The organism is Pseudomonas sp. URMO17WK12:I11 (assembly GCF_007677725.1).
Taxonomy (GTDB): domain Bacteria; phylum Pseudomonadota; class Gammaproteobacteria; order Pseudomonadales; family Pseudomonadaceae; genus Aquipseudomonas.
The window spans coordinates 1-57,671 of record NZ_VEDF01000017.1; the positions used below are offsets into that span (position 1 = coordinate 1).

The 57,671-nt window shown below is 59.9% G+C and carries 47 protein-coding genes and 4 pseudogenes (1 of these 51 running past the window's edge); 35 read left to right on the top strand and 16 right to left on the bottom strand.

Translation table 11 applies throughout. From position 1 onward, the window contains the following. The 18 genes and pseudogenes from FS665_RS22265 to uvrA all read left to right on the top strand — a co-directional run. A pseudogene (locus FS665_RS22265) lies at nucleotides 1-1,003 on the top strand (DUF2345 domain-containing protein); the annotation flags it as partial. A 219-nt stretch (nucleotides 1,004-1,222) separates the two neighbouring features. Next, a complete protein-coding gene (locus tag FS665_RS22270; RefSeq protein WP_256675129.1) occupies nucleotides 1,223-2,926 on the top strand; it encodes an alpha/beta fold hydrolase in 1,704 nt (567 codons plus the stop codon). Further along, complete coding sequence (locus tag FS665_RS22275) at nucleotides 2,920-3,231, top strand: hypothetical protein (RefSeq protein WP_145193388.1); 312 nt, start codon at nucleotides 2,920-2,922, stop codon at nucleotides 3,229-3,231. Before FS665_RS22270 ends, FS665_RS22275 begins: the two co-directional genes overlap by 7 nt. A gap of 38 nt (nucleotides 3,232-3,269) precedes the next feature. Continuing rightward, entirely contained in the window at nucleotides 3,270-3,995 is a 726-nt protein-coding gene (locus tag FS665_RS22280; protein ID WP_145193390.1) for a T6SS immunity protein Tli4 family protein, read from the top strand. Nucleotides 3,996-4,435: 440 nt separating this feature from the next. Next, nucleotides 4,436-4,954 (top strand): annotated as a pseudogene (locus FS665_RS23470) (contractile injection system protein, VgrG/Pvc8 family); the annotation flags it as partial. Between the two features lie 413 nt (nucleotides 4,955-5,367). Then, nucleotides 5,368-6,348, top strand: a complete 981-nt coding sequence (locus FS665_RS22290; protein ID WP_256675130.1) for a T6SS immunity protein Tli4 family protein — start codon at nucleotides 5,368-5,370, stop codon at nucleotides 6,346-6,348. Between the two features lie 420 nt (nucleotides 6,349-6,768). Beyond that, the gene (locus tag FS665_RS22295; RefSeq protein ID WP_145193394.1) at nucleotides 6,769-7,899 is read left to right on the top strand and encodes a T6SS immunity protein Tli4 family protein; all 1,131 of its coding nucleotides are present in this window, start codon (nucleotides 6,769-6,771) and stop codon (nucleotides 7,897-7,899) included. Between the two features lie 404 nt (nucleotides 7,900-8,303). Continuing rightward, nucleotides 8,304-9,284: a T6SS immunity protein Tli4 family protein gene (locus FS665_RS22300; protein ID WP_145193396.1), complete on the top strand. Its 981-nt coding sequence runs from the start codon at nucleotides 8,304-8,306 to the stop codon at nucleotides 9,282-9,284. A gap of 515 nt (nucleotides 9,285-9,799) precedes the next feature. After that, nucleotides 9,800-10,678, top strand: coding sequence for a T6SS immunity protein Tli4 family protein (locus tag FS665_RS22305; protein WP_145193398.1), 879 nt, complete (start codon nucleotides 9,800-9,802; stop codon nucleotides 10,676-10,678). Nucleotides 10,679-11,270: 592 nt separating this feature from the next. Further along, nucleotides 11,271-12,251 carry a T6SS immunity protein Tli4 family protein gene (locus FS665_RS22310; protein WP_145193400.1) on the top strand — a complete coding sequence of 327 codons (981 nt, stop codon included), beginning with the start codon at nucleotides 11,271-11,273 and terminating at the stop codon, nucleotides 12,249-12,251. Nucleotides 12,252-12,616: 365 nt separating this feature from the next. Next, nucleotides 12,617-13,597, top strand: a complete 981-nt coding sequence (locus FS665_RS22315) for a T6SS immunity protein Tli4 family protein (protein WP_256675131.1) — start codon at nucleotides 12,617-12,619, stop codon at nucleotides 13,595-13,597. Between the two features lie 445 nt (nucleotides 13,598-14,042). Then, nucleotides 14,043-14,921 (top strand): T6SS immunity protein Tli4 family protein, encoded by an 879-nt coding sequence (locus FS665_RS22320; RefSeq protein WP_145193402.1) that lies wholly within the window; start codon nucleotides 14,043-14,045, stop codon nucleotides 14,919-14,921. Nucleotides 14,922-15,304: 383 nt separating this feature from the next. After that, nucleotides 15,305-16,102 (top strand): hypothetical protein, encoded by a 798-nt coding sequence (locus tag FS665_RS22325; RefSeq protein ID WP_256675132.1) that lies wholly within the window; start codon nucleotides 15,305-15,307, stop codon nucleotides 16,100-16,102. 9 nt (nucleotides 16,103-16,111) lie between these two features. Continuing rightward, nucleotides 16,112-16,621 (top strand): annotated as a pseudogene (locus FS665_RS22330) (type VI secretion system Vgr family protein); the annotation flags it as partial. A gap of 376 nt (nucleotides 16,622-16,997) precedes the next feature. Further along, on the top strand, nucleotides 16,998-17,264 hold the full coding sequence (locus FS665_RS24035; RefSeq protein WP_371921315.1) for a DUF2515 family protein: 267 nt from the start codon (nucleotides 16,998-17,000) through the stop codon (nucleotides 17,262-17,264). Beyond that, nucleotides 17,257-18,114 carry a hypothetical protein gene (locus tag FS665_RS22335; protein ID WP_256675133.1) on the top strand — a complete coding sequence of 286 codons (858 nt, stop codon included), beginning with the start codon at nucleotides 17,257-17,259 and terminating at the stop codon, nucleotides 18,112-18,114. Before FS665_RS24035 ends, FS665_RS22335 begins: the two co-directional genes overlap by 8 nt. 439 nt (nucleotides 18,115-18,553) lie before the next feature. Continuing rightward, nucleotides 18,554-19,426: a T6SS immunity protein Tli4 family protein gene (locus tag FS665_RS22340; RefSeq protein WP_145193405.1), complete on the top strand. Its 873-nt coding sequence runs from the start codon at nucleotides 18,554-18,556 to the stop codon at nucleotides 19,424-19,426. Nucleotides 19,427-19,667: 241 nt separating this feature from the next. Next, nucleotides 19,668-22,181: an excinuclease ABC subunit UvrA gene (uvrA, locus tag FS665_RS22345; protein ID WP_145193407.1), complete on the top strand. Its 2,514-nt coding sequence runs from the start codon at nucleotides 19,668-19,670 to the stop codon at nucleotides 22,179-22,181. A 138-nt stretch (nucleotides 22,182-22,319) separates the two neighbouring features. Here uvrA and FS665_RS22350 read toward each other — a convergent pair whose 3' ends face one another. Continuing rightward, nucleotides 22,320-23,009, bottom strand: coding sequence for an RHS repeat-associated core domain-containing protein (locus FS665_RS22350; protein ID WP_371921316.1), 690 nt, complete (start codon nucleotides 23,007-23,009; stop codon nucleotides 22,320-22,322). 316 nt (nucleotides 23,010-23,325) lie between these two features. Between FS665_RS22350 and FS665_RS22355 the strand changes: the two genes are divergently transcribed. The 5 genes from FS665_RS22355 (at nucleotide 23,326) to FS665_RS22375 (ending at nucleotide 29,545) form a co-directional block, all read left to right on the top strand. Beyond that, nucleotides 23,326-24,975, top strand: a complete 1,650-nt coding sequence (locus FS665_RS22355; protein WP_145193410.1) for an MFS transporter — start codon at nucleotides 23,326-23,328, stop codon at nucleotides 24,973-24,975. Then, complete coding sequence (locus FS665_RS22360) at nucleotides 24,972-26,114, top strand: HlyD family secretion protein (RefSeq protein ID WP_145193412.1); 1,143 nt, start codon at nucleotides 24,972-24,974, stop codon at nucleotides 26,112-26,114. Before FS665_RS22355 ends, FS665_RS22360 begins: the two co-directional genes overlap by 4 nt. Nucleotides 26,115-26,225: 111 nt before the next feature. Then, the gene (locus FS665_RS22365) at nucleotides 26,226-26,858 is read left to right on the top strand and encodes a hypothetical protein (RefSeq protein WP_145193414.1); all 633 of its coding nucleotides are present in this window, start codon (nucleotides 26,226-26,228) and stop codon (nucleotides 26,856-26,858) included. A gap of 333 nt (nucleotides 26,859-27,191) precedes the next feature. After that, nucleotides 27,192-28,487, top strand: a complete 1,296-nt coding sequence (locus tag FS665_RS22370) for an MFS transporter (protein WP_145193416.1) — start codon at nucleotides 27,192-27,194, stop codon at nucleotides 28,485-28,487. A gap of 755 nt (nucleotides 28,488-29,242) precedes the next feature. Beyond that, nucleotides 29,243-29,545 (top strand): hypothetical protein, encoded by a 303-nt coding sequence (locus FS665_RS22375; protein WP_145193418.1) that lies wholly within the window; start codon nucleotides 29,243-29,245, stop codon nucleotides 29,543-29,545. Between the two features lie 77 nt (nucleotides 29,546-29,622). On the opposite strand, the gene FS665_RS22380 is transcribed toward FS665_RS22375, so the two are convergent. Next, on the bottom strand, nucleotides 29,623-30,564 hold the full coding sequence (locus FS665_RS22380) for a LysR family transcriptional regulator (protein ID WP_145193420.1): 942 nt from the start codon (nucleotides 30,562-30,564) through the stop codon (nucleotides 29,623-29,625). 76 nt (nucleotides 30,565-30,640) lie between these two features. Next, the gene (locus tag FS665_RS22385; protein ID WP_145193422.1) at nucleotides 30,641-31,336 is read right to left on the bottom strand and encodes a tRNA (adenine(22)-N(1))-methyltransferase TrmK; all 696 of its coding nucleotides are present in this window, start codon (nucleotides 31,334-31,336) and stop codon (nucleotides 30,641-30,643) included. 146 nt (nucleotides 31,337-31,482) lie between these two features. On the opposite strand from FS665_RS22385, the gene FS665_RS22390 reads away from it, so the two are divergent. The 3 genes from FS665_RS22390 (at nucleotide 31,483) to FS665_RS22400 (ending at nucleotide 36,173) form a co-directional block, all read left to right on the top strand. Next, complete coding sequence (locus tag FS665_RS22390) at nucleotides 31,483-31,857, top strand: RidA family protein (protein ID WP_145193424.1); 375 nt, start codon at nucleotides 31,483-31,485, stop codon at nucleotides 31,855-31,857. Between the two features lie 70 nt (nucleotides 31,858-31,927). After that, nucleotides 31,928-34,060: a TonB-dependent receptor gene (locus tag FS665_RS22395; RefSeq protein WP_145193425.1), complete on the top strand. Its 2,133-nt coding sequence runs from the start codon at nucleotides 31,928-31,930 to the stop codon at nucleotides 34,058-34,060. Nucleotides 34,061-34,172: 112 nt separating this feature from the next. Further along, nucleotides 34,173-36,173 carry a U32 family peptidase gene (locus FS665_RS22400; protein ID WP_145193427.1) on the top strand — a complete coding sequence of 667 codons (2,001 nt, stop codon included), beginning with the start codon at nucleotides 34,173-34,175 and terminating at the stop codon, nucleotides 36,171-36,173. Between the two features lie 49 nt (nucleotides 36,174-36,222). On the opposite strand, the gene FS665_RS22405 is transcribed toward FS665_RS22400, so the two are convergent. From FS665_RS22405 to FS665_RS22415, 3 genes are all read right to left on the bottom strand, one after another. Then, on the bottom strand, nucleotides 36,223-37,617 hold the full coding sequence (locus tag FS665_RS22405) for an aspartate aminotransferase family protein (protein WP_145193429.1): 1,395 nt from the start codon (nucleotides 37,615-37,617) through the stop codon (nucleotides 36,223-36,225). Nucleotides 37,618-37,701: 84 nt separating this feature from the next. Beyond that, the gene (locus tag FS665_RS22410) at nucleotides 37,702-38,550 is read right to left on the bottom strand and encodes a helix-turn-helix transcriptional regulator (protein ID WP_145193431.1); all 849 of its coding nucleotides are present in this window, start codon (nucleotides 38,548-38,550) and stop codon (nucleotides 37,702-37,704) included. Between the two features lie 96 nt (nucleotides 38,551-38,646). Next, the gene (locus FS665_RS22415) at nucleotides 38,647-39,576 is read right to left on the bottom strand and encodes a polyprenyl synthetase family protein (protein ID WP_145193433.1); all 930 of its coding nucleotides are present in this window, start codon (nucleotides 39,574-39,576) and stop codon (nucleotides 38,647-38,649) included. 179 nt (nucleotides 39,577-39,755) lie between these two features. Between FS665_RS22415 and fni the strand changes: the two genes are divergently transcribed. The 5 genes and pseudogenes from fni to FS665_RS22440 all read left to right on the top strand — a co-directional run. Further along, nucleotides 39,756-40,802 carry a type 2 isopentenyl-diphosphate Delta-isomerase gene (gene fni / locus FS665_RS22420; protein WP_145193434.1) on the top strand — a complete coding sequence of 349 codons (1,047 nt, stop codon included), beginning with the start codon at nucleotides 39,756-39,758 and terminating at the stop codon, nucleotides 40,800-40,802. Further along, nucleotides 40,799-42,076 (top strand): glycosyltransferase, encoded by a 1,278-nt coding sequence (locus FS665_RS23560; protein WP_145193436.1) that lies wholly within the window; start codon nucleotides 40,799-40,801, stop codon nucleotides 42,074-42,076. Before fni ends, FS665_RS23560 begins: the two co-directional genes overlap by 4 nt. Beyond that, nucleotides 42,061-43,227 carry a lycopene beta-cyclase CrtY gene (gene crtY / locus FS665_RS22430; RefSeq protein ID WP_145193438.1) on the top strand — a complete coding sequence of 389 codons (1,167 nt, stop codon included), beginning with the start codon at nucleotides 42,061-42,063 and terminating at the stop codon, nucleotides 43,225-43,227. Before FS665_RS23560 ends, crtY begins: the two co-directional genes overlap by 16 nt. Then, nucleotides 43,224-44,714 (top strand): phytoene desaturase, encoded by a 1,491-nt coding sequence (locus FS665_RS22435; protein ID WP_145193440.1) that lies wholly within the window; start codon nucleotides 43,224-43,226, stop codon nucleotides 44,712-44,714. The genes crtY and FS665_RS22435 overlap by 4 nt, the downstream gene beginning before the upstream one ends. Beyond that, nucleotides 44,711-45,643: pseudogene (locus tag FS665_RS22440) on the top strand (phytoene/squalene synthase family protein); the annotation flags it as partial. The gene FS665_RS22435 and the pseudogene FS665_RS22440, both read left to right, overlap by 4 nt. Here the strand turns inward: FS665_RS22440 and FS665_RS22445 are convergent. Continuing rightward, on the bottom strand, nucleotides 45,567-46,055 hold the full coding sequence (locus tag FS665_RS22445) for a sterol desaturase family protein (RefSeq protein ID WP_256675134.1): 489 nt from the start codon (nucleotides 46,053-46,055) through the stop codon (nucleotides 45,567-45,569). The pseudogene FS665_RS22440 and the gene FS665_RS22445 overlap by 77 nt on opposite strands. A 151-nt stretch (nucleotides 46,056-46,206) precedes the next feature. Between FS665_RS22445 and FS665_RS22450 the strand changes: the two genes are divergently transcribed. Then, nucleotides 46,207-47,121, top strand: a complete 915-nt coding sequence (locus tag FS665_RS22450; protein ID WP_145193444.1) for a LysR family transcriptional regulator — start codon at nucleotides 46,207-46,209, stop codon at nucleotides 47,119-47,121. Nucleotides 47,122-47,217: 96 nt separating this feature from the next. Here the strand turns inward: FS665_RS22450 and madM are convergent, their stop codons facing one another. From madM to mdcA, 9 genes are all read right to left on the bottom strand, one after another. Next, complete coding sequence (madM, locus tag FS665_RS22455; RefSeq protein ID WP_145193447.1) at nucleotides 47,218-47,982, bottom strand: malonate transporter subunit MadM; 765 nt, start codon at nucleotides 47,980-47,982, stop codon at nucleotides 47,218-47,220. A gap of 5 nt (nucleotides 47,983-47,987) precedes the next feature. Beyond that, entirely contained in the window at nucleotides 47,988-48,389 is a 402-nt protein-coding gene (gene madL / locus FS665_RS22460) for a malonate transporter subunit MadL (RefSeq protein ID WP_145193449.1), read from the bottom strand. A gap of 63 nt (nucleotides 48,390-48,452) precedes the next feature. Then, on the bottom strand, nucleotides 48,453-49,370 hold the full coding sequence (gene mdcH, locus FS665_RS22465) for a malonate decarboxylase subunit epsilon (RefSeq protein WP_145193451.1): 918 nt from the start codon (nucleotides 49,368-49,370) through the stop codon (nucleotides 48,453-48,455). Next, nucleotides 49,367-49,981: a malonate decarboxylase holo-ACP synthase gene (locus tag FS665_RS22470; protein WP_145193453.1), complete on the bottom strand. Its 615-nt coding sequence runs from the start codon at nucleotides 49,979-49,981 to the stop codon at nucleotides 49,367-49,369. The genes mdcH and FS665_RS22470 overlap by 4 nt, the downstream gene beginning before the upstream one ends. 1 nt (nucleotide 49,982) lies before the next feature. Next, a complete protein-coding gene (gene mdcE, locus FS665_RS22475; protein ID WP_145193455.1) occupies nucleotides 49,983-50,774 on the bottom strand; it encodes a biotin-independent malonate decarboxylase subunit gamma in 792 nt (263 codons plus the stop codon). Beyond that, nucleotides 50,771-51,619 carry a biotin-independent malonate decarboxylase subunit beta gene (locus tag FS665_RS22480; protein WP_145193457.1) on the bottom strand — a complete coding sequence of 283 codons (849 nt, stop codon included), beginning with the start codon at nucleotides 51,617-51,619 and terminating at the stop codon, nucleotides 50,771-50,773. The genes mdcE and FS665_RS22480 overlap by 4 nt, the downstream gene beginning before the upstream one ends. Further along, nucleotides 51,612-51,911, bottom strand: coding sequence for a malonate decarboxylase subunit delta (locus FS665_RS22485; RefSeq protein ID WP_145193459.1), 300 nt, complete (start codon nucleotides 51,909-51,911; stop codon nucleotides 51,612-51,614). The genes FS665_RS22480 and FS665_RS22485 overlap by 8 nt, the downstream gene beginning before the upstream one ends. A gap of 1 nt (nucleotide 51,912) precedes the next feature. Continuing rightward, nucleotides 51,913-52,755, bottom strand: coding sequence for a triphosphoribosyl-dephospho-CoA synthase (locus FS665_RS22490; protein ID WP_145193461.1), 843 nt, complete (start codon nucleotides 52,753-52,755; stop codon nucleotides 51,913-51,915). Next, a complete protein-coding gene (gene mdcA, locus FS665_RS22495) occupies nucleotides 52,755-54,416 on the bottom strand; it encodes a malonate decarboxylase subunit alpha (protein ID WP_145193463.1) in 1,662 nt (553 codons plus the stop codon). The genes FS665_RS22490 and mdcA overlap by 1 nt, the downstream gene beginning before the upstream one ends. A 276-nt stretch (nucleotides 54,417-54,692) precedes the next feature. Here mdcA and FS665_RS22500 point away from each other — a divergent pair, with 276 nt between their 5' ends. The 3 genes from FS665_RS22500 to FS665_RS22510 all read left to right on the top strand — a co-directional run. Further along, a complete protein-coding gene (locus tag FS665_RS22500; protein WP_145193465.1) occupies nucleotides 54,693-55,763 on the top strand; it encodes an enoyl-CoA hydratase/isomerase family protein in 1,071 nt (356 codons plus the stop codon). Nucleotides 55,764-55,779: 16 nt separating this feature from the next. Continuing rightward, nucleotides 55,780-56,931 (top strand): acyl-CoA dehydrogenase family protein, encoded by a 1,152-nt coding sequence (locus FS665_RS22505; protein ID WP_145193467.1) that lies wholly within the window; start codon nucleotides 55,780-55,782, stop codon nucleotides 56,929-56,931. 103 nt (nucleotides 56,932-57,034) lie between these two features. Then, a protein-coding gene (locus FS665_RS22510) for an alpha/beta hydrolase (RefSeq protein WP_145193469.1) crosses the window boundary here: on the top strand, nucleotides 57,035-57,671 show its 5' portion. The gene runs 248 nt beyond the window's last position; only the first 637 of its 885 coding nucleotides appear in the window; its start codon is at nucleotides 57,035-57,037; its stop codon lies beyond the right edge, outside the window.

A 57,671-nucleotide genomic window follows, 5' to 3' on the forward strand; every position in this document is an offset into this window, starting at 1 on the left:
GTGTACGGCGGCCACAAACCGGCCTGGCACTCCAGCGGTTTGATGAGCGGCTACAAAAGCAAGGAAATCGGCGGCGGCGGTTTCAACCAGTGGGTGATGGACGACTCCACCGGCCAGGTGCGCACCCAGTTGCACAGCAGCCACGGCCATACCCAGCTCAACCTCGGCTACCTGATCGACCAGCGCGGCAACCACCGCGGCGCCCTGCGCGGTACAGGTTTCGAACTGCGCACCGACGCCTACGGCGCCCTGCGCGCCCAGCAAGGCCTGTACCTGAGCACCTGGAAGCGCAGCAACGCCCAGGGCGCCCAGCTCGACATCAGCGAAGCCCAGCAGCAGCTGCAGAACAGCGAACAGCGCCTCAAGACCCTGTCCGACACGGCCAAGCAACACAACGCCGACGCTCTCCAAGCCGGCCTCGACAGCCTGACCCAGCTCAACGCCGACGCCGACGTCACCTACGGCAGCGACAACAGCAGCCCGAGCCAGGGCCCGAGCGAGCAGCAACGCAACGGCGGCGACACCGCCTGGGCCATGCGTAGCGGCGGTCGCGGCGAGACGCCGGGGTACCAGAAGCCACTGCTGATCGCCTCCTCCCCAGCCGATATCGCCACCGCCACCCCGCAGAACACCCACTTGCACAGTGGCAAGCACCTGACTGTGAGTACGGGTGAAGATGTCAGTATCGCCAGCGGCAAGTCATTGCTGGCCAGCGTGGTGCAGAGCATCAGCCTGTTTGCGCAGAACGCGGGAGCCAAGTTGTTTGCCGCCAAGGGCAAGGTGGAATTACAGGCGCAGAACGATGAGATGCTGCTCACATCACTGCAGAACATGAAGCTCAGCTCCACAGCTGCCGGTATCGAGATCGCTGCCAAGGACGGGATCCTGTTGACCAGCGGTGGCGGTTACATCCGCATCAAGGGCGGCAACATCGAAATCCATGCGCCGGGCACGATTGATGTCAAAGGGGCGAAGAAGACCTTCAGTGGTCCTACAAGTTTATCACACAGTTACAATGATATGCCTGATGCAAACTTTGAAAAACGCATAGCACTTAAATATCAAAACGGTGAAGTGGCACGTAATGTGAAATATGAAATTCATCGAGAAGACGGTAGCATTATCAGCGGAATAACGGATGCCGACGGACGCGCCCAACAGCAAAAAAGCGACATGCTGGGCAAATACCTCTTCAAGATTATTGAATAAGCAAAGGTGCCGCATGGACCAGAGAGAAACCACACTCCAAATTCAGATAGGGCCTGACGGGCGTGAACAGGCATCAGCGCCGCTGGAGCGTCAGGGTTGTTCAGACAACCTATTATACATAAGTCCAAGACAGGCAATTCCTGTCATTTTCGTACCTGGGATCATGGGTACACCGCTACTCGCGACAGGAAAGAACAACAAGAATCTTGTAAAAAAATTAAAGGGGCGATGGAGCTGGTTCCCTGACAGTTTGGGATGGATGGGAATATTAAGCGTCATTGGAGGATTCAATCGTCTCAGCCCAGCAGAAAAGAAGACCCTGCTAGACCCAGAACAAACAAAAGTTCCTAGGGAAATAGGAGAAGCGGATTTCTCTGGGTTCGATTTGAAAACATGCCCATTGCCCAAGGATGAGATCGAAAGACGGGGATGGGGTTCGGTTCTTTTGAGCGACCTTGGTGGCTATGGACCAATCTTAAGCTTTCTCGAAACAGAGCTCAGAAGCCTTTATCATGATGATGGTAAAACAAAACCGCGGATTAAAGGTGCCATGCTTGCGTTTGAGGGCAGCATTCAGTCAATCAAGGGTTATGAAGCGCTAGACTTGGATGCCTACAAGAAAGCCTCCTCATGGAGTTATCCAGTATATGCGTGCGGTTATAATTGGTTGAAAAGCAATGAGGAATCGGCTGATGAACTGGCTCATTACATTCAATATGTTCTCAACGATTGCAACTCGCGACTGAAGTTGAAGTGCGATAATGTCATCCTCGTTACTCACTCAATGGGTGGTCTTGTAGGGAGGCGCTGCGCGCAAAAACATCCACAAAATATACTGGGGGTTGTCCACGGCGTACAGCCTGCTATTGGTGCAGGCACAGCATATCGGCGCGTGAGAGCCGGTTGGGAGGATTTCACAGGGCGATTGGCGATAGGCGCAAATGCTGATGAGGTCACCCCGGTCTTCGGCGCCCCAGGTCCTTTACAGTTGCTCCCAAATCAACCCTACGGCAACGGTTGGCTGAATGTCCGCTGGGAAAAAAAAGACGGCCCCATCTTGATGTCACTACCTCGGACGTCCAACCCCTACGATGAAATTTATTCGAAGACTACTGCTTGGTGGCGTCTTTGCGACCCACGCTTGGTAGAACCTCGCGCGCAAAATCGAGAGGGACTTGAAGAAGGCTGGAATTTATATTTAAAAAACCTGAAAATGGCTCAGAACTTCCATGCTGCATTGGGAACTTACTACTACCCTCAAACGTATGCGCATTTTGGATCTGACAGTAAATTCCCCGCCTGGAACAAGATTGACTGGGTGCTTAAAGCATTTAGAAATATGACAGGCCAATTTTCTCCTACATCGTCAAAAGAGGCGACGCCACACCTGAAGCTGATTACAGATAACAGAATCAATTATCTGACACTCAATAACCCGCAAACGGCCGGCAAGATTGCCTACCAGCCGCTGCATGGTCCCGCAGTCATAGGTGCTGAATATAGCGGGGATGCCTATCATGCGACGATGGCCTCGCAGGATGACACCGGTGATGGCACAGTGCCTTCGCACTCTGCTGCCGCTGTGACGGACCATATCAAATTTTCAGCTCGTCTTTCTGGCTTTGAGCACAGCGCTTCTTACAATGACAAGTCGGCTCGCGCGATTACGCTCCACTCGATCATCATCCTCGCCAAGGACGCTAAAACCCTATGCTAATGCCTCGTACCGCACTCTCGGGTACAGTTGCACTTGTGATCGGCGGTGCTTTATTGACTGTCCCATTGACTATCCCTATTGCAAGAGGAGCACTAACAGCGATGGAACCAACTAAAAATCTTACAAAAATGGTCCGGGTAGGTCGGTTCAGTATTGATTTGCCGAACGACGCCGTATTTGATGGAGCATTACTCGAACTAAATGGCGTGCCTGTAGCCATTACACCAGGCTACATAAAGGCCCGTGTGGAGCGAGAGGCAAAAAAAACTGGATTACCATCGAAGAGCGAAATCTCGGCAATGTAGAACATAAAGCAACCAAGGAGCTATTAGAAGATGGAGCCGTGATCTTTAAGTACGACCATACTCGAATTACCGGCGAAGGACTCGACGGCGAGCCGATTAACAAAATAGTGTACTCCACGCTGGCATACCAGTGGTTCAACAACATGAAATTTGTACTTGGCAACGACAGCACGCTCAACAAGGAAAAACAAATAAGCATAATTCTTAATTCAATACCGCTCAGCACCAGCACCATTGATAATCAACAAGGCATCTGCTACGTGAGTGGCTGCTTGACTCATCAGACCGGCAACGAAGGTGTTTATGTAGACTTTAAATTCGCAGAGCATCCTGACTTGAGGGCGAAATTCACATCCAAACAATATGGCGGTGTGGCCAATCAATATTTATCTCAAAGAAACAATAGCGGCTTTGCACCGACCGACGGGGCCGCATGGATGATGAAATCGGAGTACCAGCACCGCACCTATCGCAACACTAAGCGGACTATCAACAATCTTCCAGGTGAGGAGATAATTGAAGCAAGCACAGAAAAATCCGGAGAGGGATATCTGACCGAGATTAATGCCGTTTGGTATTATCCAGGCGAGCCTAATAGCGATGACAAGCCTGAAATTCGTTTCGATTTGGATTACAGCTACACGACCAAACAACCGCCGAAGAATGGCACAGGATTCCCTCATCCAAAGGAAGCGAATTTGATTGATGAGGAAGAATTTATGAATATCTGGGATGACGCTCTCAACTCCCTCGCCCCACACTAGTTTTCGTCTAAACAATAGAGTCTCTGGTCTGTTACAGGGGATTCGGCATGAGTGCGATGATTTTCGGGATAACCGAGCGACAGAGCGCCTATTGCATCATGCCAACTACGCAAAGAGAAAATTGCCAATGACTTCTACGTCCCCAAAGACGCGCTACTTAGGAACCATCAGCATAGGACTTGTTATCGCCGGCTCGATTCTTTCCCTCTTTTTATTAACCGGACCGAGCCATGGCACTATGCCTGGCATAGGAGGATATCAGAAAATATTCGCACTATTTTCCTTATGGGTCACAAATCTCCTAACCCTCATACTTAATGCAATCTATTTCTTCTGCGTGCGAAAGCCAAGATGGTTGAAAATTATACTGCTGCTACAATTGACTGTTGCGCTTATTGCTCTTCTTCCTCTGAGTTGAAATTTGCGGCTGTTCCCGTGTCATGAACCTGGCCTTCGGCACCCCGCTTTCGCAAAGCGGCCGCCTGCTGCAACTGACCACCCCAATGGGTGCCGACCAGCTGCAGGCCCTGCGCGCCCACGGCGTCGAGCGCATTGGCCGCACCCCGCGTTACACCCTCGACGTGCTGGTGCAGGACACCGAGTACGACCCGGAAAAACTCATCGGCCAGCCCGTCAGCCTCGCCCTGCTCTGCGACGACGGCAGCCAGGCCCCACGCCAAGGCCTGGTCGAGAGCGTGCGTTACCTGGGCAGCGACGGCGGCCTGCACGACTGGCAGCTGGTGTTCGCGCCCTGGTTCAGCCTGCTCGAGTACCGCAGCGACTGCCGCATCTGGCAGGACAAGACCCTGCCCGCCATCCTCGAGTCGGTGTTCAGCCAGTACGAACAAGCCAAGGGCAACTACCGCCTCGACCTGCGCCGCGAGTATGCGCCGCTGTCCTACGTCACCCAGTTCAACGAAACCGACGCCAACTTCGTGCAGCGCTGGTGCGCTGCCGAGTCAAAATCTCCGAAGCTTTATACTTGGGGTACTATTGAGTGGGGCTCAAAAAACTTGAAAGGTCTCGACGCAAAGAATGCAAAACTGAGCGGTGACAATCTCGATGCCCAAGTGGAACTCAATGGATTGTACACACTCGAAATTGGCCCGGGCTATTACCCTAGCGACGGAACGGTGCCTGCTTTTTCCTCTTCGTCTCCACGTGGAAAGCCGGGGGTTAAGGGCGCCTTCGCGCATGGTCAGAACAGCGGGGCGTTAAACCAATACTGCAAGACAGGAATATTCAATCAGTCAACCGGTTACGGCCATCAAGATGCCTATACTGACAAGGCTGGGCGCACTCGATTTGCGACACTGTATAGCTTAGTTCGCCTATCTGCACAGATCGGCGAACGGTGCCCAAGGAGCAGTAAATGCGCAGTATGTATAAAGCTTCTCTAACGCTATTTGCCCTTTGGTTACTCAACATATCCGTTGCGGCCGCAAACAAAATTGAAGGCAATGCCATGGACGATACAAACTGGACTACCCATTATTTTGGCCGTTTCGAGATCACCCTACCGAAAGGCTCGAAGATTTCGGCAGACTATAAAATTTTCAACGAAAATCTTGTACTGGTCAGTAAAAACGGACGCGCCAACCTGCCGACCTTAGTAAATCAAAAAACAGAAGAACTCAAAAAAGGTATTGCTCGAGGCACCAGCAGTCGTTACGAAAAAACAGTGCCTTTAGACAACGGCAGCATGCTGCTTCTGTCTCGGCTTGGTGAGTTCTACACATTCAATGCATACCTACTTTCAAATAAAAATACACTCTATCACCTGATGGCAAAAACGATTACCGAAAAAAGCATACCTGGCGGCATTGAAAAAATGCGCCTGTTGAGCAATACAATTTTCTTCCGCCACCCCAATGAGGCCCCTCCGCCGGGCGGTTTTGCCATTGAAGCCGGCTATACCACACTCCCCAATGACGAATTCTTTGAGTCCATCTATATGGGCGCCCAAATTTCCGGACACCCGGGCACCTATATAAGTCTTCTGACCAAAGGCATCCTAGAGAAAGAACCAACTCTTCTGCAGCGATTTGATAATCATGAGTATGACAGCTCCTTAAATGAACTGGCCAACTCGGGCCGGATGCGAACATTGCGAAAACAAAAGCGGAGCATTGGCGACTTAAACGGTGAAGAAGTCGCGATTAGCACATCGATCTATGGCAAGCAATATTATGCATTCCAGTTCGAGTACGAAGGAACGCTGGAATCAAATACCCGACCTTACGTGGCCATTGAACTTGGCACACACGAAGAAGGAAGTAACTTTTCATCTGACGATGAGGCATTAGCATTCTGGGATCGCATGCTAGCCAATTTCAAACCCCTCTCGGAATAAAGAAAGACCATATAGAGTGACTATGCACAATCTGTGACAGGTAGTCACTCTGTCAGGTTGCGATATTTAAGGTGCGTTTGCGTATGGCTCTAACTCCGACCGATATCCAGATCCATGCCGGACAGGTGCTCTCAGCCCTGCACCGTTGACGAACACCAGCCCCCCTTAGAGCTGGCTGAAGAATAACTTTGATTCAGGCTTGGACAAGCAGATGAGTCTATCATGAGGCGATGGCCTAGCAGGATGATTCGGCTGACGGCACAATGCGTTCGCAATCTACCGCCGCTGTGACGGACCACATAAAACTTTCAGCAGCACTCTCCAGCTTCGAACGCAATGCTCATATAACAAAAAGCCAGCAGCGATAATAGCTCCGCATTCTACAATCAGTATCGAGAAAGGCGTTAAAAATCTATGTTAATGTCTCGTACCATTTTAACGAGTGCAGTTGCACTTGTGATTGGCTGTACTTCATTGATTGCCTCACTGACCATCCCTGTTGCAAGAGGTGCATCAGCAGCGATGGCCTCAACTAAAAATCCAACAAAAATGGTCCGAGTAGGTCGGTTCGGAATTTCTTTGCCAAAAGACGCCGTTTTTGATGGCGCATTACTTGAACTGAATGGCGTACCTGTAGCCATAGGAGGTGCGCCTGAAGCCGGAGCCAAGAATATGACAACTGACAAAAAGACCTTTTACTTCGGGCGATATTCGATTGCGATTCCCACTAACGGAAGCGATATATGGTCATCGTATGAGGTAGTGAAGAAGAAAATTGAGTTCATCAGCAAAAATGGTAGGCGCGATCTCCCTAAAAGCACTGCAGAAACAATCGCCACAATAACTCGCAAGCATAATGCTGGTTATATCGATGAATACGATCATACACTTCCGCTTGACGGCGGAGGGGCAATTGTAGTATCCAAAGGTCATAAATACAGTTTTCACATTTACTACTTAACAGAAAAAAATACACTTTATCGCCAAACAGTCGAATCCATACCGGTGAGCGCTTTTGACAAAGCAGTCGCTAGAGCTAAAGAACTGAATAGTCTCATCCACCATCGGAATCCCTCGGAGCGGCCACCGAGCCACGCCTTTGCGCTAGAAGCCGGATATATGGATTTGCCGGTGGACAAATTCGATGAGAAAGTCTCAATCGGATTACCGGTATCCTCAGTTCCGGGCATTCACTTGACTTTTGATACGCAAGTGATTGGAAAGCCCGAGCCCGGACTTTTGACTAGATTTAAGGAGCGGTCGACGGGCGCTTTGACTCTTCTAAAAAATCTTCTAGCAAGCTCAAGCGTCATCAGGAAAGGCGGAAGAAAAGTTGCCGGATTGAATTTTGAGGAGCTACTAATAAAAACCACCACTGAAGGGAGGAACGTTTATGCTTTCCGACTGGAATTTTCAGGCACCCCTGAACTCAGTCTAGAGCCTTATACAGTTCTTGAACTTAGCACAGTTGATGGCGGCCCCGGATTTGAAAGCGACGAACAAGCTGTCAAGTTCTGGGATGATGTGGTAGAGAGCTTACAGCGGATATAGTTCGGCAACTAAGCTGCGGCGTGCACTAGAATGCATGTCTCTTCGCACCCGCAGCATAATTTAGGCATATAGCTTCAATTTTATATTCATGGCATTCTCCATCGCTCCGGCTCCATCTATTTAGCAGCATCCGACTTGAACACAATGCGTGTTTGACAACAAGTCAGCGGGGCTTGTAACTCTGCATTCTATAACCAGTCCCATGAAAAGCGCTAACGTTTATGCCAATGCCACGTACTGTTACATCGGATTAAGTTCCACTTGTGATTGGCACCGACATTGCCTGCTGTAAGATAAGCAACCCAGCGACAGGCTCAAATAAATGTGAGCACCAAAAACATGTAACGATCATGACGACCGAACGTTATGTGTCACACTACACAGCTTAGTGAGAATCTCTGCCCATGTTGAAATTTAACATCCACCAAAGCTTAACGCGCGCTCTAAAAGCATTTGGTACTGTCGCAATATTTATCTCAACAACCGCCGAAAGCGGAGCACTAGACATGAATAGTCAAAAAAAGACTTTTTACTTTGGCAGATACTCCATTTCGGCTCCCACGGATGGGTCAGGCATTTGGGCTTCATATAAAATAATCCACAAAGATTTACAGTGCATAAGTAAAAGCGGCTTGCGAGACATCAATATAAAAGTAGACGAGTCCATTGCTGAAATCAATAGGCTTCACAAAGCAGGGTACAAAGGATTTGATCAGAAAATCCCGCTCGATGGAGGAGGTTTCATTGTAGTATCCAAATCGACAAATTATGATTTTGATATATACTATCTAACCTCCAGAAATACGCTTTATCGTCAAGTTGTGGAATCCATTTCAATACTAGCTTTCGATAAAGCTGTAGCACTCGTGAAACACCTAAACTCAATGATTCATTACCGCCACCCAGAATCCAGTCCTCCCGAAGGAACATTTGCTGTAGATGCTGGCTATCTAACTCTTCCCTCCAACAAGTACCCTGAGCAAGTTTCAATAGGCCTGCCCATTTCCACAGTGCCAGGAATTCATGTAATTTTCGATACGCAAGTGATACGAAAACCAGAGCCTGGATTGTTAAAACGTTACAAGCAGCGTACATCAGGGGTTGTAATGCCAATGCTACAAAATATTCTGACGAACTCCAGTGTTTTGAGAAAAGCCCAAAGAACAGTTGCTGGACTGCCATTTGAAGAGCTTATGCTGAAGACCAAGTCTAATGATCGAACCTTCTATTCATTCCGTCTAGAATATCCAGGCACACCGAAATCGAGCAGAGAGCCCTACACGGTTCTGGAACTGAGTACTCTGGATGAGGGTAAGACTTTCAATACTGACGGAGATGCCATCGAGTTCTGGGATAGCTTAGTAAACAGCATCAAACGGCTATAGCCTGCGTTGTCATGTACCGGACGTATGGCACCCCATTTTCTCAAACGGGTTACCTGCTGCAGATGACCATTTTATTGGCTCCCAATGCACTGCAGAACCGACGCGCCCGCGCCTTCGGAACCAGTGGGCTGCCGCCAGGCTCGCCCTATTCCGCAACGACGGCTACCAGGCCACGCCACATTCCCTGGTCGAATGCGTGGGCTACCTCGGCAGCGATGCTGTTTTATCTGAGAACTTAAGAGGCTTCCATCAAGTTAAAGCTGCTTTCGCCCATGGGAAAAACTCAACCTAACACCCGGACGTCTGTGAAACCGGCATGTACAACAACACGCCAGGCTACGATCACCAAAGTGCTTATAACGATCCAGATGGCCGGACTCTTTATGCCACTTTGTATAGCATAGTGAGAATATCAAAAAATGTACAAATCAAACTGTAAGCGTCAGCCCTACTTCAAGCCAGTTGTATTTTTAGCCGCCATACTAGTTTTTGTATTCAGCGCAGGAGCACACTCAATGGCCGAAACAAACACAAGATTTTACTTTGGACGATTTAGCTTTGAAGCACCGAGCACAGACCCTAAGGTATGGTCAGTTTATAAAATCGGCGAAAAGAAAATCGAGCTAATCAGCAAAAATGGCAAGCACGAACTTGACAAAAGAATAAGTAGCACCATCAGCGAAATAAATAAACTTCACGAAGCTGGATACCCGGCCTATGCCGAAACAGTACAATTAGATGGCGGCGGGGCTGTCGTTGTTTCAAAGTCTACCGATTATACCTTTGATATATTTTATCTCACCGACAATAATACCTTGTACAAGCAGCGAGTGGAATTTATTGATCTTGACTCATACAAGAAAGCCATGTCGGTTGTGGTTGAAATAAACGCCAGCATTCATTTCCGAGTGCCTGCTGCAAAACCACCGGCTGGCACTTTTTCTATAGAAGCCGGCTATATGAATTTCCCGCTGGATAAATTCCCTGAACAAGTGTCTATAGGTTTACCTGTTACATCCAAGCCCGGAATCCGCTTGACATTTGACACGCAAGTGATCGGCGCACCTGAAGAAGGACTCATTTCACGTTACGAAAAAAGACGCTCGGGCGTAATCACACCTCTTCTGAACAGTGTTCTCTCACGAACAACGCTGATTCGAAAATCAAAAAAAACCGTTAACGGCCTTCAATTCGAAGAAGTACTGCTTAAATCGGCTGCCGATGGCAAAATATCGTATTCGTTTCGTTTGGAGTATCCCGGCACACCTGAGTCTAGCCTAGAGCCATATACAGTTTTGGAATTGAGTACTGTAGAAGGCGGTCCGGGGTTTGAAAGCGACGAAGAGGCCCTTCTTTTTTGGGATAAAATTGTCGCATCTCTGGAACGCACATGAATTATCGAGAAACATTTTGGCAGCTTAAATATTGAATGAGCTTTAGTATCGCCGCTATTGGCTATTTTCCGTCCTTCCGGATAGAGCTTCCAGACACACCGGAAAATAGCCTAGAGCCTTATATTGTCCTTGAGCTAAGCACCTTAGACATCTACAAGTGACGATGAAGCTATGACGTTCTGGGACAAGATGGTGGGCAGCATGTAGCGCATCTAAACTAGTAATCTATGAATTCTATAAAAGGAAAAATTAAAACGGACCGAATCTTCGCTGTCCGACCTTCGCAAAGCCGCCGTCTGCAGCAGCTGACCACCCCACTGGGTGCCGACCAGCTGCAAGCCCATATTCACTTTCGGGCCTAAACTTACACCCGGCGACGGCACTGTTCCAGTTTCCTCATCCGGGAGTTCAAAAGCTTTCCCAAATGTGAAAGCTGCGTCTGCTCACGGTAAGAATTCAGTGGGTCACCCAAATGTTTGTGAAACTGGCGCTTACAACCAAACTACTGGCTACGAGCACCAAAATGCCTATAACGGTCCGGACGAACGGACGCTTTACGCCACTCTATATAGCATAGTGAGACTTTCCGCCCATGTTGAAATTTAACATTCACCAAGCCTTAGCGAGCACTCTAAAACTGTTTAGCGTTTTCGCAATAATTTTCTCCTCCACTGCCGAAAGCGGAGCACTAGGCATGAATCCTCGATTAAATACATTTTACTTTGGGCGCTATTCCATCTCGGCCCCTACAGATGGGTCAGGCATTTGGACGTCTTATAAAATAGTCCAGAAAGACTTGGAGCTCATAAGCAAAAATGGAAAACGAGACATCAACAAAAAAGTCGACGGATCCATTAGTGAAATAAATAAGCTTCACAAAGCAGGCTACAAGGAATTTGATCGGAAGATCCCCATGGATGGCGGCGGCGTTATTGTAGTATCCAAATTAACAAATTATGATTTTGATATATATTACCTAACCTCCAGCAATACGCTTTATCGCCAGACTGTGGAATCAATTTCAACAGACGCTTTCGATAGGGCCGTAGGACTTGCGAAAGACCTAAATTCGATGATTCATTACCGTCACCCAGACTCGCATCCTCCTGAAGGCACTTTCGCTGTTGATGCGGGGTATCTGACTCTTCCGTCGGACAAATACCCTGAGCAAGTTTCAATAGGCCTACCTATTTCCACAATCCCAGGGATTCATGTCATTTTCGATACGCAGGTAATACGAAAACCAGAACCTGGACTGATCGAACGTTACGAGGAGCGTACTGGAGGAATTGTAACTCCAATGCTCCAAAAAGTGCTTACGAGCACCAAACTTTTGAGAAAAACAAAGAGAACAGTTGCCGGACTACCATTTGAAGAACTTCTGCTGAAAACCCGGGCCAACGACCGAAACTTTTATTCATTCCGTATAGAGTATCCAGGCACGCCTAAATCGAGCAGGGAACCCTATACAGTTCTCGAACTAAGCACCTTGGATGAAGGCGAAACTTTCAATAATGACGAGGATGCCATCAAGTTCTGGGACACCTTGGTAAACAGCATCAAACGACTATAACCTACGTCGTCATGGATATGAACTTCGATCCCCCTGCTCTCGCAGAGCAGCCGCCTGCTGCTGCTGACCACCCCGTTTGGGTGCCGATCAGCTGCAGGCCCAGCGCGCCCACTACCACCCTGGCGACGGAAGAGCCTGCTTTTTCGTCTTGGTCTCCACCTAAAGAGCCGGGGGCCCAGGGCGCCTTCGCGCATGGGCAGAACAGCGGGCTGTTGAACCAATACTGCAAGAATGCACAATCAATCAACAGGTTACGGCTATCAAGATGCCTATACCGACAAGGCTGGGCGCACTCGATTTGCGACACTGTATAGCTTAGTTCGCCTATCTGCACAGATCGGCTAACGGTGCCCAAGGAGCAGTAAATGCGCAGTATGTATAAAGCTTCTCTAACGCTATTTGCCCTTTGGTTACTCAACATATCCGTTGCGGCCGCAAACGAAATTGAAGGCAATGCCATGAACGATAAAAACTGGACTACCCATTATTTTGGCCGTTTCGAGATCACCCTACCGAAAGGCTCGGAGATTTCGGCAGACTATAAAATCTTCAACGAAAATCTTGTACTGGTCAGTAAAAACGGACGCGCCAACCTGCCGATCTTAGTAAACCAAAAAACAGAAGAACTCAAAAAAGGTATTGCTCGAGGCACCAGCAGTCGTTACGAAAAAACAGTGCCTTTAGACAATGGCAGCATGCTGCTCCTGTCTCGGCTTGGTGAGTTCTACACATTCAATGCATACCTACTTTCAAATAAAAATACACTCTATCACCTGATGGCAAAAACGATTACCGAAAAAAGCATACCTGGCGGCATTGAAAAAATGCGCCTGTTGAGCAATTCAATTTTCTTCCGCCACCCCAATGAGGCCCCTCCGCCGGGCGGTTTTGCCATTGAAGCCGGCTATACCACACTCCCCAATGACAAATTCTTTGAGTCCATCTATATGGGCGCCCAAATTTCCGGACACCCGGGCACCTATATAAGTCTTCTGACCAAAGGCATCCTAGAGAAAGAACCAACTCTTCTGCAGCGATTTGATAATCATGAGTATGACAGCTCCTTAAATGAACTGGCCAACTCGGGCCGGATGCGAACATTGCGAAAACAAAAGCGGAGCATTGGCGACTTAAACGGTGAAGAAGTCGCGATTAGCACATCGATCGATGGCAAGCAATTTTATGCATTCCAGTTCGAGTACGAAGGAACGCTGGAATCAAATACCCGACCTTACGTTGCCATTGAACTTGGCACACACGAAGAAGGAAGTAACTTTTCGTCTGACGATGAGGCATTAGCATTCTGGGATCGCATGCTAGCCAATTTCAAACCTCTCTCGGAGTAAAGAAAAGACCGTATAGAGTGACTATGCACAATCTATTACGAATAGTCAGTCTATCAGGTTGCGATATTGAGTGAGCCTTTGCGTATGATTCTGAGCGATATCCAGACCCATCCATGATAGGCGCTCGCCATTATTTTTATCGGCAAGCTTCAGAGATTTTCGGACCACTCGGGCGGCTTTTGCACACGGTAACGATAGCACACGTAACCCAGCTGCTTGCAGGCAGGGAATCTATTACGACTCACCTGGCTAGGAACATCAAAGTTCCTATAACGACAAAAGGGTCGCGCTTTATTTGCCAAACTTTACAGCATTGTAAGAGTATCCCAGAATGTCATTCTTCAAGAACACAAACAATCACCAACACCTCCGAAACGTGGTATTTATCACCGCCCTTACATTACTTTGTTGCTTAGGACCTGGGCCTGAAGCCGGAGCTAAAAATATGACAACTGACAAAAAGACCTTTTACTTCGGGCGCTATTCTCTTTCGGTTCCCACCAACGGAAGCGATATATGGTCATCGTATGAGGTAGTGAAGAAGAGAATTGAACTCATCAGCCAAAATGGCAGGCGCGATCTACCTAAAAGCACTGCGGGAATAATCGCCACAATAACTCGCAAGCACAATGCTGGTCATACCGACGCATACGACCATACACTTCCGCTTGACGGCGGAGGGGCAATTGTAGTATTCAAAGGGCATAGATACAGTTTTTACATTTACTACTTAACAACAAACAATACACTTTATCGTCAAACAGTAGAGTCCATACCGGTGAGCGCTTTTGATAAAGCAGTCGCCAGGGCAAGAGAACTGAACAGTCTTATCCACCATCGGAATCCCTCGGAGCGGCCACCGAGCCACGCCTTTGCGCTAGAAGTCGGATATATGGATTTGCCGATGGACAAATTCGATGAGAAAGTCTCAATCGGATTGCCGATATCCTCGGTTCCGGGCATTCACTTGACTTTTGATACGCAAGTGATTGGAAAGCCCGAGCCCGGACTTTTGACTAGATTTAAGGAGCGGTCGGCGGGCGCTTTGCCTCTTCTAAAAAATTTTCTAGCAAGCTCAAGCGTCATCAGGAAAGGCGCAAGAAAAGTTGCCGGATTGAATTTTGAGGAGCTATTAATAAAAACCACCACTGAAGGGAGGAACGTTTATGCTTTCCGACTGGAATTTCCAGGCACCCCTGAACTCAGTCTAGAGCCTTATACAGTTCTTGAACTTAGCACAGTTGATGGCGGCCCCGGATTTGAAAGCGACGAACAAGCTGTCAAGTTCTGGGATGATGTGGTAGAGAGCTTACAGCGGATATAGTTCGCCAACTAAGCTGCGGCGTGCACTATAATATATGTCTTTTCGCACCCGCAGCATAATTTAGGCGTAGAGTTTCAATTTTATATTCATGGCATTCACCTTCGCTCCGGCTCCATTTGCTGTTAGACGGCCAGGCCAAAATGAAAGGAAAGTTTGGTGTACCTCGTCGCCTGGCGACCTCGAGCACACAGTGCGAACCTGGGGATCCGGAACGGGATGTAGTAATGACGGTGGGCGCTATTTACGACCCCTTCGATTAGATGATTTCAAGGATGAAAAGCTAATGGAAGTTAGCATTTTGACTATAAGCTCACGGTGTGACAATGCATAAAGAAATATGGGGAGCATTCTTTTTATTTTTAACCGCCTGTGGGGACTCGAGTATGAATCAGAATATGCCGAGCGTAGCATTCACCTTGAATGACAGCATCGACAGCATGCTGGCGACAGCGTCGATGAAGCTGACCAAAGATTGCAATTCAACAATATGCTTCTATGAATTCAGTACTTCATCCAAAAGCAAAAACAAAGGCACTGCAACGATTGATCCGGGCAGGCAGCCACTTATCTTAAACGACATTGTCAGTGCAGCCTTCATTACACACAAAACCGGGTCCATTGACAAAGCCAACATCAGGATAGCTGCATTCCCGTCCAACTCCAAGCACACCAATTCACTAGACTACTTCATTAGTACGCTGGCCAAGCTGAAAGCCGCCGGATGGCGGCGATATATATTTCCGAATGAAGCGAGAATACCCGGATTTGAAGCAAGAAAATTCGACACCTTTGGCGAGGTGCTTGGCATACCCGTCGGAACCGGTCCTTGGGGAGATCCCGCGTTGCCGTTAAGTAAAGACGATTGGCTTTCGAGGCCCCCGATTAAAACTTGGCATTTCACCAAGGGTGGAAACTACTTGCTTCTTAGTGTACAGCGCGAAAATAGTCCCCAAGCACCTTTAGAGCTTGGCTCTTATCTTTTTTCGTTACATTTCGAAACGGAAGCCGAGTTTTACAAAAACTTCGTCCCAAACGAGAATCAAGATGATTGGGTAAAGCTCCTCCCCACTGAGCTCAAACGAATGGCCCAGGAACGCGCCCAAACCGAAGCATGCCTGAAAAAAATGGGCATCGCCATCGATGAGGACTACCAGGACCCGCCCATTAAGGCTCTGGAATAACCACCCGATCAGCCCCCCTCAGGAGACTCTTTGCCACGTGCCGGTGAAGAAGTGGTGGTCACTTTCCTTGACAACGACACCGACCGCCCGCTGAGCTACCTGATCGACCAGCGCGGCAACCACCGCGGCGCCCTGCGCGGCACCGGCTTCGAGCTGCGCACCGACGCCTACGGCGCCCTGCGCGCCCAGCAGGGCCTGTACCTGAGCACCTGGAAACGCAGCAACGCCCAGGGCGCGCAGCTTGATATCAGCGAAGCCCAGCAGCAGTTGCAGAACAGCGAGCAGCGGCTCAAGACCCTCTCCGACACGGCCAAGCAACACAACGCCGACGCCCTGCAAGCCGGCCTCGACAGCCTGATCCAGCTCAACGCCGACGCCGATGTCACCTACAGCAGCGACAACAGCAGCCCAAGCCAGGGCCCCAGCGAGCAGCAACGCAACGGCGGCGACACCGCCTGGGCCATCCGTAGCGGCGGCCTCGGCGAGACGCCGAGGTACCAGAAGCCTCTGCTGATTGCCTAATGTCTCCTCAGCCAGTTCCAGAAATTTCTCAAATGTCAAAGGTGAGTTTGCGCATGGCGCTAATTCTGACCGATATCCAGATGCATGCCGAACAGGCGCGCACAATTATACAGAGGGCTATGAGCACCAGAGTACTCATAATGACAAGGATGGAAGAACGCTGTACGCTACTCTTTATAGCATCGTGAGAATATCCGCACATGTTTCCATATAAAAAGTCCACGAAAAGAATTAGGCTGCTCATCTCGTTGGTGACCGCATCTTTATGCCTAGTAATTAGTTTAAAACGCGGAGCGAACGATATGCAAGACACCACCAACCGTTTTTATTTTGGACGCTTTTCCTTTGCCGCAGACACTACCGGCGAAGATATTTGGTCTTCAAGACGCTGCTCAACAGTCAGGCGTTAGTCGAAGGCCATTTCGGCGTACCTCGTCGGCTCGCTGCATTCAGCACGGCTTGCGAAACGAACGACCCTCAATACGACATCGTAATGGCTGAAGGTAAGTTGCATAACGTCACGGACAGAATGAAATTCACTGGAAATATTGCAAACAAGTACCACAATCTTGTGCAGCCCCAGAGCTCCCACATGGAAAGCACAACAAGGACCATTGCCTCTCGGAGTGAAAATGCGTAAAACCGTGATTATCTTGCTGTTCGCAGCACTGTTTGGATGTGAGAACCCGGAAATGAAAAACGACAGACCCACAATCAAAATAAATTTTTACGAATCTATCCAGTCCCTGCTGTCTAAATCGACTGCACCGCTGTCTAAAGACTGCAATAGTGATATCTGCTTTTTTGAGTTCGACATCTCTTCAGCCAGCCCGAACAAAGCCGTATTGACCGTTGAAAGCAGAAATCAAGCTATGGTTTTTGACGACGTTATCAGCGCGGCATTAATGACCTACAAAAGTGATACGCTCTCAAACTCGTATGTCACGCTGAATGGCGTAGCGCCAAATAGCGAGCACGAACTTGCCATGAATTATTTTAGTGAGCTTCTAGATAAACTCAGCAAGGCGGGATGGCAACGCTATATCTATCCAAACGAGGCGAGAATATCAGCCACTGAAAGCAGTAAGTTCAAAGATGTGGATGAAGTCCTAGGTACTCCTGTCGCAACGGGCCCATGGCAAGACCCCACCCTTGGCCTGGATAAAAATGGGTGGCTATCTATGCCAATGTTCAGCAATTGGCTTTTGTATAGAGACAATGAATACCTGAAAGTAACCGTACAGCGTGAAAACGACGCGCAAGCGCCCAGAGAGAAAGGGTCCTACTTGTTCACCTTGACCTTCCGGAGTGAAGCCGATTTTTACAAGGGCTTCGTTGATGACGAAGACCGCGAAAACTGGAAAGCTCTTGTACCTGCCGAACTCAAACGCATGGCCCAGGAACGCGCCCAAACCGAAGCACGCCTGAAAAAAATGGGCATCGCCATCGATGAGGACTACCAGGACCCGCCCATCAAGGCCCTGGAATAACCACCCGATCAGCCCCCACTCAGGAGCCCCCCTTAGTCATGGACCTGACCTACGGCATCCGGCTTTCCCAAAGCGTTCGCCTGCTTCAGCTGACCACCCTGTTGGGTAGCGATCTGCTGCAAGTCCTGCGTGCGGGTGCAGGGCACCGAGTACGACCCGGTGCAGCTACCCTTGCTCCGTCAAGTCGACCCGTGTCATTACTGCGCTCGATTATCAGCCTCGCAAAGGACGCCAAGAACTTATGCTGACGTTTCGTGCTACAGCTACAACTGCAATCTTATTCGTGATCAGCTGTTCGTTATCGGCTAGTCCATCGACAACACCTGCTGCACAACGAGTCACAACAGCAGTCGACTCAACAAAACACTCTACCAAAACGGTACGAGTGGGTCGGTTCACCATGGATTTGCCGAGCGACGCTGTGTTCGCTGGCGCTTTCATGGAGTTGAACGGCGTGCCTGTAGCTATCACCCCGCGCTTCAGCAAGTCCCGTGTCGAGCGAGAAGCTCAAAAAAGTTGGACGCGTATCGAAGGGCGAAATCTCGACAATGCTGAGCATAAAGCGACACAAGAACAAGTGCAAAACAAGGCTATCATCTTCAATTACGACCACACACGGATTACCGGTGAAGGACTCGATGGCGAGCCAATCAACAAAGTCGTTTACTCCACCCTGGCGTACCAATGGTTCAACAAGATGATGTTTGTACTCGGCAACGACAGTACACTCAACCGAGACAAGCACATCAGGGAGATTGTTGGCTTGATACCGCTCAACGGCACGGGGACTCGACAAGACCTCTGTTACGCAGATGGCTGCCTGCCCTACCGAACCGGCAATGAAGGTGTTTACGTCGACTTTAATTTCGCAGCACATCCCAACCTGAGGGCTAAGTTTACATCCAAGCAGTACGGCGGTGTCGCTGCCCCATTGCTATCAGAACGAGGCAAAGGCAGCCGGCTACCGAGCAACGCGGCTGCATGGATGGTGAAATCAGAGTTCCACCACCGCACCTATCGTAATAACAAGCGGATGGTCAACCATCTGCCGGGTGAAGAGATTATCGAAGCAAGCACAGAAAAATCCGGTGAGGGCTATCTGACTGAAGTCAACGCCGTTTGGTTTTCTCCAGGAGAACCGGATAACGCTGACAAGCCTGAGCTTCGTTTAGATCTGGATTACAGCTACACGACTGAGCAGCCGCCGAAAAATCCGGCTGGATTCCCTGATCGAGAGGGGGATGCTTCAGTCCGCGAGGAGCACTTCATGAAAATCTGGGATGACGCGCTCAACTCCCTCATTCTGCGATAGCCATGTTGCAAGGATGACTCTCTTGGTTTGGTGCGTTGCGGGTGGGTGATACCTAAAAGCTTGCAAAAACCGTGATAGCTGAAGGTACGTACCTCAATCCCTGCGCACCCCAGTCCCGCCCGATAGCCACCACCCGGAACCCGCACTCGCTCATGCAGTCTGGTAATTGCCTGGATTCAGAATCGCTCCTGGCCGGCCAAGCCCGTCTTTTTCCATTCCCATCACCGCCAAGGACCGCGCCATGCCAAGCCCCTTCACCCCTTCCGGCTTCATCCGCGTACGTGGCGCCCGCGAGCACAACCTCATGAATGTCGACGTCGACATTCCACGCGATGCGCTGGTGGTGTTCACTGGCGTGTCTGGCTCAGGCAAGTCGTCCCTGGCGTTCTCCACCCTCTACGCCGAAGCCCAGCGCCGCTATTTCGAATCGGTCGCGCCGTACGCGCGGCGCCTGATCGATCAGGTCGGCGTGCCGGACGTCGATGCCATCGAAGGCCTGCCGCCGGCGGTCGCTCTGCAACAGCAACGCGGCACACCCAGTGCACGCTCATCGGTGGGCAGTGTCACCACCCTGTCCAGCTCGATTCGCATGCTCTACTCCCGTGCGGGCAATTACCCGGCAGGGCAGCCGATGCTGTATGCCGAAGACTTCTCCCCTAACACGCCACAGGGCGCGTGCCCGGAGTGTCATGGCCTGGGTCGAGTGTATGAAGTCAGCGAAGCGACCATGGTGCCTGACCCTACCCTGAGCATTCGCGAGCGCGCCGTCGCCGCCTGGCCGATGGCCTGGCAGGGGCAGAACCTGCGCGACATTCTGGTGACCTTGGGCTATGACGTGGACGTGCCCTGGCAGGAGCTGCCGCAAGAACAACGCGACTGGATTCTGTTCACCGAAGACACCCCCACGGTGCCGGTGTATGCCGGCCTGACGCCTGCGCAAACGCGCAGTGCGCTCAAGCGCAAGCTGGAACCCAGCTATCAAGGCACCTTCAGCGGCGCCCGGCGCTATGTGCTGCACACTTTCATGCATTCGCAAAGCGCGCAGATGCGCAAGCGTGTGGCGCAGTACATGCGCCCCAGCCCGTGCCCGGCGTGCGAGGGCAAACGGCTCAAGCGTGCGGCGCTTGAGGTGACCTTCGCCGGGCGCGATATCGGCGAGCTGTCTCGCCTGCCGCTGCAGACCCTGGCCGAGGTGCTGCGTCAGGTCGCAGCGCCGGGCTACCTGGAGCAGCAGGAGGACACCCTGAGCGTGGAAAAGCGCCTGGCCGCGCAACGCATCGCCAACGAGTTGCTCGAGCGCATCGACACGCTGATCGACCTGGGCCTGGGCTACCTGGCCCTGGAGCGCAGCACGCCGACCCTGTCGTTCGGCGAGCTGCAGCGCTTGCGCCTGGCGACTCAGCTCAATTCGCAGCTGTTCGGGGTGATCTATGTCCTCGACGAGCCATCGGCTGGCCTGCACCCCGCTGACAGCGAAGCCTTGTTCGATGCCCTGCAACGGCTCAAGCAGGCGGGCAACTCGGTGTACGTGGTCGAGCACGACCTGGACCCCATGCGCCGCGCCGACTGGCTGGTGGATGTCGGCCCCGCAGCTGGCGAGCATGGCGGTCGAGTACTGTACAGCGGGCCACCAGCCGGGTTGGCCGAGGTGGCGACCTCGCGCACCGCTGCCTACCTGTTCGCCGAACCGCAGCGCAACGTGCGTACGCCGCGCCAGCCCAGCGATTGGTTGGTGCTGGAAGGGATTACCCGGAACAACCTCGACAACCTCGAAGCACGCTTCGCCCTCGGCTGCTTCACCTCGGTGACCGGGGTGTCCGGCTCGGGCAAGTCGAGCCTGGTCAGCCAAGCCCTGCTCGAGCTGGTCGGCGCGCACCTCGGCCACACCACGCAGGCCGACGATGGCGAAGCGCAAAGCCTCGAGGACGAACCCGAGCAACGCAGCGGCGGCCGGGTCGCGGCTGGGCTGGAGGGCATCAAGCGCCTGGTGCAGGTCGATCAGAAACCCATCGGCCGCACGCCACGCTCGAACCTGGCCACCTACACCGGCCTGTTCGATCATGTGCGCAAGCTGTTCGCGGCCACCGAGCAGGCCAAGGCACGCGGATTCGATGCGGGGCGTTTTTCCTTCAACGTGGCCAAGGGGCGCTGCGAGAACTGCGAGGGCGAAGGCTTCGTCAGCGTCGAGCTGCTGTTCATGCCGAGCGTCTATGCGCCGTGCCCGGTCTGCCATGGCGCACGCTACAACCCTGAAACCCTGGCCGTTACCTGGCAGGGCATGACCATCGCCGAGGTGCTGCAGATGACCGTTGACCAGGCGCTTGCGGCGTTCGCCGAGCAAGCGGCGCCGCGCCGTTGTCTACAGGTGCTGCAGGACATCGGCCTGGGCTACCTGCGCCTCGGCCAGCCGGCGACCGAATTGTCCGGCGGCGAAGCCCAGCGCATCAAGCTGGCGAGCGAACTGCAACGGGTGGCGCGGGGTGCCACGTTGTACGTGCTGGATGAGCCGACCAACGGCCTGCACCCGCAGGACATCGACCGCCTGCTGGTGCAGCTCAACCGCCTGGTGGATGCCGGGCACAGCGTGGTGGTGGTCGAGCACGACATGCGCGTGGTGGCGCAAAGCGACTGGGTGATCGACATAGGCCCAGGCGCCGGGGATGCCGGTGGCCGGGTGGTGGCCAGCGGCACCCCGCAGGATGTGGCGCAGTGCAGTGACAGCCGCACCGCGGCGTTTCTGGCCCGGGCGCTGTAGCCGCTCACGGGCCGGGTGTCGATCGAATCACCCGGCCCAGGTCAACGCCTCGGCACCTGGACGATGACCCACGTGTCGGTGAATCTGCTGTTGGTGAGGTCAGGTCAGCCAACTGCCGCCCTGCTCGCCCTGGGCTATTCACTGTCTCACGGTGTTTCGCAAAGTCGCCACGGCATTCATCACTCGGTTCGTTGGTGTAACTGTCCCGTCTCGACCCAGCATCCAGTTGACGCCAGTTAAATCCAATGTCGCTTCCATGGCCACCTTGATCAAAGGGAGTTCATGAGCGCGCGCTGTGTCAACGGTTGACTTCAGGGACGTAAGTACCCTCGTGATGTGCGCACTAACCCCTGCAGTAATGGCCAGGTTCGTGACAGGATCGAGATCACCGTCTAACAGCAGCGCGCCAGGGATGTCCGTAGCCGCCAAGAGCGCACCGCTATAAAAAATAACCGTATCGAGCAGACGATCCTTGATGCCGGGTGAAGGCGGCGGGCTTTGACCCTGTATCCGCGCAACGGAGCGCTGAACCACCCGCCGGGTCGCTCCATCGATCGAGTACAAGGGCCCCACCGACTTCCTGGCCAGTCCGCCGGTCCAGTTCACTAGTTCCGCCCGGTGTCCCGTGCGATCCACATGGTTTACGGGATCGCCCGCGCAGTAAGCGTAGGCGTTTCTTCCCCCAGCATCGAAGGGGCTGAAGGCGTCCGGCATGATCATGCGCATGAGTTGCGGGCTATAGCCGCGAGCGCCATTACCCAGCAAGTAAAGCCCTAGATGCGGGTCCAGGCGCTCACCCGCGAACGCCAGAAATACACCCTGATCCACGCGATGGGCGCCGTAGGGTGTATAAGCCCTGACAGGCATACCCCTGCCTGCAATCACCAATAGTTCAATGGCGGCCTCGTACGTCTGGCATCATCTGCCGTGCTTGATCAGTGAAAGGTCGTGCCTCATGTGCCATCCCCAATCCCTTCCACCAATGATGTGCGCTCTGCGCCCAAGATAAGCCGGTGCTATTCCCCGTCGAAACTAGCAAAAATGACAGGCATTGGAGCACTGCCACGCATGGCCGGGCGCTTGAGAGGGGTCCGGCGCCTCGGCTTCTACAAAAAACGCGCAAGGCAGTGATACAGTCAGCCCCATGAACAAATACACCCCGCGCCAGTGGCTCCCGCACGAGAAGCCCAGCCTCCCCGGCTCGCCCTCCACGCCCCTGCACAGCCCGGCCAAGCGCGTGGCGTTTGGCGTGGTCGGCTTGCTGGTGGCGATCACCGGTGGGCTGGGCAACGCGCTGGTGACGGCCAACCTGGTGTTTCTGCAAGGGGCATTGGGCGCAACCAGCGCCGAGATGGCCTGGTTGCCCGCTGCGTACGTGATGACCAACGTGTCGATGAACCTGCTGCTGGTGAAGTTTCGTCAGCAATTTGGCCTGCGCGCGTTCACCGAAGTGTTTCTGGTGCTGTATGTGCTGGTGACCTTCGCCCACCTGCTGGTCAACGACCTGCAATCGGCCGTGGCGGTGCGTGCAGCCCACGGCATGGTCGGCGCGGCGCTGAGCTCATTGGGCCTGTATTACATGATCCAGGCGTTCCCTGAACGCTGGCGGCTCAAGGCCATGGTGCTGGGCCTGGGCGCGTCGCAACTGGCCTTGCCGCTGGCACGAATTTTTTCCGAAGACCTGCTGCAAATCGCCGAGTGGCGCGGCTTGTACCTGTTCGAGCTGGGCCTGGCGCTGACCGCGCTGGGCTGCGTGTTGCTGCTCAAGCTGCCTCCCGGGGATCGCTTCAAGACCTTCGAGCCACTGGATTTTCTCACCTTCACGCTGATGGCCAGCGGCACTGCCCTGCTCTGCGCCGCGCTGTCGCTGGGGCGTATCGACTGGTGGCTGGAGGCGCCGTGGATCGGCATGGCCTTGGCCGGCTCGATCGGGCTGATCCTCAGCGGCCTGGCCATCGAGCACAATCGTCAGAACCCGCTGCTGATGACGCGCTGGCTGGGCAGCGGCGCGATCATCCGTTTGGGCCTGTGCGTGATCCTGATTCGCATGGTTACCTCCGAGCAGTCCACCGGCGCAGTGGGCTTCCTGCAGATGTTGAACATGAGCAGCGAGCAGATGCGCTCGCTGTACGCGGTGATGTTGCTGGGCGCGGTCGCCGGCCTTGCCAGTAGCGCGTTGACCATCGATCCCAAGCATCTGGTGATTCCGCTGTTCATTTCGCTGCTGGCGATGGCCACCGGGGCGTTCATGGACAGCAGTTCGAGCAACCTCACGCGCCCGGCGCAGATGTACGTGAGCCAGTTTCTGCTGGCGTTCGGCAGCACCTTCTTTCTCGGCCCGTCGATGGCGCTAGGGATCAGCCATGTCCGCGCCAACCCGCGCAACCTGGTGAGCTTCTCGGTGCTGTTCGGTATCTGCAATAACCTCGGCGGGCTGGCCGGCGCGGCGCTGCTAGGCACCTTCCAGACCTGGCGCGAGAAATTTCACTCCAGCCACCTGATGGATCACCTGAGCCTGGTCGAGCCCCTGGTCCAGGCTCGCGTGCAGGGCGGCGGCGCGGGCTATGCAGGGGTGATCGCCGACCCTGCCCTGCGCCACGAGGCTGGGCTGCGCGCGCTGGCCAGCGCTGCCACCCGTGAGGCCAACGTCATGGCCTACAACGATGTGTTCATGCTGATCGGCAGCATTGCCGTATTGACCATGATCTGGATTACCATTCGCGGCTCCTGGCTGTGGTACAGCGCCCGCCAGGCGGCTTCATCCGACATTACCAGCGGTACCGCCAGCCGATGACCGAACCGACCCGCAGCACTACCACCACCGCCCTCGCCGAAACCCCTGAAGGCAGTGCACCGCCCAGTGAGCCAGCGCCGTCGGGGCGCAGCCGGCGTGTGCGCATGCTGTCCTCGATCAGCTTTGCCGGCGTCGCCCTGGCCGGCATCCTGGTGGTGCTCTACGCCTGGAACCTGCCGCCGTTCAGCAGCGCGGTGGAAACCACGGAAAATGCCATGGTGCGCGGCCAGGTGACGATCATCGGGCCGCAGTTGAGCGGCTATATCGTCGCGGTACCGGTGCAGGATTTTCAGTTCGTCAAGGCTGGCGACCTGCTGGTGCAGCTGGACGATCGCATCTACAAGCAACGCCTGGCCCAGGCCATCGCCCAACTCGAACAGCAACAGGCGGCACTGGCCAACAACCAGCAACAGCGGATCAGCGCCGAGGCCACCATCGCCCAGCGCCAGGCAGCGATCGCCGATGCTGCGGCGCAGTCGGCCAAGGCCCAGGCGGACCTGCGTCGCAACCAAGCGTTGGTCAGTGATGGCTCGGTATCGCGCAGCGCCCTGGACCTGGCCAAGGCCAATGCGGCTGCGGCCGTTGCCAGCCTCGCCCAGGCTAAGGCGGCACTGGAAATCGCCCGCCAGGATCGCGAAACAGTGGTGGTCAACCGCGCCTCGCTGCAGGCCTCGGTGGAAAACGCCAAGGCGGCCGTGCAGTTGGCCCGTATCGACCTTGACAACACACGGGTCACCGCGCCGCGCGATGGCCAGTTGGGGCAGATCGGCACGCGCCTGGGCGCCTACGTCAACTCCGGTGCGCAACTGATGGCGTTGGTGCCCGACACCTTGTGGGTGATCGCCAACATGAAAGAGACGCAGATGGCCGAGGTGCGTATCGGCCAGCCGGTGAGCTTCACCGTGGATGCCCTCAACCACCTCAAGCTGTATGGCCACGTACAGCAGATCGCCCCGGCCACTGGGTCGGAATTTGCCCTGCTGCAGGCCGACAACGCCACCGGCAACTTCGTCAAGATCGCCCAGCGCATCCCGGTGCGCATTACCGTCGATGCCGATCAGCCTGCGGCTGCGCGCCTGCGGCCAGGCATGTCGGTGGTGGTCAGTATCGATACCCGCGAGCCTGCCGGGCATCACTGACGGCGCTGTGTGAACCGGGTCCAGTTGCGCCGTGGCCATGGTTGCGCCGCTCTGGACCGTGGGTTTTAATGCCGGCCCAGTCGTTTTTTCGTCACACAAGGACGTTTGCTCATGTTCAGGAAGATCGCCCCCATGGCGCTGCTGGCCACCCTCGCCGGCTGCTCGGATAGCCAAGACGCCAGCAAGGCCAATTTCCAGAAAGCCGCCCAGGCCTACCTCGACACTCAGTACCCGCGCTGTTACGTGATCAGCGATTTCCCGACGCAGACCCAGGACTTCGACATCTCCGGCACCAACAAGGCCCTGCATGCGCTGGCCAAGGTCGGGGTGGTCAGCGAGCGCGAGATCAAACGGGTCGAAGTGCCGGACCGCCTGTGGCAGCCGGCCCGCACCGACGTCTACTACGCCTACGACCTGACCGATGCCGGGCGCCCGCTGTACCAGGCCAATGCGCGCAAGATGATGAGCGGCAAGACCCTCGGTGGCCTGTGCTTCGGCAAGGCTGAGGTGACGTCCATCGAACAATACAGCGAGCCGGCCCCGATGATGGGCCACACCATTTCCGAGGTGACCTACGCCTACAAAGTCACTGGCTTGCCAGAGTGGGCCGCTAATGCTGAGGTCAAGGACAGCATCCGCGACCTGGGCGAGGCCGTGGCCACCGCCGAGACACCTGCGCGCGAGCAACAGGTGATGGTCCTGACCGACAGCGGCTGGGTGCACGAGCGCCTGTTCAAACAGTAATGGCCCAGCGCCCTGCGACGTCTCGTCGCAGGGCCTGACCTCTTGGGAAAAGCACTGCGAACCCGTAGAATCGCGGATCCTTTTCGCCCGTCGCCTTGAACGGTGGCAACCGGCAGCAACGACACAGTCCAGGCCTGACCACATGGCGTTCATGTGAAATAGGCTCAACCGACCCCGCCCGGCCCATCTCCCCAGAGGCCCAGCGGTTGAGTCTTGCCCAGGTCGCATCCAGCCCAGGCACACCCGTGCAGCTTTTCTGGCCCTCGTTTGGGTCGGTTCGGCGTGCGCGTCCGAAGAGGCGTTTTCCGACCGCCACTCCTACTTGAGGTACGTATGTCTCCGCGTTTGCTGGCCATGGCGCTGGCGCCCCTGCTCGGGCTGTTCATCATTGCCTTGGGCAACGGCTTCATGTCTTCCCTGACGACCCTGCGCCTGGACGCTGCCGGTGAATCGGCAACGACCATCGGTATCGTTTCATCGACTTATTTCATCGGCCTGACCCTGGGCGCGATCTTCAACGACCGGCTGATTCTGCGCATCGGCCATATCCGCGCCTACACCAGCTTCGCGGCCTTGATCGCCGCCACCATCCTGCTGCAGGGGCTGTTCTACGACGTCACCTGGTGGTCGGTGCTGCGCCTGATCAACGGCTGGGCGGCGGTGGGCGTGTTCCTGGTGATCGAAAGCTGGCTGCTGCTGGCAGGCGACGCAAAGATTCGCGGGCGGCTGCTGGCGCTGTACATGATCGCCTTCTACGGCGCTGGGGTGATCGCCCAGGCCGGCCTTGGCGAGATCACCCGCCTGGGCGACAGCGCCCCGTTCATGCTCGCGGGCATGCTGGCGGCGCTGTCGGTGTTGCCAATCGTGATCCTGCCACGCGTGTCGCCGCTGCTCGATCAGGTCGAACCGCTCAAGCCTCGGCAGTTGCTCGGCGTCGCGCCTTCAGGCTTGGTTGGCTGCTTCGGCTCGGGCGTGGTGATCGCCGGCATCTACGCGTTGCTGCCGCTGTACCTGCAGCGCATTGGCCTGGACGTGGGCGAAGTGGGCAACATGATGGCGTGGGTCATCCTCGGCGCCATGCTGCTGCAATACCCGGTGGGGCGATGGTCGGACCGCAAGGATCGCCAGGATGTACTGATCGCCTTGGCCGCGCTGTGCCTGGTGTTGTCGTTGGTGACGGTGTTCCTGCCTTCGGATTCGGCGCTGCTGCCAGCCATGCTGTTCCTGCTCGGTGGCGGCGTGTTCGCGCTGTATCCGGTAGCGGTCAGCCATGCCGCCGACCGCGCGCCTTCCGATGCCTTGGTGCCGATGATCCAAGGGCTGTTGTTGATCAACTCGCTGGGTTCGGCAATGGCGCCGCTGGCCATTTCCCCGGCCATGACCCGCTTTGGCGAGGTCGGCTTGTTCTGGGCTTTCGCTGTGGTCAACCTGGGCATGGTGTGCTTCTTCATGTGGCGCCGCGGCAAGCGCCCGGCCGCCGAGCATCCTGCGCCGTTCACTGCCTCGACCACGTTCTCGCCTACTGGCGCGGAATTGCGCGTGACCGAAGACCTGATGCATGCCGCGCAGGAGCATCCGCCGCTGGAGCCTGAGGGCGAAGCAGCCGCCGTACAGGGGCAGGTGAAATAGAAGAAGAGGCCGCCTAGCGGCCTTTTTTGCGCCTGTGGGATCGAGCGCCGCTGCGCGGCGAATCGCGAGCTTCGCTCGCTCCTACGGTTTGTTTTTTTAGCCAATGACGCCTGTGGCAAGCGCGCGCAAATCCCCAGGAATGATTGGCCCGAAACAGACGTAGGAGCGAGCGCAGCTCGCGATGCGCCGCGCGGGCGGCGCTCGCTGGTACGGTTGTTTCAGGAGCATCCGTCGCTGGAGACTGAGGGTGAAGCAGCTGCCGTACAGGGGCAGGTGCAATAATCGAGCGCGGCGGTGCGGCGAATCGCGAGCTGCGCTCGCTCCTACGGTTTGTTTTTTAGCCAATGACGCCTGTGGTGGGCCCGAAACAGACGTAGGAGCGAGCGCAGCTCGCGATGCGCCGCGCGGGCGGCGCTCGCTGGTACGGTTGCTTCAGGAGCATCCGCCGCTGGAGACTGAGGGTGAAGCAACTGCCGTACAGGGACAGGTGAAATAATCGAGCGCCGCGGTGCGGCGAATCGCGAGCTGCGCTCGCTCCTACGGTTTGTTTTTTAGCCAATGACGCCTGTGGCGGGCCCGAAGTAGGAGCGAGCGCAGCTCGCGATGCGCCGCGCGGGCGGCGCTCGCTCTGCGCATCACCATGCCACCCAAGACGTGCACCCCAACGCCCTCCCCTAACCGTCTGTCGGGCCAGTGGCACTTGGCCTCCCCCGGGAAGCCAAACGACTGACAGCTTATCCACCCAGGAGATTGCCATGACCCGCATTAACGCACTGATGCTCGCCCTCGCCCTGGGGGTTGCCTCTACCGCCAGCTATGCTGCTACCGCCACCAATACCGATACCCATCCGAAAACCGACCAACACGGCGGTAAGACCGCCGGTGAAGGCAGCAGCGTGAATACCCCAGGCGGCACCAAGGACAACGACAGCGCCGACACCGGCAGCAATACCGACGCGGCCGATGGCGCAGCGGGTGGCTCGAACAGCACGGGCGAAGCGACCGGCTCGGGCGCAGGGCACACCGGCGGTACCGCTGAAGACCAAGATAGCCGCTGAGCTACTTACAACCCTCTGCACAATCCAGCCCCTCTGTGGAACGGCCCTGTCGGGTCGCTTCCACAGAGCGCTGCCTATCACCCAGCACTCGACCAATACCGCTGATCATCCACCACCTGCGCATGCCGCTCGAACAAGGCCGGCAATTGCTCCTTGAGGTAGTCGATCCAGGTTCTGACCTTAGCGTCGAGGTAATGCCGCGACGGATAGATCGCATACAATGCGCTCTGCCGTAGTCGGTACGGCGCCAACACTCGACGTAGCCTGCCTTGTTCTATCGCCTGGCTAGCGGTATAGAACGGCAACAAGCCAATCCCCATGCCCAGTTCGCTGGCCACCAGCATGGCGTCAGCCACATTGGTCTGGAAGCTGTCACGCGGCGCAATCACGCAGTCGTCCTGCCCTTGTTGAAACACCCATTCACCCTCATGCATCGGGTACGCCATACGCAGGCAGCGATGCTCGAGCAAGTCATGTGGCTGGCGAGGTATGCCGTGCGCTTCCAGATAGCTGGGCGCTGCGCAGGGGATGCTGAAGATGGTGCCCAATGGCACGGCGATCAGTTGGGAGTCTGGCAAAGCCTCGTCCACGGTAATCACTACATCGTGCCCCTCGGCCAGCGGGTCTGGATTGCGCTGAGACAGGGTCAGCTCGATCACCACCTCTGGACACAGCGCATTGTAGCCAGCCACCAGCGGCATCAGCAGCATGCCCAGCCCATGCGGGCAGTGCAGGCGCAGGCGCCCGCGTGGGTTGAGGTGGGCGCCGCGCGCTTCGTCCATGGCCTCATCGGTCAACGCCAGAATCTGCCGCGCGCGTTCCAGGAACCGCTCGCCGGCCTCGCTCATGCGCAGGCGCCGAGTGGTGCGGTGCAGCAGACGGGTCTGCAAGCGGTTTTCCAGCTCGGCGACAATCCGCGACACCTGCGCAGCAGAGATATCCAAGGCATTGGCAGCGGCGGCGAAACTGCCGCACTCCACCACCCTGGTAAACGTACGCATGGCGTGCAGCATGTCCATCGAGCAGGCTCCTTGAGCGACTATTCTTACATTCGATGTAGGAATCTATCACGCTAGGTGCCCTACGGCCTGTGAATTAAGCCAATACCTCGTTGATCCACTCAACCTGGCAGGCAAAGGCGCGCTGCTTCTCGGGGTCGACGGCATCGCGAGCACGGGCGAAGTTGGCCAGGCTCTGCTGCTTCTGGCGCAACATGCGTTGCCATTTGCCGATGAAGGCCGGGCTTTTTTCACGCATCAGCACAGGGCCGAAATACAGCTCCTGTGCGCTGTAGCTCACGCTAGAGTCCGGCTCGGCAACGATGATCTCGTAGTCGAAACGGTTTTCCCGCAGCAATTCCTCATGAACGATGCGGTAGCCGTTGTTCATCAGCCAGGTACGCAGCTCGCGCTCGTCGCCATTGGGCTGCATGATCAGGCGCTGCTGGCCGTCGAGGCGGTGCTTGCCGCGCTCGAGGATCTCGCACAGGGTCTTGCCACCCATGCCGCACAGGCTGATGGCGGTGATGCCGTCGCTGGCCTCGAGCGCATCGAGGCCGTCGGCCTTGCGCACGGTGACCCGATGCTCCACGCCATTGCGGCGCACGTTGCGCTGCGCTGAGGCAAACGGTGTATCGGCGACCTCACCGGCCACTGCTGCGGCGACGACACCGCGCAGCGCCAGCGCTACCGGCAGGTAGCCGTGGTCCGAGCCGATGTCGGCCAGGCGTGCCCCTTGCGGCACCTGCGCGGCCACCCGCTCCAGGCGCTGCGATAATGTGTGTTGGTTCAACTCCAGCCCCTTGCTCGACAATCGGCGGCGATTCTGACGGTCACCGCGTGGCATTACAATGCGCACGCGCTCGCTGGGCCTGCGACTCGACCCTGTGGCCCTGCTCGCGTAGGCTTGCCACTTTCTTCCGTAGCAAGGCAAAGCCCATGGCAAGCATCATCTATACCCCCGACACCGACGCCGAGGCGATTTCCTCGGACGTCGCCGAATTCAACGGCATCCTGGTCACCACCCAGATCCCGACCGATGCCGATGGCAACCTGGTGCTGGGCAGCATCCAGGCGCAGAGCGAGCTGACCCTGCAGGCGCTGAAAACCGCACTGGAAAAGGCCGGCAGCGGCATGGACAAGGTCATGCACCTGACTATCTACCTGACCGACATGGCCGACCGCGCCGCCTTCAACGAGGTCTACCAGCGCTTCTTCAGCAAGCCCTGGCCGGTACGCGCGGCGGTCGGCGTCGCGGCGCTGGCTTACCCGGACATGCGTGTCGAAGTCACCGCCATGGCCGCCAAGGGCTAAACTGCGAATGCCTGGCACAGCCGGCCCGCGTCGCGGCGCCGGCCTTTTTCATCCTCGAGCAGGAAGCTGCATGTCTTACCCCCCTTTTCGCCGCAAAGCGCTGATCGCCTTGCTGCCCAGCCTGGGCTTGTGCCCGCACGCACTGGCTGAACCCGCCGCCACCTTCAACCTGCTGGAGCCGGTGGTGGTGACCGGCACCTATGCGCCGAACCCAAGCTTCGACCTGCCCTACTCTATCGATACCGTCGAGCGCAGCCAGATTGGCGATGGGCAACTGGGCGTCAACCTGTCGGAAGCCTTGAACCGTGTTCCGGGCCTGGTGGTGCAAAACCGCCAGAACTACGCCCAGGACCTGCAAATCTCCTCGCGCGGCTATGGTGCGCGTTCGGCCTTCGGTATCCGCGGCATCAAGCTGATCAGCGATGGCATCCCGGCCAGCACGCCGGATGGCCAGGGCCAGGCGGCTTCGCTGAACCTCGATGTGGCCGATCGCATCGAGGTCCTGCGCGGCCCCGCCTCGGCCATCTATGGCAGCAATGCCGGCGGGGTCATCCAGATGTTTTCCCGCGATGGCGCCGGGCCGCCCAAGGTCGGTGCCGAAACCACGTTCGGCAGCGACGGCTTCAACAAGAACCATGTCTACAGCGAGGGCGGCAGCGAGCAAGCCGGCTTCCTGGTCGATGCCTCGCGCATGGACACCGACGGCTACCGTGACCACAGCGCGGCGCGGCGCGACCAGACCTTCGCCAAGGTGCACGTCAAGCCCGACGCCGACAGCCGCCTGGCGTTGATCTTCAGCACCTTGGAACAAAACGGCACGCAGGACCCGCTCGGCCAGACCTGGGCCGGCTACAAGGACGATCCCCGCTCGGTGGCCGCGCGCGCCGAGGAGTACAACACGCGCAAGAGCATCCACCATCAGCAGGTGGGCATGAACTATGAACGCTTCTTTGGCGATGCGACCTTGCAGTTCAACCTGTATGCCGGCAAACGCAGCGTCATTCAGTACCTGTCGATTCCAAGCACCATTACAACCTCAAATGGTGTAACCAGACCAAACCCCGGAAATGAGCGCGGCGGCGGCGTGGTCGACTTCGACCGCGAATTCCACGGCGGCACCCTGCGCTGGATCCAGCCGATCACAGCCGCACCCGGCAACCTGACCCTGACCTTCGGCGCCGACTACGACCGCAGCCGTGACGACCGCCGTGGCTTCCAGAACTTCAGCGGCGACACCCTGGGGGTCAAGGGCGAGCTACGCCGCGACGAGAAAGACACCGCCACCAGCCTCGACCCCTATGTCCAGGCACATTGGGAGCTGGAGCGCTGGACCGTGGACGCAGGGCTGCGCCACAGCAGCATGCAGCTGCAGGTCGACGATCACTTCCTGGCCAACGGCGATGCCAGTGGTTCGAAGAAGTACCAGCGCACCACACCGACCCTGTCGGTGATGTATGCCTTCACTCCCGACCTGCACGGCTACATCAGTGCAGGCAAGGCGTTCGAGACCCCTACCCAGGCGGAGATGGCCTACGCCCCGGGCGCATTGGAGGGCTTCAATTTCAACCTGGAGCCGGCCACCAGCACGCAATACGAGCTGGGCGTGAAGTGGCGCCCGGATCAGCGCACGCGCATCAACGCGGCGCTGTTCGAGATCCGCACCAAGGACGAGATCGTCGTGGCTGCCTCCACCGATGGCCGCACCAGCTACCGCAACGCCGGCAAGACCCTGCGCCGAGGCTTCGAGCTGAGCGTGCAGCGCGAGCTCGCTGCGCAGTGGCAGGCGAACCTGGCCTATACCCTGCTCGATGCCACCTACGACGAGGCCTTCAGCCAAGGCTCCAGCACCATCGACAAAGGCAACCAGTTACCGGGCGTACCGCGCAGCAGCCTGTTCGGCGAGCTGGTATGGAAACCGCGGGATGGCATCAGCATGGGCATCGAAGGGCAATACCGCAGCAAGGTATACGTCGAGGACAGCAACGACCAGCACGCCGCCCCCAGCTATGCGGTGTTCAACTGGCGCACCCGCTTCGAACAGCACCTGGGGCCGTGGACCTTCCACCAGTTGGTGCGCCTGGACAACCTGCTGGACCGCCAGTACGTAGGCTCGGTAATCGTCGGCGACGGCAATGGCCGCTACTACGAGGCGGCGCCAGGTAGGTCGTGGTATGCGGGTGCTGGCTTGGCCTATCAGTTCTGAGTACGACCCGGCATCTAGCCCCGCTGGCACCTCTGGGCACCCAAAGGTGCCAGCCGGGCATTTCGCCGTTACAATGCCGCCCTAACCCGTGACAGCCCGAATCTATAACGACATGTCCCTTCCAAAGAATCACCTGGAACTGCTCAGCCCTGCCCGTGACGTGGCCATCGCCCGCGAAGCGATCCTGCACGGTGCCGACGCCATCTACATCGGCGGCCCGAGTTTCGGGGCGCGGCACAATGCCTGCAACGAGGTCGGCGAGATCGCCGAGCTGGTCGAGTTCGCCCGTCGCTACCACGCGCGGGTGTTCACCACCATCAACACCATCCTGCACGACAACGAGCTGGAGCCCGCCCGCAAGCTGATCCACCAGCTTTACGATGCTGGCGTCGATGCGCTGATCGTCCAGGACCTGGGGGTGATGGAGCTGGATATCCCACCCATCGAGCTGCACGCCAGCACCCAGACCGACATTCGCACTCTGGAGCGGGCCAAGTTCCTCGACCAGGCCGGGTTCTCCCAGCTGGTGCTGGCCCGCGAGTTGAACCTGCAGGAAATCCGCCGCATCGCCGAACACACCGACGCGGCCATCGAGTTCTTCATCCATGGCGCGTTGTGCGTGGCCTTCTCCGGCCAGTGCAACATCTCCCATGCCCAGACCGGGCGCAGCGCCAACCGGGGTGACTGTTCCCAGGCCTGCCGCCTGCCCTACACCCTCAAGGACGATCAGGGCCGGGTAGTTGCCTTTGAGAAACACCTGCTGTCGATGAAAGACAACAACCAGACCGCCAACCTGGCCGACCTGGTCGATGCCGGTGTGCGCTCGTTCAAGATCGAGGGTCGCTACAAGGACATGGGCTATGTGAAGAACATCACCGCCCACTACCGCAAGGAGCTCGACGCCATCCTCGAAGGTCGTCCAGAGCTGGCGCGTGCCTCCAGCGGGCGTACCGCGCACTTCTTCCTGCCGGACCCGGACAAGACCTTCCACCGCGGCAGCACCGATTACTTCGTCACCGACCGCAAGGTCGATATCGGCGCCTTCGACTCGCCGACCTTCACCGGCCTTGCCGTGGGCGTGGTCGAGAAAGTCGGTAAGCGCGATCTGCAGGTGGTCACCGAAGTGCCGCTGTCCAATGGCGATGGCCTCAATGTGCTGGTCAAGCGTGAAGTGGTGGGTTTCCGTGCCAACATCGCCGAGCCGCGCGGTGAGTTCGAAGAAGACGGCCAGAAACGCTACCGCTACCGGGTCGAGCCCAACGAGATGCCCGACGGCCTGCACAAGCTGCGGCCCAATCATCCGCTGTCGCGCAACCTCGATCACAACTGGCAGCAGGCCCTGCAGCGCACCTCGGCCGAACGCCGGGTGGGCGTGCACTGGCACGCGGCGCTGCGCGAACAACGCCTGATGCTCAGCGTGACCAGTGAAGAAGGCGTCAGCGTGCAGGTGGCCCTGGACGGCCCGTTCGGCGTCGCCAACAAGCCGCAGCAAGCCATGGAGCAATTGCACGACCTGCTCGGCCAGCTGGGCACCACGCTGTACCACGCCGAGCGCATCGAGCTGGATGCCCCGCAGGCGTTCTTCATCCCCAACTCGCAGCTCAAGGCCCTGCGCCGCGAGGCCATCGAAGCGCTGACCGCTGCGCGCATCAAGGCGCATCCACGTGGTAGCCGCAAGGCCGAAACCACGCCGCCGCCGGTCTACCCGGAATCGCACCTGTCGTTCCTGGCCAACGTGTACAACCAGAAGGCTCGGGATTTCTACCACCGCCACGGAGTGCAACTGATCGACGCCGCGTACGAGGCGCACGAGGAGCACGGCGAGGTGCCGGTGATGATCACCAAGCATTGCCTGCGTTTCTCGTTCAACCTCTGCCCCAAGCAGGCCAAGGGCGTGACCGGTGTGCGCACCAAGGTAGCGCCCATGCAGCTGATTCAGGGCGACGAAGTGCTGACCCTGAAATTCGACTGCAAACCGTGCGAGATGCACATCATTGGCAAGATGAAGAGCCACATCATCGACCTGCCGACGCCTGGCAGTGCGGTGGCCCAGGTGGTCGGGCACATCAGTCCCGAAGACCTGCTCAAGACCATCCCCCGTGCGCCACACTGACGGTTGATCGTCGCCAAACGAAAGGGCCGCATTGCGGCCCTTTTGCTGTTCAGAGCACGCCCAAGCCGCGCGCCGTGCGGTCCACCGCGCGCCGGGTCTTTTCTACCAGTTCGTCCAGCTCGGCATGATTGGCCACCAGCGCCGGCGCCATGATCATCCGGCCTAACGTCGAGCGAATGATCACGCCCTCCTCGAAACCGTAGGTGCGACACTGCCAGGCCAGGTCGTTCTCATTGGCATAGCGCTTGCGGCTGGCCTTGTCCTCGGTGAACTGCAGCGCCGCGACCAGCCCCGCGCCCTGCACCTGGCCGATCAGCGGGTGGTTGCTGAACACCTCGCGCAGGATGCGCTGCAAGTAGGGACCTGTGTCGTCCTTGACCTGGCGCACGATGTCTTCGTCGCGCAAGGCCTTGAGGTTAGCGATGGCCACCGCCGCCGCTACTGGGTGCCCGGAGTAGGTCAGGCCGTGGGCGAATACACCGCCGCGCTCGACCAGGGCCTCGGCAATGCGCTTGCTCAGCACCAGACCGCCCATGGGCACGTAACCGGAGGTCAGGCCCTTGGCGATCGACAGGGTGTCAGGCTCGAAGCCAAAGTACTCATGGGCGAACCATTCGCCGGTGCGACCGAAGCCGCCAATCACCTCGTCGGCGCACAGCAGCACGTCGTACTGGCGGCAAATGCGCTGGATTTCCGGCCAGTAGCTTTCCGGCGGGAAGATCATGCCCCCCGCGCCCTGGAACGGCTCGGCGATGAACCCGGCGACGTTTTCGGCGCCCAGTTCGAGGATCTTGTCCTCCAGCTGCAAAGCGCAGCGCCGGCCGAATTCGGCCGGGGACAGTTCACCGCCGGCGGCGTACCAATAAGGTTCATCGATGTGCGCCACATCCGGGATCAGCCCGCCCATTTCGTGCATGAATTTCATCCCGCCCAGGGCAGTCGCGGCCAGGGTCGAGCCGTGATAGCCGTTCCAGCGGCCAATCTTGATCTTCTTGCTTGGTTGCCCCACCACCTGCCAGTACCGGCGCACGGTCCGGATCAGCACCTCGTTGGCCTCGGAACCCGAGTTGGTGTAGATCGCGTGGCTATAGTGCCCGGGCAACAGGCTGAACAGCAGCTCGGAGAGCTCGATCACTGCCGGGTGGGTGGTGTGGAAGAACATGTTGTAGTACGCCAGTCGCTCCATCTGCGCGGCGGCGGCTGCGGTGAGGTCCTTGCGGCCATAGCCGAGCTGGGTGCACCAAAGGCCCGACATGCCGTCCAGGTAGCGCTTGCCGTCGCTGTCCCACAGGTGCAGGCGCTCACCGCCGACGATCACCCGTGGGCCTTCGGCGTTCAGAGCCTTCTGGTCGAGAAAAGCGTGAATATGGTGCGCGGCATCGCTGGCCTGGTAGTCGCGTGTGTCACGTTGGGCTTGAAGCTGGGCGTGGAGCGGTGCGTTCATTGTCGTTCTCCAGGTAAAACGCGGCGTGCAGGAGGCCCCTGCCAGGCCGCTGACAGTTGAAACGGGTCGGAGTGAGCGGCGCGTTCAGCGCCTTCGCAAGTAGCTTTCCAGTGGGTCCTTGCTCAGGCCTTCCTGGGCTTGGGCCAGGGAGTCGATGAACAGCGAGAACAGCTCGGACTGCTTGGCGATATCGAGCTTGGTGTAGAGGTTCTTGCGGTGGGTCTTGACCGTGTCCTCGCTGATACCCAGGCGCTCGGCCAGCGAGCGAGTGGAATGGCCGCGCAGCAGGAACTGGGCAATGCGGCATTCGCGGTCGGTCAGCAACGAGGAGCCAAAGTTGTTGAGCGCCGCATGAATCTGCCGGCCCAAGGCGCTTTCGAAACGTCCGCCCAGGGCCTCGCCGTCCAGGTGCCCCCACTGGCGTCGCACACTGGCAACCACCCAGGGTGCCACGCACTTGAGGTCGTTGACGTGCTGGCGGTCCAGGCGCTGGGTACTGGCCAGGGCCACGGCAATGGTCAGCTGCGGGTTGAGCGGGACGATGAAATTGAGTTCGTCTTCCAGGTGAGCATGCTGGTAGAACGCCAGGTAATACTCGCTGCGCTTGAAATGGTCAGGGGCGACATCGCTCAGGCGATAGCAGCCGGGGGCGATGTCGTCCATGCAGGCGCGATAGAACGGACACAGCAGGTAGTAGCCTTCGAGGTATTTGTGGATGTTGCCTTCGGGAAGCCAGGGGCCTTCGTCATCCTTTTCGAACAGGGCCGAGGGCAAGCCTTTGCGCGGGTAGAGAAAGACCGTGATGGCTTGGCAAGGGGCGATGAGCTTGAGCGCGGCGAACAGCGCCTCGACGAAAGCCGCAGTGCCCTGGGCATCGACCACCCGCGCCAGGTGCGTGTACCAGTCAGGCGATCGTAGCCGGTCTTTGCTCATCGTCGTCATCCCATGCGAGGGCTCTCATGGCAACGATTCTTGCACGCGGCAACGACGCCAGCCATCACCCTTCAGGGTGAGCGCTGCCCTGCTCAGCTATTTGCGCAACTGCACCCGGCCGTTGGATTCGGCACAGGCAAACACCTTGCGGATCAGCAGGTTGACGCCTGATTCGGCCAGTGACGCCTGAGCCAGGTGCTGCTCGACGCGCAGCAGGTGAAACTGCAGACGCTCAAGCACCTGCGCCTCGCCATACAACGCCAGCAAGGTCGACTTGCCTTGGTCCTGGTCGACGTCCTTGCCGCAGGAGGGGTCGGCATCGCGCAGGTCATCGTAGAGCTGAAACGCCTGCCCCAGCTCTTCGGCCAGCGAGCCCAGCGGCCCGTGCACGCCAGGGCCGGCGTTGGCTAGCCGTGCGGCCATGCTCAGCAAGGCGCTGAACAGCGCGCCGGTCTTGAGCTGGTTGGTCTCGGCAATCTGCTCGGCGGTACGTGGTCGCCCGCCTTCACGCAGGTCCTGCAATTGCCCTTTGACCAGCCCCTCGCTGCCGATGGCCGCCGACAGCGTGCAGACCAGGTCCGTGCGCACCTGCGCCGGCACTCCCTCGAGGCCCGCCACCACGCCAAAGGCGCGGGTCAGCAGGGCGATGGCCGCCAGCACCGCCACGTCTTCACCGAAGGCCAGGTGCAACGTGGCGCGGCCACGGCGCAGGGTGGCGTCGTCCATGCACGGCAAGTCATCGAGCACCAGTGAGGCCGCATGCACCATCTCCACCGCGCAGCCCAACTCAAGGGCCGCCTGTGGGCAGCCACCCAGGCCCTGGGCGGTAAGCACCAGCAGCAAGGGACGCAGGCGCTTGCCTGGGGCCAAGGTACAGTCGCGCATGGCCGCAGCCACCAGGTCACGCTCGTGCCCTGCCACTGGCAGCAGCGCTGCCAGGCGCGCTTCGATGGCGCCATGCAACAGGGCTAGGGCGTCAAGCGGGTCGGCATCGACGGTGTTTGGCACGTGGGCGGAAATCGTCATCCTTGCCTCTTCGGTTGGCGCGGCCAGCAGGCCGCAGGTGAAAGGAACGACTGACGAGCGCCGTTGCCTGATGCTTTATCGTTTTTCAGCTTAGCTATACGAAACGGCCTGCGTTGTACAACTTGTGTATTTCACAGACCGCTCACGCCCCTCGATGATTCCCTGGCTACGGAGCCGGCATGAAGAAAAGCACGCTCAGTCAACGCAAGGACGACCACCTGGACATCGTGCTGGCAGCTGGCAAGCCCTCTCATAGCGTAGACCCTGGTTGGTCGTCGCTGCGCTTCGAACACTGCGCCTTGCCGGAGCTGGACCTGAACCAGGTCGACCTGGGCACGTCATTGTTCGGCATCAGCCTGCGCGCACCCTTGCTGATCAGCTCGATGACCGGCGGCGCCGAACGGGCTCGTTTCATCAACCAGCACCTGGCCGAAGCCGCCCAGGCCCTGGGCATCGCCATGGGCGTGGGCTCGCAGCGGGTCAGCCTGCGCGGCGGCCACGACCAGGGCCTGACCGGCGAATTGCGGCGCCTGGCCCCGGATGTACCGCTGCTGGGCAACCTTGGTGCGGCGCAGCTGCGCGAGGCAGACGGCCTGGACCTGGCCTGCCGCGCGGTCGACAGCTTGCAGGCCGACGCCCTGATCATTCACCTCAATCCGTTGCAGGAAGCGGTGCAACCCGAAGGCGACCGGGATTGGCGGGGCATCCTCGAACGCATCGAGGCCCTGGCCACGCGACTGCCGGTGCCGCTGCTGGTCAAGGAGGTCGGCGCGGGCATTTCGCCGAGCGTGGCCCGTGCGTTGTGCGATGCTGGAGTGACCATGATCGACATCGCCGGGGCCGGTGGCACCAGTTGGGCGGCGGTCGAGGCCGAGCGTGCCGAAAGCGCTGCCGACCGAGCGGTGGCCATGGCCTTCAGCGATTGGGGCATCCCCACCGCCCACTGCCTGCTGGCGGTACGCCGAGCAGTGCCTGAGGTAGGCCTGATTGCCTCTGGTGGCGTGCGCAACGGCATCGATGCGGCCAAGGCGATTCGCCTGGGGGCTGACGTGGTGGGCCAGGCCGCAGGCGTGCTGAATGCAGCGATCACCAGCACCGAAGCGGCCATGGAGCACTTCGAGGTCATCGTGCGGCAATTGCGCATCGCCTGTTTCTGCACCGGCTCCAGCAACCTCGCGCAGCTGCGCCGGGCGCGCCTGCTGCCGACCAGCCTGACGCCGCCATGAGCCACTTCGCGCTGATCGCGCCGCCCTACCCCAGCCACTTCGCGGCATTCCAGGCGCTGGCCGGCCAGTTGCTCGCGCGCGGCCATCAAGTCAGCTTCCTGCACCAGGCCCAGGCGCAGCGCTGGGTCAGTGACCGGCGTGTCGGCTTCTACCCGGTCGGTGACGGTTTGCTGCCGGTCGACAACCTCGACCAGGCCCTGCGTCTGGCGGCCAACCCGTCCGGCCCCTTGCGCCTGCACCGGCTGATCCGGCAACTCGCGGCCACCACGCAGATGCTCTGCGAGACCCTGCCGCCGGCGTTGCGCATGCATCAGGTCGATGCGGTGCTGTGCGACCAGATGGAGCCGGCTGGCGCGTTGGCTGCCGAGATCTGCGCACTACCCTGGGTGTCGGTGGCCTGCGCCCTGCCGATCAACCGCGAGGCCGGCCTGCCGTTACCGGTCATGCCCTTCGCCCATGGTTTGCACCCGCGCTGGTACGACGGCAGCGCTCAGGTGCACGACTGGTTGATGAAGCCGGTGCAGCAGGTGCTCGAACGTACCTGCAGCCAGCATGGCCTGGCGCCACGTCGCGCGGCCCATGAATGCTTGTCGCCACTGGCCGAGCTGAGCCAGACCCTGCACGCGTTGGATTTTCCGCGCCAGGGGCTGCCCGCGCATTTCCATGCGGTAGGCCCATTGCGCGGCAACGCGGTGCAGGCGCCGCCGAGCTGGGCAGCAACAAGCGGCAAGCCGCTGGTATTCGCCAGCCTCGGCACCCTGCAGGGGCACCGTTTCGATATTTTCACGCGGATCGCCAAAGCGTGCCGCTTGCTCGACGTGGACCTCCTGCTGGCCCATTGCGGCGGCCTCGACCAGGCGCAACAGCAGCGCTTGCGCGAACTGGGCGCCACCTATGTGACCGATTTTGCCCCGCAGCAATGGGCAGTGCAGCAGGCCGATGTGGTGGTCTGCCACGGCGGGCTGAACACCGTGCTCGATGCGGTGGCCAGCCACACCGCGCTGCTGGTCATGCCGATTGCCTTCGACCAGCACGGCGTCGCGGCGCGGGTACGGCATCATGGCCTGGGCCTGACCCTGTCCAGGCGCGCCAGCGTTGCCAGCATCGGCGCCGCGCTGCGCGACCTGCTGGGGCAGCGGCGACACGGCAACGTTGCGCTGGAACACGAACTCAAGCATTGCGGCGGCGCGGCAAAAGCCGCCGATATCATCGAGGCGGCCGTCAGCGGCGGGCGCCCAGTCCTGCGGGAGGCAGACGCTTGCAGTATGACCTGATCCTGATCGGTGCCGGCCTTGCCAACGGCTTGCTCGCCTGGCGCCTGCAGCAATTGCGCCCCGAGCTCAGCGTGCTGTGCCTGGAGCAAGAGGCTCAAGCCGGTGGTAACCATACCTGGTCATTCCATGAAAGCGACCTCGATGCCACCCAGCAGCGCTGGCTGGCACCCTTGGTGGTCAAGCGCTGGCCGGCTTATCACGTGCATTTTCCCGCGTTCTCGCGGCGCCTGCACGGCGGCTACGCCAGCATCACCAGCGAGCGTTTCGCCGAGGTGCTCGGTCAGGCGCTGGGCGCGGCGCTACGCACCGGCTGCAGCGTCGTCGAGGTCGGGCGTCAGCGCGTCACCCTGGCCAGTGGCGAGCAACTGCAGGCGCGCATCGTCATCGATGGGCGCGGTGGCCAAGCCAGCCCCCACCGGGTGCTCGGTCAGCAGGCATTTCTCGGTCAGCTGCTACGCTTGCACGCGCCCCACGGCCTGCAGGAACCGATCGTGATGGATGCTCGCGTGCCCCAAGGTGAAGGCTACCGCTTCGTCTACCTGCTGCCGTTCAGCGACGACACCGTGCTGGTCGAAGACACCCATTATGTCGACCAACACGCGCCCAGCGCCGAGTGCATGCGCGAACACATCGCGCTGTACCTGCAACAGCGCGGCTGGCACGTTGCGCAATGCCTGCGCGAGGAACAGGGCGTGCTGCCGATCACCCTGGCGGAGGACTTCGACGCTTGGTGGGCAACGCTCGACGGGCCGCTGGTGTCAGGGCTACGGGCCGGTCTGTTTCACTGCACCACCGGCTACTCATTGCCCGATGCCGTGCGCCTGGCCGACTGGCTGGTGGCGCAGCCGCTGGACGACCCCGCCCAATTGCGCCAGGCGCTCGGCCGTTATTTGCGCGGCCGCTGGCAGCAACAACGCTTCTACCGGCTGCTCAACCGCATGCTGTTTCTGGCCGGCCGGCCCAATCAGCGCTGGCAGGTGATGCAACGCTTCCAGCAACTGCCAGCGCCGCTGATCGCCCGCTTCTATGCCGGCCACAGCCACTGGCGCGACCGTCTGCGCATTCTCAGCGGCAAGCCCCCTGTGCCGGTCGGCCAGGCCGTGCACGCCGCGCTGCGTTATTCCCCAAGCGATTTCAAGGAGCGTGCATGAACAACGCAAAAACCGCCGTGGTGGTCGGCGCCGGCCTCGGCGGCCTGGCCTTGGCGATCCGCCTGCAGGCGTCGGGCATCCGCACCACGCTGCTGGAGCGCCGCGACCAGCCTGGCGGGCGCGCCTATGTCTATCGCGACCAAGGTTTCACCTTCGATGCAGGCCCCACCGTGATCACCGATCCGTCGGCCATCGAGGCGCTGTTCACCCAGGCCGGGCGGCCTATGGGCGACTATCTCGAATTGCTGCCGGTCAGCCCGTTCTACCGGCTGTGCTGGGAAGACGGCCGCGCGTTCGACTACGGCAATGACCAGCAGGACCTGGAGCGCCAGATCGCCACCTTCGCCCCCGCTGATGTCGAGGGCTACCGGCGATTTCTCGCCTACTCGCGCGCGGTACTGGATGAAGGCTACATCAAGCTTGGCGCGGTGCCGTTCCTGTCGTTTCGCGACATGCTGCATGCCGGCCCGCAGTTGGCGCGATTGCAAGCCTGGCGCAGTGTCTACGACATGGTCGCCAAGTACATCAGCGACGACCAGTTGCGTCAGGCATTCTCGTTCCATGCCTTGCTGGTCGGCGGCAACCCGTTCGCCACCTCGTCGATCTATACCCTGATCCACGCGCTCGAGCGCCAATGGGGCGTGTGGTTCCCCAAAGGCGGCACCGGCGCGCTGGTCAATGGCATGGCCAAACTGTTCACCGACCTTGGCGGCACGCTGGAGGTGAACGCCGAGGTCGCAGCCTTCGAAACCGCAGGCAGCCGCCTGACCGGCGTGCGCACCCGTGACGGGCGCGTGTTCGCAGCCGATGCGGTGGCCTCCAACGCCGACGTGGTGCACACCTACAGCGATCTGCTGGGCCAGCACCCCCGCGGCCGGCAAGAGGGCGAACGGCTCAAGGGCAAGCGCTTCAGCAACTCGCTGTTCGTCATCCACTTTGGCCTCAAGCGCCCGCAACCGCAGTTACAGCACCATACCGTGTGCTTTGGCCCGCGCTACCGTGAGCTGGTGCAGGAAATCTTCGACGGCCCGAAACTGCCGGACGATTTCTCCCTGTACCTGCACAGCCCCTGCGCCACCGACCCAAGCCTGGCGCCGCCGGGCTGTTCGAGCCACTACGTGTTGGCCCCGGTGCCGCACTTGGGCAATGCGCCGCTGGACTGGGGCGTCGAAGGGCCACGCTACCGCGACAAGATCCTCGATTACCTGGAGCGTCACTACATGCCTGGCCTGCGCGAAGACCTGGTGACCTGCCGCATTTTCAGCCCGCTGGATTTCCGCGAGCAACTCAACGCCCACCTGGGCTCGGCGTTCTCGCTCGAACCGCGCCTGACGCAAAGTGCGTGGTTCCGCCCGCACAACCGCGACGCACAGCTGGCCAACCTCTATCTGGTAGGCGCCGGCACCCATCCCGGTGCTGGCGTGCCGGGCGTGATCGCCTCAGCCAAGGCTACCGCAGGGCTGATGCTCGAGGACCTGCAAGGATGACCGCGCCCGATCAACAGGCGCTGCTGGCGCACGCCGAGCACAGCATTGCCGTAGGCTCCAAAAGTTTCGCTGCGGCAGCGCGGCTATTCGATGGGCAAACCCGGCGCAGCGCGGTGCTGTTGTACGCCTGGTGCCGGCACTGCGATGACGTCATCGACGGCCAGCAGGCCGGCCACGATGCCGTGGTGCTCGCGCCGGATCAGGCACGCGCGCGCCTGGTGGCGCTGCAGCAACAGACCGAAGCAGCCTGTGCTGGCGAACCGGCGCGCGATCCGGCCTTCGCGGCGCTGCGCGAAGTGGTGCGGCGCCATGCGATCCCGCGCAGCGAGCCGTTCGATCTGCTCGAGGGGTTTGCCCAGGATGTTGCCGGCCATCGTTATCACCAACTGGATGACGTCATGGTGTACTGCTACCACGTCGCAGGCGTCGTCGGCTTGATGATGGCGCGGGTGATGGGCGTGCGTGACCCTGGCGTACTCGACCGGGCATGCGATCTGGGCCTGGCCATGCAACTCACCAACATCGCCCGCGACATCGTTGAAGACGCGCGCGTCGGGCGCTGCTACCTGCCCGAGGTATGGCTTGACGAGCTCGGCGTACCAGGCGATGCGTTGGCCGACCCTCGGCATCGGCGTGCGGTGGCGATCATGGGCCAGCGCCTGGTGGCGGCAGCCGAACCGTACTACGCCAGCGCCCAGGCTGGCCTGTCCGCCCTGCCCTGGCGCAGCGCCTGGGCGGTGGCTACCGCAGCGGCGGTGTACCGGCGCATCGGGCTCAAGCTGCAACAGGCCGGCAGCCACGCCTGGGATGGCCGCTTGTCGACCAGCAAGGCCGAGAAGCTGGGGGCCATCGTCAGCGGTCTGTGGCGCTCACTGACGCGCCATCTGCATCAGTATCCGCCGCGCGCTGCGCAGTTGTGGCGGCGCCCGCTTGCGCGCGCAGCTGCTGACGCAGCTTCGCCACCGGTTGCGCATACAGAAACCCGAACGAGACACAGCCCTCCCGCCCTTTGACGGCGTGGTGCATCAAGTGCGCCTGGTACAGGCGCTTGAGGTAGCCGCGCCGAGGCACCAACTTGAACGGCCAGCGCCGGTGCACCAGCCCATCATGGGCGATGAAGTACAGCGCGCCGTAGGCAGTCATGCCGGCGCCTATCCATTGCAGCGGGTAAACACCGGCATTGCCCAGGGCGATCAACACGATCGCCAACACGGCGAACACCACGGCGAACAGATCGTTTTTCTCGAACCAACCACGGCGTGGCTCATGGTGCGAACGATGCCAGCCCCAGCCGAAGCCGTGCATGATGTAGCGGTGGGCCAGATAGGCCACGCCTTCCATGGCCGCGAGGGTGACCAGGAAGGTGATAAGACTGGTGATCACTGCAGCGCTCCCTGTTCAGCCATTGCTGCAATGGAGTATGCCGCAAAGCAACAGTTCATTGGCAACGCTTGTGGCATGATCAACGCTCGTTTTCCGCTGGCCTGTGCCCATGTTGATCGACGAAGAACTGACCCTGAAGAAGCTCGAAACGTTTCTGGCTTTCATGCGCAACGGCAATCTGGGCCGCACCGCCGCGCAGCTGGCCACCAGCCCGGTGAGCGTGCACCGGGCGATCCATTCATTGGAAAGCGCCCTGCGCTGCCCGTTGTTCAAGCACGAGGGGCGTCAGTTGATCCCACTGGAGAGCGCCTACGTACTGGAGAAGAAAGCCCGCCAACTGATCCAGGACGCCGAACAGATGGTGCGCCAGACCCGCGAGGCCGCCGGTTTCTATGCCGAGCGCTTTCGCCTGGGGGCGCTGTACTCGCTGACCGTGAAGACCGTGCCCAAGTTGGTGATGGGCCTGAAGCTGCGGCGCAGCGAGCTGAACATCGACCTGACCCTGGGCTCGAACGTCGACTTGCTGCAACGCCTGAAAAACCATGAGCTCGAAGCCATGCTGGTGTCGTTGGACGAAAGCGTGGCGGATCCGGCGTGCGCACAGTTGGCGTTGTTTTCCGACGATATCTTTCTGGCCGTACCCACCGATTCGCCATTTGCCGAGCAGTCTCCAGTCGATCTGGCCGAGCTGGCGGATGCGACCTTCATTACCCTGACCCAGGGCTTCGCCACTCACCGAGACAGCGCGCGGGTGTTCGAGCAGGCAGGGTTTGCGCCGAAGGTGGCGATGCAGGTGAACGATATCTTCACCCTGCTGAGCATGGTCAGTTCAGGCGTGGGCTTCGCCCTGCTACCAGGGCGCATAGCCGCGGTGTACGAAAACCGCATAAAGCTGATCGCGCTGCAGCCGCGCTACCGGGTGCAGCAGCACATCGGCGTGGTGTTTCTCAAGGCTCGCGAGCGGGAGCCGAACCTGCTGGCGCTGTTGGCCGAATGCCGGATGTACAGCGCTGCGCTGGATTGACCGGGTTGCAGGCTTCAACGGCGAAGCTAGCATCCTGGGGCGCTGCGCACCCCTCCCGCGACACCAGGTTCGAGCGTGTAAGCCGGTGGCGGCTGCTCAGGCCACCACCGCACGCATGACGAAGAACAACAGCGATGGCCCCAGCAAGCAACCCAGCGCGGTGTAGAACGCTGCGGTCAGGCAGCCATAGGGCACCAGCTTCGGATCGGTCGCTGCCAGGCCTCCGGCGACGCCACTGGAAGTGCCCATCAGGCCACCGAAGATGACCGCCGTGCGCGGGTTGTTCAAGCCGATCAGCGGCGCAACGAATGGCGTCATGATCATTACCAGAATGGCCTTGACCAAGCCCGCCGCGATTGACAGTGCCATGACCTCGGAGCTGGCGCCAATCGCCGCACCGGTCACCGGGCCGACGATATAGGTCACAGCGCCCGTGCCGATGGTCGTCAGGCTGACGGCATCGGTATAACCGAATGCCATGGCCACCCCGACGCCGGCGACGAACGACACGCCAATTCCGAAGAACAACGCCACTACACCTGACACTCCAGCGCGTTTGAGCTCGTCGATATTCACACCAAACGCCGTAGCGACGATGGCAAAGTCGCGCAGCATGGCGCCACCGAGCAAACCGATGCCCGACAACAGCGGGATGTCCACCAAACCCTTCTGCCCGCCGGTGACGGCGCCGCCGTAGTAACTCAACACCAAGCCCAGGAAGATCGCGATGGCCGAGCCGTGCAGGCGGCCGTGGGTCAGCTTGGCCGACAGCCAGTAGGACAACCACATGGTCACACCGATCACGGCGAACCCGCTCACCAGCCCGTAGCCAGTGATCACTTTCATCATCGATTCATACATGGCGATCACCGCTGCGGCGTGGTCAGGGGTTTGTCGGCGGCAGGCTCAGGCTTCTTTTGCCCAAGCCGGTCGAGCAGCGGTACCGCGGCAAAGCTTGCGACAACCGCCAGCGTACCGGCGAGAATGGCCATCGGCCCGCCGGAAAGCGCACCGAACACATTCTGCTGGGCCGCCATGGCCACCACGATGGGAATGTAGATCGCGCTCCAGAACTCGACGCCTTGTTCTGATTTGGCCGTGATCAGGCCGCGCTTGTTGAGGTAGCTGCCGATGAAGATGAGCAGCAGCATGGCGATACCCACACCACCGACATTGGCTGGAACGCCCAGCAGTTTGCCCAGCAGCTCACCGATGAACAGGCCGATGAGGGTACACAGGGCCAGAAAGGCCACGCCGTAGATAATCATGGTTGTTGTCCTCGCGTTGGGTCGAAGTTGCTTGTTGTTGTCCTTCGAAAAACACGGCTCAGCTCAGTCTCCGGCCACCTCCTGGCGCAATAGCGCATCGACGCTATCCCAGCGCGTGGACTCCAATGCCACCACCCTGCCCTGGTCGAACACGGGGCGCGCCAGGCCAGTGAGCACGCTGCCCGGTGGCACTTCCAGCTGCAGGCGCACGCCACGTTCATAGGCGTTGCGCAACGTAGCACGCCAATCGACCCGCCGCGCCATGTTGCCGGCGAGATCGTCGCGCAGGCGTTGCGGGTCATGGATGGCGCGCGCCGTGGTGCCGCTCAGGTAGGTAATTTGCGGCCGGCGCATTTCGACATCGGCAAAGGCCGCCGCCAGTCGCCCGGCCGGGCCATCGAGCAAGGCGCAGTGCGACGGCACGCTCACCGCAAGGCGCCGGCCCGCGCCCTGGCCGCGCAGGCGAAGACGCTGGACGATTTCGGCCATGGCGTCATCGCTGCCCGCGATGACGATCTGATTGTCGCTGTTGAGGTTGGCCACATAGACCTGACCGCCGGCCTCGGCGAGCAGCGCCTCAAGGCTGCCCAAGTCCACGCCGCTAAGCGCAGTCATGCCGTAGCCCTGGGGATAGGCCTGCTGCATCAGCTCGCCGCGCAATGCGACCAGGCGCACTGCATCGGCGAAGTGCAGTGAGCCGGCGCTGACGGCTGCCGGGTAGGCGCCGATGGACAGACCGGCGACATAGTCTGGCGCCGGGCTACGCCGGCGCAGCCAGCGCGCCCAGGCGACCCCAGCCAGCAACAGACACAGTTGCACCGCGCGGGTCGATTGCAAGGCTTGCGCGCTGTCGAGTGTCTGCACAGCTTCACCCAGGGTGTCGCTGGCTTCTTCGAGCACCTCTGCGCTGCCTTCTGGCAGGCATTGCAGCATGCCGGCCTGCTGGGCGCCTTGGCCCGGAAACACCATCAGGCTACTCACGCTGCCTGCTCCAGCGCCTGCCAAGGATCGGCCACCAGGCACGCGCCCCGCGCGGACTTGAGCAGCACCCGCGGCGCCGTGCCCGCCCAGTCGCGCAGGGCGACTGCGCCGTTGGGGGTTTCCAGCTGCGCGTCGATCCGGCAGCACGTTTGCTCGAGACTTGCCAGCAGCCCACGCGCCGCAGCGCGCTCCAGCGCCTGCGGCATGCGCAGGACGAGGTCCAGGTCGCTGCCGGCATGCAATACTTCGCAGCCTGTGGCCAGTTGATAACCTGCCCCGCCAGTTGGCCCCCAGGCCAGCAGGCGCGCATCGAGCAGGTGGGTGATCGCTGCCAGCGCCTGCAATGCCGGCCAGTCGCTGGGCCCGTGCCAACGCAGGTCCTCAGGGCTGAGGCGCCGCGTGATGGCCGCCAGTGGCATCAACACGCCCAGGCGCTGGTCGCGGCCGTGGCCGCGCAGTCCTACCGCCACCCAGCCTTCCGCGCACGAGGCGCGGCGCACTACCACCGGCGCGCCGGCAGCCAGCACCTGCCGCGCCCAATCCGGCGCATCGCTTGGCAGGTCGCGTGGCGCTAAGCCCCAGAGCAGGTCGTGCGGCTGCGGCAGGCTCATCTCACGCCTCCTGCCATTGGCTGCGCAGGCGCGCGCGCACGTCGCGTGAGGCGCTGCGATGCTCGCCGCCCAGGCGTGAGCGCAGGTCGCGACAATCGCCGATATCCCGTAATGCAGCAGCCAGGCAGTCGCGCACCTGCGCCACGTCGGCATCACTCGGCGCATCGGCGTCGGTCACCTGTTGCCGCCGCCACAGCAGGCCCAGCGAGGCGTAACTGGCCAGGTCATAGGCCATCGGCGGCACCTCGGCGGCCAAAGCCTCCAGCTGCTCGACGCTGCGCAGGGTGATACGCGCGGCCGCCGCCTTGCCCATGGCATGCACCAGCACCCCGCTGTCGTCCAGGGCGATCAAGCGTTGAGCCTGATAGCCGTGGGCAAGAAACGCACCTGACATCGCCTTGCCGACCAGCAAGCCAATCACTGCATGCCCGGCCAGGCGCGCCTGGGCATAGGCCTGCACGGCGCCGGCCAGCGCCTGGTGAATGCCCAACGCCTCCTCGCGGCGGCCGTAGGCCTGGCTGGGTACGTCAATGACCGCGACGATAGCGCGCTTCTCGCCGTCGCGGTCCTGCGCGACGGCTTCGCCCACCGCCTTGGCCAGGCCCCAGCCTTCGAGCAGCCCGACTTCGCCGGCGCGAGCGCGTGGGAAGGAGTTGTGCGGGTCAGGCACCACGGCGATGAAGCGTGTCGGGCGGTTGTCCAGCTCGCCGTCGACCACCTGCAGCGAGGCCGGGTAGCCTGGCAACAGTCGAGCGCCAGCCAAGGCGGCCAGCCAGGTAGGGGCACGGTTCATGGGGCATCTCCTTGGTACAGGGTACGCACGGCAGCGGCGTCCAGCTGGGGCACATCGGCGCCCAGGCCGGCCAGGCGCTCGAGCTGGGCGGTATAGCGGCTGGCACGCTCCGCCGAAGGCGCGTTCACCAGCCCCAGCAGGTGCTGTCGGATAGCGTCGACGTCATCAGCGGCGTAAGCATCGGCCAAGCCACTGGCGTGGCGCTGCTCGCCACCGGTGAGGCTCCAGATCAGCGGCCGGTCCTTGGCGTCGTATTCGCCGATGCCGGCCTCCTGTTCAATGACCTGCGGGCCATTGAGGCCCAGTCGTGCCTCGCGGGTCACCAGCAGATGACTGCACAGCCCAGCGGCAATCGACATACCGCCGAAGCAGCCTACCGACCCGGCGATCAGCCCGATCACCGGCTGATACTGGCGCAGCTCGACGATTGCAGCCTGAATCTCAGCGATGGCGGCAAGCCCGAGGTTGGCCTCCTGCAGGCGCACCCCGCCCGTCTCGAGCAGCAGCACGGCGCAGGTCGGGATACCGTTGCGGTTGTCTTCGATGGCCAGTTCAAGCGCGCCGGCAATCTTGGCGCCACCGACCTCGCCCATGCTGCCGCCCTGAAAACCGCCTTCGATGGCGGCGACCACGGCGCTGCGCCCGTCCAGCGTGCCTTTGCCAATGACCACGCCATCGTCGGCCTGGGGCACGATGCCCTGGCGCGCCAGCCACGGCGACATGAGCCGGTCGAACGGGCCGAGCAGCTCGCGGAAACTGCCGGCGTCGAGCAAGGCGCGCGCACGCTGGCGGGCGCCCAATTCGACGAAGCTGCGGCTTTGCAGCAAGCGCCTGGTGTCAGTCATGGCCGATCTCCTCCAAGCCTTGTTCCAGGCGCAGGCGCACCACCCCCGGGGTGGCGCCGAAGTCGTGGATATCGATGTTCAGCGCCGCCACTGCGCGGCCCTCGAACAAGCGCTGAAACAGCTGGGCCCAGCGCGCACTGCTGCCGTTGACCGACGTGACCACCTGAATCTGCAGATGGCCGGCGGTGCCCGGCTCGATCAGCACCTCCAGATCGCCCGAGCTGACGCAGCCGACCAAGGTACAACCACGGCCAGGTTCGGCGGCAGGGAATTGAAAGTTCAGGGTTTCCATGTCACAGGCTCCCGGCTTTGTCGAGGAACAGGCAAGCCGCCAGTAGATCGGCGGCGCCGCCCGGTGAGACGTTCAGTTGCAGCAGCAGCATGTCCAACCGGCGCAGTTGGCGCCGCCCGCCGAGCGTGGCACTGCCGCCTTCGGCCAGCACCGCCCTGGCGCCGGCCTGCAGGCTTTGCAGCGCCTGCGGCCCGGCGCGCCAGAGCACGCAGGTATCACTGAGCCCAGCCATGATCGCCAACAACGCATCCAGGCGCGCCTGGCGCTCGCTGGCGCCCTGCTCGCGGCTGCGCTGCAGTTGCGTCAGGCCATGCTCGCGTACGGCCGGGAAACCCAGCTGGGCCTGCTCGCGCGCGCCGCTGGCGCCGTAGCGGTCACGCACCTGCGCGCCGTGACTCGCCAGACATGGCGCGGCCGGGTCATCGATCAGTGCCAAACGCCCGGCGCGGGCGGTAACCGTGGAAGGGTCTGCCTGCGGGTCGAGCGCCTGGGTGGCCAGCAACAGTCCAAGCGCCCAGATTGCGCCACGGTGGGTGTTGACCCCGCCGGTGGTGGCCAGCATGGTGGCCTCCGCCTCACGGCCCAGTTGCCCAAGCTCGGCGCGCAGCGGCTGGCCGATCACGCCATGGCGCTGGGCCGCCTGCGCCATCTGGCGAAAGCTCGGCCACAAGGCCAAGGCCGAAGCGTGCATCAGCGCCAGGCTCATGTCGCCATGGGCGCCGCTGCTGCGGCGGTCGACCAGACCGGGCTTGGGCGACAGGTCGGCCTCGTCGATCAGCGCGGCGACGGCCAGGTCGGCCAGGGACTCAGGTAGTGAGGTCGGGGACAGCAGATGGGCATTCATCACCAGCTCCTGAAGCGTGCAGGCGGGTTGTACAGGCCACCGGACCAGTCGACCAGGTCAGCGATGCTGCGCGCAGCCAGCAATTCGCGACTGGCGTCGGTGCGGCGAATGCCGAGGTCTTCCGGGAGTGCCACCAGCCCTTGCTGGCGCAGGCGTTGGGTGTCCCTGGGGTCATGGCGCAGACCGATGGCCGTGACTCCAGCAACCGCCGCGATCATCTGCTGGCGTTCTTCCAGGCTGCGGGCCTTGTACAGGTAGGCGATGCCCTCTTCGGTGAGCAGGTGGGTGACATCGTCGCCGTAGATCATCACCGGGGCCAATGGCATGCCGGTCTTTTTCGCCACCTCCACCGCATCGAGGGTTTCGACGAAGGTTGGCTTGCCGCCTTCCTGGAAGGTTTCGACCATCTGTACCACCAGCTTGCGGCCACGTTCGAGCAGCGTGTCAGGGACCGTCATGTCCAGCCAGGCCGGCGTCGTATGGCGACGCCCACGGGGGTCGTGGCCCATGTTCGGCGCTCCGCCGAAGCCGGCCAGGCGACCACGGGTCACGGTCGAGGAATGGCCGTCACCGTCGACCTGCAAGGTGGCGCCGATGAACAGATCCACCGCGTATTGCCCGGCCAATTGGCACATCATGCGGTTCGAGCGCAGCGAACCGTCGCGGCCGGTGAAGAATACGTCGGGCCGCTGGGCGATGTAGTCCTCCATGCCCAACTCAGTGCCGAAGCAGTGCACGCTCTGCACCCATCCGGTTTCGATGGCGGGGATCAACGTCGGGTGCGGGTTGAGGGTCCAGTTGCGGCAAATCTTGCCTTTGAGGCCCAGCGACTCGCCGTAGGTGGGCAGGATCAACTCGATGGCGGCGGTGTTGAAGCCAATGCCATGGTTCAACGACTGCACCTGGTGTTTTTCATAGATGCCGCGAATCGCCATCATCGCCATCAGCACATGCACCGGCTTGATATGGCGCGGATCGCGGGTGAACAGCGGTTCGATGTAAAACGGCTTGTCCGCCACCACCACGAAATCCACCCAGGACGCGGGAATATCCACTCGCGGCAGGTCATCCACGCGCTCAACCAACTGGTTCACCTGGGCGATCACCAGGCCGTCGCTGAAGGCCGCGGGCTCGACCAGCGCCGGGGTGTCTTCGGTGCTGGGGCCGGTGTACAGGTTGCCCTCGCGATCGGCCATGAAGCCTGCCACCAGGGTGACATTGGGAATCAGATCGACCAGCAGCCGCGAGTACAGCTCGATATAGGTGTGGATCGCACCAACCTCGAGCAGGCCGTCTTCGAGCAATTGGCCGATGCGAAGGCTCTGCGGGCCGGCGAACGAAAAATCGAGTTTGCGCGCGATGCCGCGCTCGAACAGGTCCAGGTGCTCGGCACGGCTGACACTGGGCATGATCATGTGCAGGTCGTGCAGCCTTGCGGGATCGGCCTTGGCCAGGGCGCGGGAGAGAAAATCGGCCTGCTTCTGGTTATTACCCTCGAGCACCACGCGGTCGCCAGGCGCAATGAGCAATTCCAGCGCTTCAACGATACGTTCCGTGGGCAGCACCACACCCTCGGCCAGATGCCGAACACGCTCCAGGCGGCGCTGCTTTTCGGCGCGGCGCCTGGACCACTGCGGCGGTGGATGCTTGGTTATGGTCATTGTTGACTCCACGGGTTCGCTGTCGTGCTGGCACAGTAGGCGCAGCGCTGCAGGTGGATCAATCAAGCTCATGGGCTGATCGTTACGCTCAGGTTAACGAACGGCCGCGCTGGAGCCGTGATACTCGAGCCTGGTTGCCAGCGGCCAAGCAAAAACGCACGATGCCGCTGCACATATGTCGATTGTGCACGGCAAATTCGCATGCCAGGATCTCGCTATCCTCCCGTGCACGCCCGACTTCATGTGGAAAATCAATAACAAAGCAAGGAGATCGCGATGACCGCGCACGCTTATACCTCGGCAACGGATCATGTATTGGCCGAGGTTCGCAACCACATTGGCCACCTCACCCTCAATCGCCCAAGCGGCCTCAACGCGCTGACCTTGGACATGGTCCGCAGCCTGCGCCAGCATTTCGACCAGTGGGCCAATGACCCGGCGGTGCAGGCGGTGGTACTGCGTGGTGAAGGACCTAAAGGTTTCTGCGCCGGCGGCGATATTCGCTCGCTGCACGACAGCTACCAGGCAGGCGACAGCCTGCACGAGCAATTCTTCGTCGAAGAATACGCCCTGGACCTGGTCATTCACCGCTACCGCAAGCCGGTGCTGGTGCTGATGGACGGCTTTACCCTCGGCGGCGGCATGGGCCTGGCCCAGGGCTGCGACCTGCGCGTGGTCACCGAGCGCAGCCGCCTGGGCATGCCCGAGGTCGGCATCGGCTATTTCCCGGATGTTGGCGGCAGTTACTTCCTCTCGCGCATACCGGGTGAACTGGGCACCTACCTGGGCGTCAGCGGCGCACAGATCCAGGCGGCGGACGCCCTGTATTGCGGCTTGGCCGACTGGTACGTGCCCAGCGACAGGCTCGCTGCGCTGGATCAGGGGCTTGAGCAACTGCGCTTCGGCCATCAGCCGCTCAAGGACCTGCAGAACCTGCTGGCCAAGCTGGGCAGCCAGGCGCTGGAAGGCGCGCCGCTGGAAAAACTGCGCCCGGTCATCGATCACTTCTTCTCCCAACCCGACCTGCCGACCATCGTCGAGCAACTGCGCAGCGTCAGCATCGGCGACAGCCACCCTTGGGCGCTGGCCACTGCCGATCAGCTGCAAACCCGCTCGCCGTTGGCCATGGCGGTTACCCTGGAGCTACTGCGCCGCGCTCGCCAGTGCACGCTGGATGAGTGCTTCGCCATGGAGCTGCACCTGGACCGCCAATGGTTCCAGTACGGCGACATCATCGAGGGCGTGCGTGCGTTGATCATCGACAAGGACAAGCAGCCGCGCTGGAACCCGCCGACGCTGGAGGCCCTCAGCCACCAGCGGGTCGAGCAATTCTTCGAAGGCCTGTGAGGCCGGGAGTACGCACATGCAAGACCTGGAACTGAGCGAAGAGCAGATCATGATCCGCGACATGGCCCGGGACTTCGCCCGCGGCGAGATCGCCCCGCACGCCCAGGCCTGGGAAAAGGCCGGCTGGATCGACGATGGCGTGGTCGCCAAGATGGGTGAGTTGGGGTTGCTCGGCATGGTCGTGCCAGAGGACTTTGGCGGTAGCTACACCGATTACGTGGCCTACGCCCTGGCCGTCGAGGAAATCTCTGCCGCGTGCGGGGCGACCGGGGCCATGATGAGCATCCATAACTCGGTGGGCTGCGGGCCGCTGCTGGCCTACGGCGACGCGGCGCAGCAGCAGGCCTGGCTGCCACGCCTGGCCAGCGGCGCGGTGATCGGCTGCTTCTGCCTGACCGAACCGCAGGCAGGCTCCGAAGCCCATAACCTGCGCACCCGCGCCGAATTGATCGATGGCCACTGGGTGCTCAACGGCGCCAAGCAGTTCGTCAGCAACGCCCGTCGCGCGGGGCTGGCCATCGTCTTTGCGGTGAGCGACCCGGAGCTGGGCAAGAAGGGCCTGTCGGCGTTCCTGGTACCCACCGACAACCCGGGCTTCAAGGTCGACCGTAGCGAGCACAAGATGGGCATCCGCGCCTCCGACACCTGCGCGGTGACCTTCGACGATTGCCGCATTCCCGCTGCCAACCTGCTGGGCGAGCGCGGCAAGGGCCTGGCCATTGCCCTGTCCAATCTCGAGGGCGGGCGCATCGGTATCGCCGCCCAGGCCTTGGGCATTGCCCGCGCAGCCTTCGAGGCAGCGCTGGTCTACTCACGCGAGCGCTTGCAGTTCGGCAAACCGATCAATGAGCATCAGAGCATCGCCAACCTGCTCGCGGACATGCAAGTGCAGGTCAACGCTGCGCGCTTGCTGATTCTGCATGCCGCGCGCCTGCGCAGCGCTGGCAAGCCATGCCTGTCAGAAGCCTCCCAGGCCAAGCTGTTCGCCTCGGAGATGGCCGAGCGCGTCTGCTCGATGGCGATCCAGGTGCATGGCGGCTATGGCTATCTGGAGGATTACCCCGTCGAGCGCTATTACCGCGATGCGCGCATTACCCAGATCTACGAAGGGTCGAGCGAGATCCAGCGCATGCTCATCGCACGGGAGCTCAAGCATTACCCACTTTGAGTCGGCCCACCGGGCCTGGGCAGACACAGCTTGCAACCAACCTGTCTGCCCGCTCGGTAACTTTTCCCAGCAGCAAGGCATGCGCATCTGGTACAAAGCCGCCATGCCTACCCTCCTCCTCACCCACATTCGGCGCCGCTGGCTCAGCTGGCTGTGCGCAGCCCTGATGGTCATCGGCCTGCCCAGCAGCTGCGCGGTCCTGAAACACAAGGAACGTGAGCTGGTGTTTCGCATCGAACCGGGCCAGGCCAGCTGGTTCCGCGGTTTGCCCAACGGTGTGCAAGAGCTGGACCTGCGTCCGCGCACCTTCGCCGACAATCAAAGCCTGCACGCCTGGTGGTGGCCTGCCAACCGCGCCGATGCGCCGGCAATCCTGTACCTGCACGGAGTGCGCTGGAACCTGACCGGGCAACTGTTTCGCATCGAGCAGCTGCACGCGATGGGCTATTCGGTGTTCGCCGTGGACTACCGAGGCTTCGGGCAGAGCCGCGGCGACCTGCCTTCGGAAGCCACGGTCTACGAAGATGCGCGCATCGCTTGGGAACGCTTTGCGCAACTGCAACCCGATGCCGGCAAGCGCCTGATCTTCGGGCATTCGCTCGGCGGCGCGGTCGCCGTGGAGCTTGCCAGCGAACTTGCCCGGCAGGCGCGCAAGGACGGCCAGCCTGCTCCGGCGCGCGGGCTGATCGTGGAATCGACCTTCACCTCATTGGGCGATGCGGCTGCCGCGGTCGCCGGCA

Coding starts and splice junctions, on each gene's coding strand:
- FS665_RS22270 (WP_256675129.1), top strand. CDS start 1,223: ATGGACCAGAGAGAAACCACACTCCAAATTCAGATAGGGCCTGACGGG.
- FS665_RS22275 (WP_145193388.1), top strand. CDS start 2,920: ATGCTAATGCCTCGTACCGCACTCTCGGGTACAGTTGCACTTGTGATC.
- FS665_RS22290 (WP_256675130.1), top strand. CDS start 5,368: ATGCGCAGTATGTATAAAGCTTCTCTAACGCTATTTGCCCTTTGGTTA.
- FS665_RS22295 (WP_145193394.1), top strand. CDS start 6,769: ATGTCTCGTACCATTTTAACGAGTGCAGTTGCACTTGTGATTGGCTGT.
- FS665_RS22300 (WP_145193396.1), top strand. CDS start 8,304: ATGTTGAAATTTAACATCCACCAAAGCTTAACGCGCGCTCTAAAAGCA.
- FS665_RS22305 (WP_145193398.1), top strand. CDS start 9,800: ATGGCCGAAACAAACACAAGATTTTACTTTGGACGATTTAGCTTTGAA.
- FS665_RS22310 (WP_145193400.1), top strand. CDS start 11,271: ATGTTGAAATTTAACATTCACCAAGCCTTAGCGAGCACTCTAAAACTG.
- FS665_RS22315 (WP_256675131.1), top strand. CDS start 12,617: ATGCGCAGTATGTATAAAGCTTCTCTAACGCTATTTGCCCTTTGGTTA.
- FS665_RS22320 (WP_145193402.1), top strand. CDS start 14,043: ATGACAACTGACAAAAAGACCTTTTACTTCGGGCGCTATTCTCTTTCG.
- FS665_RS22325 (WP_256675132.1), top strand. CDS start 15,305: ATGAATCAGAATATGCCGAGCGTAGCATTCACCTTGAATGACAGCATC.
- FS665_RS22335 (WP_256675133.1), top strand. CDS start 17,257: ATGCGTAAAACCGTGATTATCTTGCTGTTCGCAGCACTGTTTGGATGT.
- FS665_RS22340 (WP_145193405.1), top strand. CDS start 18,554: ATGGAGTTGAACGGCGTGCCTGTAGCTATCACCCCGCGCTTCAGCAAG.
- uvrA (WP_145193407.1), top strand. CDS start 19,668: ATGCCAAGCCCCTTCACCCCTTCCGGCTTCATCCGCGTACGTGGCGCC.
- FS665_RS22355 (WP_145193410.1), top strand. CDS start 23,326: ATGAACAAATACACCCCGCGCCAGTGGCTCCCGCACGAGAAGCCCAGC.
- FS665_RS22360 (WP_145193412.1), top strand. CDS start 24,972: ATGACCGAACCGACCCGCAGCACTACCACCACCGCCCTCGCCGAAACC.
- FS665_RS22365 (WP_145193414.1), top strand. CDS start 26,226: ATGTTCAGGAAGATCGCCCCCATGGCGCTGCTGGCCACCCTCGCCGGC.
- FS665_RS22370 (WP_145193416.1), top strand. CDS start 27,192: ATGTCTCCGCGTTTGCTGGCCATGGCGCTGGCGCCCCTGCTCGGGCTG.
- FS665_RS22375 (WP_145193418.1), top strand. CDS start 29,243: ATGACCCGCATTAACGCACTGATGCTCGCCCTCGCCCTGGGGGTTGCC.
- FS665_RS22380 (WP_145193420.1), bottom strand. CDS start 30,564: ATGGACATGCTGCACGCCATGCGTACGTTTACCAGGGTGGTGGAGTGC.
- FS665_RS22390 (WP_145193424.1), top strand. CDS start 31,483: ATGGCAAGCATCATCTATACCCCCGACACCGACGCCGAGGCGATTTCC.
- FS665_RS22395 (WP_145193425.1), top strand. CDS start 31,928: ATGTCTTACCCCCCTTTTCGCCGCAAAGCGCTGATCGCCTTGCTGCCC.
- FS665_RS22400 (WP_145193427.1), top strand. CDS start 34,173: ATGTCCCTTCCAAAGAATCACCTGGAACTGCTCAGCCCTGCCCGTGAC.
- FS665_RS22405 (WP_145193429.1), bottom strand. CDS start 37,617: ATGAACGCACCGCTCCACGCCCAGCTTCAAGCCCAACGTGACACACGC.
- FS665_RS22410 (WP_145193431.1), bottom strand. CDS start 38,550: ATGAGCAAAGACCGGCTACGATCGCCTGACTGGTACACGCACCTGGCG.
- FS665_RS22415 (WP_145193433.1), bottom strand. CDS start 39,576: ATGACGATTTCCGCCCACGTGCCAAACACCGTCGATGCCGACCCGCTT.
- fni (WP_145193434.1), top strand. CDS start 39,756: ATGAAGAAAAGCACGCTCAGTCAACGCAAGGACGACCACCTGGACATC.
- FS665_RS23560 (WP_145193436.1), top strand. CDS start 40,799: ATGAGCCACTTCGCGCTGATCGCGCCGCCCTACCCCAGCCACTTCGCG.
- FS665_RS22435 (WP_145193440.1), top strand. CDS start 43,224: ATGAACAACGCAAAAACCGCCGTGGTGGTCGGCGCCGGCCTCGGCGGC.
- FS665_RS22445 (WP_256675134.1), bottom strand. CDS start 46,055: ATGGAAGGCGTGGCCTATCTGGCCCACCGCTACATCATGCACGGCTTC.
- FS665_RS22450 (WP_145193444.1), top strand. CDS start 46,207: ATGTTGATCGACGAAGAACTGACCCTGAAGAAGCTCGAAACGTTTCTG.
- madM (WP_145193447.1), bottom strand. CDS start 47,982: ATGTATGAATCGATGATGAAAGTGATCACTGGCTACGGGCTGGTGAGC.
- madL (WP_145193449.1), bottom strand. CDS start 48,389: ATGATTATCTACGGCGTGGCCTTTCTGGCCCTGTGTACCCTCATCGGC.
- FS665_RS22470 (WP_145193453.1), bottom strand. CDS start 49,981: ATGAGCCTGCCGCAGCCGCACGACCTGCTCTGGGGCTTAGCGCCACGC.
- mdcE (WP_145193455.1), bottom strand. CDS start 50,774: ATGAACCGTGCCCCTACCTGGCTGGCCGCCTTGGCTGGCGCTCGACTG.
- FS665_RS22480 (WP_145193457.1), bottom strand. CDS start 51,619: ATGACTGACACCAGGCGCTTGCTGCAAAGCCGCAGCTTCGTCGAATTG.
- FS665_RS22485 (WP_145193459.1), bottom strand. CDS start 51,911: ATGGAAACCCTGAACTTTCAATTCCCTGCCGCCGAACCTGGCCGTGGT.
- FS665_RS22490 (WP_145193461.1), bottom strand. CDS start 52,755: ATGAATGCCCATCTGCTGTCCCCGACCTCACTACCTGAGTCCCTGGCC.
- mdcA (WP_145193463.1), bottom strand. CDS start 54,416: ATGACCATAACCAAGCATCCACCGCCGCAGTGGTCCAGGCGCCGCGCC.
- FS665_RS22500 (WP_145193465.1), top strand. CDS start 54,693: ATGACCGCGCACGCTTATACCTCGGCAACGGATCATGTATTGGCCGAG.
- FS665_RS22505 (WP_145193467.1), top strand. CDS start 55,780: ATGCAAGACCTGGAACTGAGCGAAGAGCAGATCATGATCCGCGACATG.